Annotated in this window: 51 protein-coding genes (1 of these 51 running past the window's edge); 29 read left to right on the forward strand and 22 right to left on the reverse strand. The window is 70.7% G+C overall.

Going from position 1 to position 56,449, the window contains the following annotated elements; genetic code table 11:
- Positions 1 to 61 precede the first annotated feature (61 nt).
- The 5 genes from AZE13_RS02145 to AZE13_RS02160 form a co-directional block, all read right to left on the reverse strand.
- Entirely contained in the window at positions 62 to 703 is a 642-nt protein-coding gene (locus AZE13_RS02145; protein ID WP_066927124.1) for a Maf family protein, read from the reverse strand.
- Between the two features lie 111 nt (positions 704 to 814).
- Positions 815 to 2,293 carry a peptidoglycan D,D-transpeptidase FtsI family protein gene (locus AZE13_RS02150; RefSeq protein ID WP_066926140.1) on the reverse strand — a complete coding sequence of 493 codons (1,479 nt, stop codon included), beginning with the start codon at positions 2,291 to 2,293 and terminating at the stop codon, positions 815 to 817.
- 151 nt (positions 2,294 to 2,444) lie between these two features.
- Entirely contained in the window at positions 2,445 to 2,573 is a 129-nt protein-coding gene (gene mmpB / locus AZE13_RS37750) for a morphogenic membrane protein MmpB (protein WP_258527537.1), read from the reverse strand.
- Positions 2,574 to 2,737: 164 nt separating this feature from the next.
- A complete protein-coding gene (locus AZE13_RS02155) occupies positions 2,738 to 2,950 on the reverse strand; it encodes an acyl-CoA carboxylase epsilon subunit (RefSeq protein WP_066926143.1) in 213 nt (70 codons plus the stop codon).
- Between the two features lie 79 nt (positions 2,951 to 3,029).
- Entirely contained in the window at positions 3,030 to 4,619 is a 1,590-nt protein-coding gene (locus tag AZE13_RS02160; RefSeq protein WP_066926145.1) for an acyl-CoA carboxylase subunit beta, read from the reverse strand.
- 289 nt (positions 4,620 to 4,908) lie between these two features.
- Between AZE13_RS02160 and AZE13_RS02165 the strand changes: the two genes are divergently transcribed.
- From AZE13_RS02165 to hutH, 5 genes are all read left to right on the forward strand, one after another.
- Positions 4,909 to 5,787, forward strand: coding sequence for a biotin--[acetyl-CoA-carboxylase] ligase (locus tag AZE13_RS02165; RefSeq protein WP_066926148.1), 879 nt, complete (start codon positions 4,909 to 4,911; stop codon positions 5,785 to 5,787).
- Positions 5,788 to 6,361: 574 nt separating this feature from the next.
- On the forward strand, positions 6,362 to 7,696 hold the full coding sequence (locus AZE13_RS02170) for an adenylate/guanylate cyclase domain-containing protein (RefSeq protein ID WP_066926152.1): 1,335 nt from the start codon (positions 6,362 to 6,364) through the stop codon (positions 7,694 to 7,696).
- A 265-nt stretch (positions 7,697 to 7,961) separates the two neighbouring features.
- Complete coding sequence (locus AZE13_RS02175) at positions 7,962 to 8,756, forward strand: enoyl-CoA hydratase/isomerase family protein (RefSeq protein WP_066926155.1); 795 nt, start codon at positions 7,962 to 7,964, stop codon at positions 8,754 to 8,756.
- A 334-nt stretch (positions 8,757 to 9,090) separates the two neighbouring features.
- Positions 9,091 to 10,233 carry a diguanylate cyclase domain-containing protein gene (locus tag AZE13_RS02180; RefSeq protein ID WP_066927126.1) on the forward strand — a complete coding sequence of 381 codons (1,143 nt, stop codon included), beginning with the start codon at positions 9,091 to 9,093 and terminating at the stop codon, positions 10,231 to 10,233.
- A gap of 175 nt (positions 10,234 to 10,408) precedes the next feature.
- Entirely contained in the window at positions 10,409 to 11,953 is a 1,545-nt protein-coding gene (gene hutH, locus AZE13_RS02185; protein WP_079123618.1) for a histidine ammonia-lyase, read from the forward strand.
- Between the two features lie 213 nt (positions 11,954 to 12,166).
- Here the strand turns inward: hutH and AZE13_RS02190 are convergent, their stop codons facing one another.
- Positions 12,167 to 12,643 (reverse strand): hypothetical protein, encoded by a 477-nt coding sequence (locus AZE13_RS02190; RefSeq protein WP_066926162.1) that lies wholly within the window; start codon positions 12,641 to 12,643, stop codon positions 12,167 to 12,169.
- 109 nt (positions 12,644 to 12,752) lie between these two features.
- Here AZE13_RS02190 and AZE13_RS02195 point away from each other — a divergent pair, with 109 nt between their 5' ends.
- Positions 12,753 to 13,091, forward strand: coding sequence for a hypothetical protein (locus tag AZE13_RS02195; protein WP_181690225.1), 339 nt, complete (start codon positions 12,753 to 12,755; stop codon positions 13,089 to 13,091).
- A gap of 317 nt (positions 13,092 to 13,408) precedes the next feature.
- Positions 13,409 to 14,698 carry an Ig-like domain-containing protein gene (locus AZE13_RS02200; protein ID WP_066926168.1) on the forward strand — a complete coding sequence of 430 codons (1,290 nt, stop codon included), beginning with the start codon at positions 13,409 to 13,411 and terminating at the stop codon, positions 14,696 to 14,698.
- Positions 14,699 to 14,773: 75 nt separating this feature from the next.
- On the opposite strand, the gene AZE13_RS02205 is transcribed toward AZE13_RS02200, so the two are convergent.
- A complete protein-coding gene (locus AZE13_RS02205) occupies positions 14,774 to 15,541 on the reverse strand; it encodes an AraC family transcriptional regulator (RefSeq protein ID WP_220127553.1) in 768 nt (255 codons plus the stop codon).
- Positions 15,542 to 15,729: 188 nt separating this feature from the next.
- Here AZE13_RS02205 and AZE13_RS02210 point away from each other — a divergent pair, with 188 nt between their 5' ends.
- Positions 15,730 to 16,317 (forward strand): class I SAM-dependent methyltransferase, encoded by a 588-nt coding sequence (locus tag AZE13_RS02210; protein WP_066926171.1) that lies wholly within the window; start codon positions 15,730 to 15,732, stop codon positions 16,315 to 16,317.
- A 64-nt stretch (positions 16,318 to 16,381) separates the two neighbouring features.
- Here the strand turns inward: AZE13_RS02210 and msrA are convergent, their stop codons facing one another.
- Positions 16,382 to 17,050 carry a peptide-methionine (S)-S-oxide reductase MsrA gene (msrA, locus tag AZE13_RS02215; protein ID WP_066926174.1) on the reverse strand — a complete coding sequence of 223 codons (669 nt, stop codon included), beginning with the start codon at positions 17,048 to 17,050 and terminating at the stop codon, positions 16,382 to 16,384.
- A 199-nt stretch (positions 17,051 to 17,249) separates the two neighbouring features.
- Entirely contained in the window at positions 17,250 to 18,380 is a 1,131-nt protein-coding gene (locus AZE13_RS02220; protein ID WP_066926177.1) for a hypothetical protein, read from the reverse strand.
- 281 nt (positions 18,381 to 18,661) lie between these two features.
- On the opposite strand from AZE13_RS02220, the gene AZE13_RS02225 reads away from it, so the two are divergent.
- Positions 18,662 to 19,822 carry a cystathionine gamma-synthase gene (locus AZE13_RS02225; RefSeq protein WP_066926180.1) on the forward strand — a complete coding sequence of 387 codons (1,161 nt, stop codon included), beginning with the start codon at positions 18,662 to 18,664 and terminating at the stop codon, positions 19,820 to 19,822.
- Positions 19,823 to 20,094: 272 nt separating this feature from the next.
- On the opposite strand, the gene AZE13_RS02230 is transcribed toward AZE13_RS02225, so the two are convergent.
- A complete protein-coding gene (locus AZE13_RS02230; protein WP_066926183.1) occupies positions 20,095 to 20,586 on the reverse strand; it encodes a MarR family winged helix-turn-helix transcriptional regulator in 492 nt (163 codons plus the stop codon).
- 228 nt (positions 20,587 to 20,814) lie between these two features.
- On the opposite strand from AZE13_RS02230, the gene ilvA reads away from it, so the two are divergent.
- The 3 genes from ilvA to AZE13_RS02245 all read left to right on the forward strand — a co-directional run bounded on the left by ilvA (position 20,815) and on the right by AZE13_RS02245 (position 24,409).
- A complete protein-coding gene (ilvA, locus tag AZE13_RS02235; protein WP_066926185.1) occupies positions 20,815 to 22,023 on the forward strand; it encodes a threonine ammonia-lyase in 1,209 nt (402 codons plus the stop codon).
- A 401-nt stretch (positions 22,024 to 22,424) separates the two neighbouring features.
- On the forward strand, positions 22,425 to 23,534 hold the full coding sequence (locus AZE13_RS02240; RefSeq protein WP_066926187.1) for an ATP-binding cassette domain-containing protein: 1,110 nt from the start codon (positions 22,425 to 22,427) through the stop codon (positions 23,532 to 23,534).
- Positions 23,531 to 24,409 (forward strand): ABC transporter permease, encoded by an 879-nt coding sequence (locus AZE13_RS02245; RefSeq protein WP_398780078.1) that lies wholly within the window; start codon positions 23,531 to 23,533, stop codon positions 24,407 to 24,409. Before AZE13_RS02240 ends, AZE13_RS02245 begins: the two co-directional genes overlap by 4 nt.
- An 81-nt stretch (positions 24,410 to 24,490) precedes the next feature.
- On the opposite strand, the gene greA is transcribed toward AZE13_RS02245, so the two are convergent.
- Positions 24,491 to 24,988: a transcription elongation factor GreA gene (gene greA / locus AZE13_RS02250; protein ID WP_066926190.1), complete on the reverse strand. Its 498-nt coding sequence runs from the start codon at positions 24,986 to 24,988 to the stop codon at positions 24,491 to 24,493.
- 371 nt (positions 24,989 to 25,359) lie between these two features.
- Positions 25,360 to 25,770, reverse strand: coding sequence for a DUF4307 domain-containing protein (locus tag AZE13_RS02255; RefSeq protein WP_066926193.1), 411 nt, complete (start codon positions 25,768 to 25,770; stop codon positions 25,360 to 25,362).
- 262 nt (positions 25,771 to 26,032) lie between these two features.
- On the opposite strand from AZE13_RS02255, the gene mca reads away from it, so the two are divergent.
- The 3 genes from mca (at position 26,033) to AZE13_RS02270 (ending at position 29,698) form a co-directional block, all read left to right on the forward strand.
- Positions 26,033 to 26,905 carry a mycothiol conjugate amidase Mca gene (gene mca / locus AZE13_RS02260; protein ID WP_066926196.1) on the forward strand — a complete coding sequence of 291 codons (873 nt, stop codon included), beginning with the start codon at positions 26,033 to 26,035 and terminating at the stop codon, positions 26,903 to 26,905.
- Positions 26,906 to 26,909: 4 nt separating this feature from the next.
- Positions 26,910 to 27,155, forward strand: coding sequence for a hypothetical protein (locus AZE13_RS02265; protein WP_066926199.1), 246 nt, complete (start codon positions 26,910 to 26,912; stop codon positions 27,153 to 27,155).
- Between the two features lie 497 nt (positions 27,156 to 27,652).
- On the forward strand, positions 27,653 to 29,698 hold the full coding sequence (locus AZE13_RS02270) for a thioredoxin domain-containing protein (protein ID WP_066926202.1): 2,046 nt from the start codon (positions 27,653 to 27,655) through the stop codon (positions 29,696 to 29,698).
- Between the two features lie 36 nt (positions 29,699 to 29,734).
- On the opposite strand, the gene AZE13_RS02275 is transcribed toward AZE13_RS02270, so the two are convergent.
- Positions 29,735 to 30,415, reverse strand: a complete 681-nt coding sequence (locus AZE13_RS02275; protein WP_398780080.1) for a TetR/AcrR family transcriptional regulator — start codon at positions 30,413 to 30,415, stop codon at positions 29,735 to 29,737.
- A 168-nt stretch (positions 30,416 to 30,583) separates the two neighbouring features.
- Positions 30,584 to 31,300 (reverse strand): PAQR family membrane homeostasis protein TrhA, encoded by a 717-nt coding sequence (gene trhA / locus AZE13_RS02280; RefSeq protein ID WP_079123621.1) that lies wholly within the window; start codon positions 31,298 to 31,300, stop codon positions 30,584 to 30,586.
- Positions 31,301 to 31,539: 239 nt separating this feature from the next.
- On the opposite strand from trhA, the gene AZE13_RS02285 reads away from it, so the two are divergent.
- Positions 31,540 to 33,399, forward strand: coding sequence for a phosphoenolpyruvate carboxykinase (GTP) (locus tag AZE13_RS02285; protein ID WP_398780082.1), 1,860 nt, complete (start codon positions 31,540 to 31,542; stop codon positions 33,397 to 33,399).
- A 92-nt stretch (positions 33,400 to 33,491) separates the two neighbouring features.
- Here AZE13_RS02285 and AZE13_RS02290 read toward each other — a convergent pair whose 3' ends face one another.
- The 4 genes from AZE13_RS02290 to AZE13_RS02305 all read right to left on the reverse strand — a co-directional run bounded on the left by AZE13_RS02290 (position 33,492) and on the right by AZE13_RS02305 (position 38,310).
- On the reverse strand, positions 33,492 to 33,941 hold the full coding sequence (locus AZE13_RS02290; RefSeq protein ID WP_066926205.1) for a hypothetical protein: 450 nt from the start codon (positions 33,939 to 33,941) through the stop codon (positions 33,492 to 33,494).
- Between the two features lie 114 nt (positions 33,942 to 34,055).
- Entirely contained in the window at positions 34,056 to 35,267 is a 1,212-nt protein-coding gene (locus tag AZE13_RS02295) for a pyridoxal phosphate-dependent aminotransferase (RefSeq protein ID WP_066926208.1), read from the reverse strand.
- A 117-nt stretch (positions 35,268 to 35,384) separates the two neighbouring features.
- Complete coding sequence (locus tag AZE13_RS02300; RefSeq protein ID WP_066926211.1) at positions 35,385 to 37,010, reverse strand: N-acyl-D-amino-acid deacylase family protein; 1,626 nt, start codon at positions 37,008 to 37,010, stop codon at positions 35,385 to 35,387.
- Between the two features lie 10 nt (positions 37,011 to 37,020).
- Positions 37,021 to 38,310, reverse strand: a complete 1,290-nt coding sequence (locus tag AZE13_RS02305; protein WP_066926214.1) for an amino acid deaminase — start codon at positions 38,308 to 38,310, stop codon at positions 37,021 to 37,023.
- A 304-nt stretch (positions 38,311 to 38,614) separates the two neighbouring features.
- Here AZE13_RS02305 and AZE13_RS02310 point away from each other — a divergent pair, with 304 nt between their 5' ends.
- The 4 genes from AZE13_RS02310 to AZE13_RS02325 all read left to right on the forward strand — a co-directional run bounded on the left by AZE13_RS02310 (position 38,615) and on the right by AZE13_RS02325 (position 42,496).
- Positions 38,615 to 39,730 carry a sugar kinase gene (locus tag AZE13_RS02310; RefSeq protein ID WP_258527566.1) on the forward strand — a complete coding sequence of 372 codons (1,116 nt, stop codon included), beginning with the start codon at positions 38,615 to 38,617 and terminating at the stop codon, positions 39,728 to 39,730.
- Positions 39,727 to 40,527, forward strand: a complete 801-nt coding sequence (locus AZE13_RS02315) for an IclR family transcriptional regulator (protein WP_066926217.1) — start codon at positions 39,727 to 39,729, stop codon at positions 40,525 to 40,527. Before AZE13_RS02310 ends, AZE13_RS02315 begins: the two co-directional genes overlap by 4 nt.
- Complete coding sequence (locus tag AZE13_RS02320) at positions 40,524 to 40,937, forward strand: RidA family protein (RefSeq protein WP_066926220.1); 414 nt, start codon at positions 40,524 to 40,526, stop codon at positions 40,935 to 40,937. The genes AZE13_RS02315 and AZE13_RS02320 overlap by 4 nt, the downstream gene beginning before the upstream one ends.
- A gap of 104 nt (positions 40,938 to 41,041) precedes the next feature.
- Positions 41,042 to 42,496: a GntP family permease gene (locus AZE13_RS02325; protein WP_066926223.1), complete on the forward strand. Its 1,455-nt coding sequence runs from the start codon at positions 41,042 to 41,044 to the stop codon at positions 42,494 to 42,496.
- On the opposite strand, the gene AZE13_RS02330 is transcribed toward AZE13_RS02325, so the two are convergent.
- Positions 42,493 to 43,788 carry a phospholipase D-like domain-containing protein gene (locus AZE13_RS02330; RefSeq protein WP_181690226.1) on the reverse strand — a complete coding sequence of 432 codons (1,296 nt, stop codon included), beginning with the start codon at positions 43,786 to 43,788 and terminating at the stop codon, positions 42,493 to 42,495. The genes AZE13_RS02325 and AZE13_RS02330 overlap by 4 nt on opposite strands.
- Positions 43,789 to 43,937: 149 nt before the next feature.
- Between AZE13_RS02330 and AZE13_RS02335 the strand changes: the two genes are divergently transcribed.
- Entirely contained in the window at positions 43,938 to 44,957 is a 1,020-nt protein-coding gene (locus AZE13_RS02335; protein ID WP_181690227.1) for an META domain-containing protein, read from the forward strand.
- Here the strand turns inward: AZE13_RS02335 and AZE13_RS02340 are convergent, their stop codons facing one another.
- Both AZE13_RS02340 and AZE13_RS02345 read right to left on the reverse strand, forming a co-directional pair.
- Positions 44,958 to 45,533, reverse strand: coding sequence for an antibiotic biosynthesis monooxygenase (locus tag AZE13_RS02340; RefSeq protein WP_147264592.1), 576 nt, complete (start codon positions 45,531 to 45,533; stop codon positions 44,958 to 44,960).
- A gap of 172 nt (positions 45,534 to 45,705) precedes the next feature.
- The gene (locus AZE13_RS02345; protein ID WP_066926235.1) at positions 45,706 to 47,070 is read right to left on the reverse strand and encodes a M14 family metallopeptidase; all 1,365 of its coding nucleotides are present in this window, start codon (positions 47,068 to 47,070) and stop codon (positions 45,706 to 45,708) included.
- A 266-nt stretch (positions 47,071 to 47,336) separates the two neighbouring features.
- Between AZE13_RS02345 and AZE13_RS02350 the strand changes: the two genes are divergently transcribed.
- Positions 47,337 to 48,203, forward strand: a complete 867-nt coding sequence (locus AZE13_RS02350) for a serine protease (RefSeq protein WP_066926238.1) — start codon at positions 47,337 to 47,339, stop codon at positions 48,201 to 48,203.
- 93 nt (positions 48,204 to 48,296) lie between these two features.
- Here AZE13_RS02350 and AZE13_RS02355 read toward each other — a convergent pair whose 3' ends face one another.
- A complete protein-coding gene (locus tag AZE13_RS02355; protein ID WP_066926241.1) occupies positions 48,297 to 49,325 on the reverse strand; it encodes a chitinase in 1,029 nt (342 codons plus the stop codon).
- A gap of 357 nt (positions 49,326 to 49,682) precedes the next feature.
- Between AZE13_RS02355 and AZE13_RS37755 the strand changes: the two genes are divergently transcribed.
- The 7 genes from AZE13_RS37755 to AZE13_RS02390 form a co-directional block, all read left to right on the forward strand.
- The gene (locus AZE13_RS37755; protein WP_258527539.1) at positions 49,683 to 51,257 is read left to right on the forward strand and encodes a hypothetical protein; all 1,575 of its coding nucleotides are present in this window, start codon (positions 49,683 to 49,685) and stop codon (positions 51,255 to 51,257) included.
- Between the two features lie 138 nt (positions 51,258 to 51,395).
- Positions 51,396 to 52,118 (forward strand): Flp pilus assembly protein CpaB, encoded by a 723-nt coding sequence (gene cpaB, locus AZE13_RS02365; RefSeq protein WP_181690228.1) that lies wholly within the window; start codon positions 51,396 to 51,398, stop codon positions 52,116 to 52,118.
- 10 nt (positions 52,119 to 52,128) lie between these two features.
- Positions 52,129 to 53,739 (forward strand): CpaE family protein, encoded by a 1,611-nt coding sequence (locus AZE13_RS02370; RefSeq protein ID WP_258527540.1) that lies wholly within the window; start codon positions 52,129 to 52,131, stop codon positions 53,737 to 53,739.
- A 3-nt stretch (positions 53,740 to 53,742) separates the two neighbouring features.
- Positions 53,743 to 54,126 carry a TadE/TadG family type IV pilus assembly protein gene (locus tag AZE13_RS02375; protein WP_066926250.1) on the forward strand — a complete coding sequence of 128 codons (384 nt, stop codon included), beginning with the start codon at positions 53,743 to 53,745 and terminating at the stop codon, positions 54,124 to 54,126.
- Positions 54,123 to 54,716 (forward strand): TadE family protein, encoded by a 594-nt coding sequence (locus tag AZE13_RS02380; protein ID WP_398780084.1) that lies wholly within the window; start codon positions 54,123 to 54,125, stop codon positions 54,714 to 54,716. The genes AZE13_RS02375 and AZE13_RS02380 overlap by 4 nt, the downstream gene beginning before the upstream one ends.
- Entirely contained in the window at positions 54,713 to 56,053 is a 1,341-nt protein-coding gene (locus AZE13_RS02385; RefSeq protein ID WP_066926253.1) for a CpaF family protein, read from the forward strand. The genes AZE13_RS02380 and AZE13_RS02385 overlap by 4 nt, the downstream gene beginning before the upstream one ends.
- A gap of 44 nt (positions 56,054 to 56,097) precedes the next feature.
- A protein-coding gene (locus AZE13_RS02390; RefSeq protein ID WP_066927151.1) for a type II secretion system F family protein crosses the window boundary here: on the forward strand, positions 56,098 to 56,449 show its 5' portion. The gene runs 596 nt beyond the window's last position; the window shows 352 of its 948 coding nt (coding positions 1-352); its start codon is at positions 56,098 to 56,100; its stop codon lies beyond the right edge, outside the window.

A 56,449-nucleotide genomic window follows, 5' to 3' on the forward strand; every position in this document is an offset into this window, starting at 1 on the left:
CGAGAAACCCCCACGGCGGGAAAGCCGACAACGTGGGAAGCCAGCCAAGCGCAGCGGATGGTCAGGCCCACAGATCGGTGAGCGCGACGTCCAGGTCGGCGAGGAGGCGACGGAGCAGCGGCAGGGACAGGCCGATGACATTGCCGGGGTCCCCGTCGATGCCGTCGATGAAGGGGGCGGAGCGGCCGTCGAGGGTGAAGGCGCCGGCGACGTGGAGGGGCTCGCCGCTGGCGACGTACGCGGCGATCTCGGCGTCGGTGGGTTCGCCGAAGCGGACCGTGGTGGCCGCGGTGGCCGAGACCTGGCGGCCGGAGGCGGTGTCGATCACGCAGTGACCGGTCTGGAGGATGCCGGAGCGGCCGCGCATGGACTTCCAGCGGGCGGTGGCGTCCTCGGCGTCGGCGGGCTTGCCGAGCGCCCGGCCGTCCAGCTCCAGGACCGAGTCGCAGCCGATGACCAGGGCGCCGGCGGCCTCCGGGCGGGCGGCGACCGCGGCGGCCTTCTCCTCGGCCAGGACGCGGGCCAGCGCGCCGGGGGTGTCGGCGGTGGGCCCGTCCTCGTCCACCCCGCTGACGATCACCTCGGGGGAGAGCCCGGCCTGGCGCAGCAGGCCCAGCCGCGCCGGGGACGCGGAGGCGAGGACGAGGCGGCGGGGGCCGGAAGAGGCGGCGGAGGGGGAAGGGGACTGGGGCTGTTCGGTCATGTTCGCCATGGTAGGAGAGGCCGTAAGAGGCCGTACTACGGGTGCGGCCGGAGTGCCTGGTGGGCGCCCCGGCCGTTGCCGTGTACTGCGGGTGTTCTTGAGTTCCGTGGGTTACTTCTTCAGGACGGCTTCCATGACCGCCTTCGCGATCGGGCCGCCCAGCTTGCCGCCGGCGATTTCGGAGCGCTGGATGTCCATGTCCTTGGGGTCGACGAAGACCGCGACCGCGACGGGGGAGGTGCCGTCGGCCTGCTTGGCATAGGAGACGAACCAGGCGTAGGGGCGCTCGTCGTCCACGTTGACGCCGTGCTGGGCGGTACCGGTCTTGCCGCCGACGGTCACACCGTCGATCTTGGCCTTGCCGGCGGTGCCCTTGTCGACCGTGTTCTCCATCATCTCCTGCACCTTCTTCGCGGTGTCGGCGGAGACGGCCTGGGACATCTGCTTGGGCTCGAACTTCTTGACCGTCGACAGGTCCGGGCCGCGGAGCTCGTCGACGACGTGCGGCATCATCAGCTTGCCGTCGTTGGCGAGGGCGGCGGTGACCATCGCCATCTGCATCGGGGTGCTGGTCAGGCTGCCCTGGCCCATGCCGGTCAGCGCGGTCTGCGGCTTGTCGAGCTTCTCCGGGTAGAGGCTCTTGTTGGCCTTCAGGTCGCCCAGGTCCTTGTCGTAGACCTCCGAGTTGAAGCCGAACTTCTCGGCCGTCTCGCGCATCTTGTCCTTGCCGACCTTGAGCGCGGTCTCGAGGAAGACGTTGTTGCAGGACCACTGCATACCGGTCTTGAGGGACCCGTTGACGCAGTCGGCGGTCTTCACATCGTTGGGAATCTTGGTGGTGCTCAGCGGCAGCTGGTACGGGACGGGGGAGTCGGTCTTGGCGTTGATGTCGGTGATCACGCCGTGTTCCAGGGCCGCGGCGGCGGTGAGGATCTTGAACGTGGAGCCGGGCGCGTAGGTCTCGCGCAGCGCGCGGTTGCTCAGCGGCTTGTTCTCGTCCTTGTCGAGCTCGGCGAACTTTTTGGCGTCGCCCATGGCGGCGAAGGAGGACGGGTCGTACGAGGGCGTCGAGGCCATCGCGAGGACATTGCCGTTGCGGGGGTCGAGGGCGACCACGGCGCCCTTGGCCTTGAGCTTGGTCAGGGCGTCGTAGGCGGCCTTCTGGGCCTTGCCGTTGATGGTGGTGACGACGTCACCGCCGCGTGGCTTCTCGCCGGTGAGGATGTCCTTGGCGCGGTTGAGCGCGAGGCGGTCGTCCTTGCCGCTGAGCAGCTTGTTGTAGGTGCTTTCGAGGAAGGAGAAGCCGATGCCCTGGGAGGCGAAGCCGGTGATCGGCGCGTACATCGGGCCGTTCTTGTACGTCCGCTTGTACTTGAAGTCGCCGGGGGTGGTCGTGGAGTCGGTGATCGGCTTGCCGTCGACGATGATGTTGCCGCGCGGGTAGGAGTACGCCTCGATCTTGACCCGGCGGTTGTTGTCGTCGTTGGCGAGCTCGTCGGCCTGGACGAACTGGATCCAGGTCGCCCGCACCAGCAGGGCCAGAACCAGCACCCCGCAGAAGACGGCTATATGCCTCAGCGGCCTGTTCATGTTCTCCCACTCCCCATCGGCAGCGCCGGTCCCGCGGCCCGCGGCCCGACGCCCGAATTGCGCTCTTCAAGAGTGAAAGATGCGTATCGGGCGGCTCTGGTTGCAAGGGCGAGGGGAACTGTGAGCGTCACCTCGTCTCGTCCGGCACGGATTACCTGGCGGCGAGCAGGAGCATCAGCAGTACCGCGGCCACCGCCAGCACGATGCCCAGCCGGCGGAGCTTGGCCTGCACATCGCGCAGCTCCTCGGGCGGCTCATCGGGCGGATCGGACCACAGCATGCCTCGATCCTGTGCCCGCCACGCGCTGTAGCGCCTGAGTACGCGTACTCAGGCGCTACAGCCCGAAGGACTAGTCATTGCATTATGCATCGATTTGACCCGGGACCCGACGGGCCGGACGGCCGGACAAGGTCGACGGGCAGGCCGCGGACAAGGCCGACGGGTCAGCGCGGCCAGAAGCTCGTCCGCCAGGCCCGCGGCCCCGGGTGCGGCAGCCGCGCCCGGGCCGGAACCGTGGCTGCCGGATCCGACCACTCGCTGCCGTGATCCGGGCTCCCCGGGGCGACGGCGGTCACCGCTGCCGCCCGGGCCCGCACCACCGCCAGTGCGGCGGCCAGCTCCTCCGGCGTGGGATTGCCCCGTACAACCTTGATCATCGAGAAGGCCTCCTTCGCTGACCCTGATCCCCTGATCCCCCGACCCCCTGATTCCCTCATTCCCTCATTCCCGCGTCCCTCAGAGCGGGATGTTGCCGTGCTTCTTCGGCGGCAGGGCCTCCCGCTTGGTGCGCAGCGCGCGCAGCCCCCGGACGATGTGCCGGCGCGTCTCGGACGGCACGATCACCGCGTCGATGTAGCCGCGCTCGGCCGCCTCGTACGGGTTCAGCAGGGCGTCCTCGTACTCCTGGATCAGCTCCTGGCGTCGTGCGTCCTGCGCGGCCGGGTCGTCGATCTCGGCCAGCGTGCGACGGTGCAGGATGTTCACCGCGCCCTGCGCGCCCATCACCGCGATCTGCGCCGTCGGCCAGGCCAGGTTCAGGTCCGCGCCGAGGTGCTTGGAGCCCATGACGTCGTACGCGCCGCCGAACGCCTTGCGGGTGATGACGGTGATCAGCGGGACCGTGGCCTCCGCATACGCGTAGATCAGCTTGGCGCCGCGCCGGATGATCCCGTCGTACTCCTGGTCCGTACCGGGGAGGAAGCCGGGGACGTCCACGAAGGTCAGCACGGGGATGTTGTACGCGTCGCAGGTCCGCACAAAGCGGGCGGCCTTCTCGCTGGCCTTGATGTCCAGGGTGCCGGCGAACTGCATCGGCTGGTTGGCGACCACGCCGACCGAGTGGCCCTCGACCCGCCCGAAGCCGGTGACGATGTTCGGTGCGAACAGTGCCTGGGTCTCCAGGAATTCGCCGTCGTCCAGGACGTGCTCGATCGCCGTGATCATGTCGTACGGCTGGTTGGCCGAGTCCGGGACCAGGGTGTCCAGCTCGCGGTCGTGGTCCGAGGTCGCGAGGTCCGCCTCCTCGGGGAAGACCGGCGGCTCGGAGAGGTTGTTGGACGGCAGGTAGGACAGCAGGCCCTTGACGTACTCGATGGCGTCCTTCTCGTCGCCCGACATGTGGTGCGCCACGCCCGAGGTGGTGTTGTGGGTGCGCGCCCCGCCCAGCTCCTCGAAGCCGACGTCCTCGCCCGTGACGGTCTTGATGACGTCCGGGCCGGTGATGAACATATGCGAGGTCTGGTCGACCATGACCGTGAAGTCGGTGATGGCGGGGGAGTAGACCGCGCCGCCCGCGCACGGGCCGACGATCAGGCTGATCTGCGGGATCACCCCCGAGGCGTGGGTGTTACGGCGGAAGATCTCGCCGTACATGCCCAGCGAGACCACGCCCTCCTGGATGCGCGCGCCGCCGGAGTCGTTGATGCCGACGACCGGGCAGCCGGTCTTCAGCGCGAAGTCCATCACCTTGACGATCTTCTCGCCGAAGACACCGCCGAGCGCGCCGCCGAAGACCGTGAAGTCCTGGGAGAAGACCGCCACCGGGCGTCCGTCGACGGTGCCGTAGCCGGTCACCACGCCGTCGCCGTACGGGCGGCTGCGCTCCATCCCGAAGCTGGTCGACCGGTGCCGGGCGAATTCGTCCAGCTCGACGAACGAGCCCTCGTCCAGCAGCAGATCGATACGCTCACGCGCCGTCAGTTTGCCCTTGGCGTGCTGCTTTTCCACCGCGCGGGCGGAACCGGCGTGCGTGGCCTCCTCGATCCGGCGCTGCAGATCGGCCAGTTTGCCCGCGGTGGTGTGGATGTTTGCTTCCGGCTCGGACATCGGGATGCGGCTCCTGCTCGTCCTGGACTGACTGCGCGTACTGAGGGTGGTACGGGCCTGTACTGCTCGTACTCGGGTCGTACGGGCGCGGGGAGCGCCGTACGGGTGTGACGGGTACTGCGGGTACTGAAGTCTTTGCGGGTGCTGCGGGTGCTGCGGGGTGTTGTGGGTGTTGCGAGTGCTGCGGGGTGCTGAGGTGATGAAGTCGTGCGGATTGGCTACCGCTTCGTAGCGTATCGGCGGGACTGCTCAGCGGCACTGCGTCGTTGGCCACACCTAGGCTGGCCCCATGACCCCTCAACCACCGGGAAACCGGGACAAAGAAGCCGGCCGCTGGAGCGATCTGGGCCGCCCTCCGCTGAACGTCGCCGCGCTCCGCCGGGCCCTGGTGCGCCCCGGGAGCCTGTGGAGCGTCGTGGACGTCGTTCCCGCCACCGGCTCCACCAACACCGACCTGGCGGCCCGGGCGGCCAAGGGTGAGCCCGAGGGCGCCGTCCTGGTGGCCGAGGAACAGTCCGCCGGCCGGGGCCGCCTCGACCGGACCTGGTCGGCGCCCCCGCGCTCGGGGCTCTTCTTCTCCGTCTACCTCACGCCGCGCGTCCCCCAGGAGCGCTGGGGCTGGCTCCCGCTGCTCGCCGGCGTCGCCACCGCCACCGCGCTGTCCCGTACGGCCGGTGTCGACACCGCGCTCAAGTGGCCGAATGACGTCCTGGTCACGGTCGGGGGAGAGGAACGCAAGACCGGCGGCATCCTCGCCGAACGCGCCGGCGAGGGTGTGGTCATCGGCATCGGCCTGAACGTCAGCCTGACCGCCGCCGAACTCCCCGTCCCCACCGCGGGCTCGCTGGCCCTGGCCGGTGCCGTCACCACCGACCGTGATCCGTTGCTGCGCGCCGTCCTGCGCTCTCTGGAGCACTGGTACGGCGAGTGGCAGACGGCCGACGGTGACCCCGCCGCCAGTGGTCTTCAGGAGACCTACGCGGCGGGCTGCGCGACCCTGGGCCGCTCGGTGCGCGCCGAACTCCCGGGGGACCGGCAGCTCGTCGGGGAGGCCGTCGCCATCGATGGCGACGGCCGCCTCGTCCTGGCCACTGCGGACGGCGTACAGCAGCCCGTCGGAGCGGGCGACATCATCCATCTCCGGCCGGCACGGGGAACCGCTCCGTGAGGAAGCGCCCCCTGGAGGGGGTCTTGGTGGGGTCTCGGGAGAGAGGGAGCGCCCCTTCGTGCTCCCCGGTGCCGGTGAGTCTCCCCGTGTGAGCCCCCGGCGCCGGCGTTGCTCCTCCTGAGCCCCGGGTGCCGGGAGATGAGCCCCGGGTGCCAGGGGACGCCCCTTGTGAGCCCTGGGTGCTGACGGGTGGTGGCCCCGACCATGTCCGGTCAGGGCGAGCGTGTCCCCGTGGGCGAGCGTATCCCCCCGTGGGCGGGCGTGTGCTCGTCAGGGCGAAGCAGGGCTGAGTGCGGCAGGGCTGAGTGCGGCGAGAGGGGCGAGCGGTGCGAGTCACGGGAATACCGCCCGACCCCCGCCGGTTGTGGCCCCGCAGGGGGCGCTCGCAACCCCTACGGGATCTGTTCGACCGCCCCCTAGGGGAAGCGTTCGCATCTCTTCCGTGGTCAGGGCCGGTATATGAGAGTGAGCCAGAGCACACCTGCCGTATCGTTGAGGCCGTCCGTCAGGGAGCGGACGACCGGCGAGACGTGATCGGAAGGGCAGTGCGCAGGGATCGGACAGGGAGCGGCCGGTGACCGCTGACGACTCGGGCGCCGGCCCGCGCGACGTGGACACCGAGGGCGAGGCCGCACACGACGCCCCCGGGGGCGATCCGGCGGAGGCCGGCGAGGAGACCGTACGCGACGCCCCTGCGGGCGACTCGGCGGGCGACTCGGCGGAGGCCGGTGACGAGGGCGTACGCGACGCCCCTGCGGGTGATCCGGCGGCAGCCGGTGACGAGAGGGACGAAGGCGCCGAAGGCACCGAGGGAGACGAAGGCGACGAGGGCGCCGAGGGAGATGTAGGCGCCGAAGGCGACGACGACAGCATCGCGATTCGGCTCGAACAACTCATCCTCGGTGCCGACCGCCGCTATACGCCGTTCCAGGCGGCCCGCAGCGCCGGCGTCTCGATGGACCTCGCGGCGCGCTTCTGGCGGGCCATGGGATTCGCCGACATCGGCCAGGTCAAGGCGCTCACCGAGGCCGATGTGCTGGCTCTGCGCCGGCTCGCCGGTCTGGTCGAGGCCGGGCTGCTCAGTGAGGCCATGGCCGTGCAGGTCGCCCGGTCCACGGGTCAGACCACCGCCCGCCTCGCCGACTGGCAGATCGACTCCTTCCTGGAGGGGCTCACCGAGCCCCAGGACTCCGGCCTGACCCGTACGGAGATCACCTATCCGCTGGTCGAGCTGCTCCTGCCCGAGCTGGAGGAGTTCCTCGTGTACGTCTGGCGGCGCCAGCTCGCCGCCGCCACCGGCCGGGTCGTACAGGCCCAGGACGATGCCGAGATGGTCGACCGCCGGCTCGCCGTCGGCTTCGCCGACCTGGTGGGCTTCACCCGTCTGACCCGCCGCCTAGAGGAGGAGGAACTGGGCGAGCTGGTCGAGGCGTTCGAGACCACCGCCGCGGATCTGGTGGCCGCGCACGGCGGCCGGCTGATCAAGACCCTCGGCGACGAGGTCCTCTTCTCCGCGGACGACGCCGGTATCGCCGCCGAGATCGGGCTGCGGCTGATCGAGACGCTGGCCCATGACGAGACGATGCCCGAGCTGCGGGTCGGCATCGCGTTCGGCACGGTCGCGACCCGCATGGGCGATGTCTTCGGTACGACCGTCAACCTGGCCAGTCGGCTGACGTCGATAGCGCCCAAGGACACCGTGCTGGTGGACGAGGCGTTCGCGGAGGAACTGGGCCGGACCGGTGATGCCCCGGTCTCCGAGGCGGACGCGGCGGCCGCGCAGAAGGCCGCCGAGGAGGGCATCGGCGCCGAGCCGCCGCCCTACCGCTTCGCCCTGCAGCCGATGTGGCAGCGGCCGGTGCGTGGTCTGGGCGTCGTGGAGCCGTGGCTGCTGACGCGGAGGGACTGATGACGGATCCCGTCCGTCCCGGCCCTGGTGCTCCGCCCCGTCCCACTGATCCTGGGCCCCCTGATCCTGGGCCCCACCGGTCGTGGGCCCCGCTGGTCGTGGGCCTCGCCGGTCGTGGATCCCGCTGGTCCAGCTGGTCTCGTCCGGTTGGTCTCGTCCGGCCGGTCCCGTCCTGTTGCTGCGGGCGTTGACCTGACATGATCCCCATCAGCCAGGTCAACGTTCGTTAACAAGGGCAGTGAACAGGGACATCAGGGAGGGCACTATGCAGCGGTTCGGCACGGACGAGTGGGTCGGTATCGAGCGCCACGGCTTTGTCGCGGAGCTGGTCATGGACCGCCCCAAGGCCATGAACGCGGTCTCCACGGCGATGGCTGACGCCCTGTCCGAGGCCTGCGCCGAGCTGGCCGCGGACCGTTCCGTACGGGCGGTGGTGCTCACCTCCACCCACGAGCGGGCGTTCTGTGTGGGCGCCGACCTCAAGGAGCGCAACTCCTTCACGGACGCGGACCTGCTGCGCCAGCGCCCGCACACCCGCGCCGCCTACGCCGGCGTACTGGAGCTGCCGATGCCGACCCTCGCCGCCGTGCACGGCTTCGCGCTCGGCGGCGGCTTCGAGCTGGCGCTGGCCTGCGATCTGATCGTCGCGGACGAGACCGCGGTGGTCGGCCTGCCGGAGGTGTCGGTGGGAGTGATCCCCGGCGGCGGGGGCACCCAGCTGCTGCCCCGCCGGGTGGGTGCGGCGCGGGCCGCCGAGCTGATCTTCACCGCGCGCCGGGTGCCGGCGGCCGAGGCGGTGACGCTGGGCCTGGTCGACCGGCTGGTCGCGGACGGGCAGGACCGGGCCGAAGCGCTGGAGCTGGCGGCCGGGATCGCCCGCAATTCGCCGGTCGGACTGCGCGCCGCCAAGCGCGCGATGCGGCTGGGGCACGGCCTCGATCTGCGGGCCGGTCTGGAGCTGGAGGACGGCGCCTGGCGCAGTGTGGCCTTCTCCGGTGACCGCGCGGAGGGCGTCGCGGCGTTCAACGAGAAGCGGCATCCGCAGTGGCCCGGTGAGTGAGCGCCGGGACCGGGGCCGGGGCCGGAGTGGCCCGATGGGGTGAGGCCCGGGCGTCATCCGGTCACAGACGGGCGTGGCGGCGCTCACGTACCGTAGTCGCCCCGCCATGGTCACGGCCGGATCCGCGCTCACCAGCCGTGACGCAGACGGCGTAGATGGCGCAGATAACGCCCAGGTGTCAATCCCACGCCGAAAGGGGCGAAAGGGGTTAAACATTCCTACGCTGTACTACAGAGCGTGCTCACAGTGACGGCTCGCGGTGACGGAATGTGAGGATCCGGTGACGGGCGAGGGTGATGCGAGGCTGCGGGCCGTGGTGGAGCTGGCGCAGTCGATGGCGGCCGCCCACACCCCGCACGAATCGGCGCACGCCGCGGCGCAGGGTGTGCGCCAGGCCCTGGGCGGCTCCTTCGCGGCGATCTCGAAGTGGGAGCGTGAGCTGGGGAAACTGCGGGTGCTGGTCAACGTCGGCGAACTGGCCGATGACGAGGAGGAGTTCCCGGACGACGAGAGCTACCCGGTCCACGAGTTCCCGGAGATCGTCGGTTTCCTGCACGAGCAGTGGGCCGGCGGCGGCGAGCCCAGCGCCTGGGTGGAGACGGCCGAGGGGGATCCTCCCCCGGTTGTCGGCCCGGGGGATCTCCAGCCCGGCGCCCCGGGAGGGGGCTGCGGCGGCGGCCCGTACAACCGGCAGCGGGTGGCCGCGCTGCGCCGCCGCGGCCGGGCCTGCTGCGTGGTCGCGCCGATCCTGCTGCACGGCCGCGCGTGGGGCGAGCTGTATGTCGCCCGGCGCACCGGCGAGCCGCTCTTCGACCGGTCGGACGCCGAGTTCGCAAGCGTCCTCGCCGCCGTCACGGCCGCCGGTATCGCGCAGACCGAGCGGCTGGCGGAGGCCCGTCGGCTGGCGTTCACCGATGCGCTGACCGGGCTCGCCAACCGCCGCGCGGTCGATATGCGACTGGACGAGGCGCTGGAGCAGCACCGTGTCGACGATGCGGTGGTGAGCCTGCTGGTGTGTGATCTGAACGGTCTGAAGCGGGTGAACGACTCGCGTGGCCATGCGGTCGGCGACCGGCTGCTGGAACGGTTCGGCTCGCTGCTGTCGCTGTGCGGCGCGATGCTGCCCGGCGCGCTGGCCGCCCGGCTCGGCGGTGACGAGTTCTGTCTGCTCGCGGTGGGCCCGTCGGCCGACGAGGTGGTCAAGGTGGCCGAGGAGCTGTGTGACCGGGCCGGGGAGCTGGACCTCGGAGAGGGGGTCGCGGTGGGGGTCGCCTCGACCGGTCACCCGATCGGTCCGGTACGCAGCGCCCGCCGGCTCTTCCGGCTCGCGGACGCCGCTCAGTACAAGGCCAAGGCGGCGGGCTCGGCCGAGCCGGTGGTGGCCGGCCGGCACGGCGGCGAGGACGACCCCGTCGTACGGCTCGCGGACGCCCCGGACCGCCGGGTGGGGCCCGAGCGGCGACGCTTCCGGAGGTGAGGCAACTCCCTGCTGGATCCCACTGGATCCCACTGGATCCCACTGGACCTCCCTGGACCTCCCCGGGTATCTCCGCGGGTGTTTTCCTGGAAGCCTGCTGAACAGGTAACAGGTAAGGGGTGAACCCGGCATCCACTGGTGACATTCGGCGATTCAGTCTCTAGGGTGCCTGAATATGGATATGCACACTGTGGTGCTGGGGACGTCCGGCACGACCGCACAGGACGTCGTCGCGGTGGCCCGCGGCGCGGCCCGGATCGAGCTGTCCGAGGAGGCTCTCGCGGCCATCGCCACCTCCCGCGCCTGCATCGACGAACTCGCCGCCAAGCCCGACCCTGTCTACGGCGTCTCCACCGGCTTCGGCGCCCTGGCCATCCGCCGCATCAGTCCAGAACTGCGCGGCCGACTCCAGCGCAACATCGTGCGTTCGCACGCGGCCGGAATGGGCCCACGGGTCGAGCGCGAGGTCGTTCGCGCGCTGATGTTCCTGCGCCTCAAGACGCTCGCCTCCGGACACACCGGCGTCCGCCCGCTGGTCGCCGAGACGATGGCCGCCATACTCAACGCCGGGATCACCCCGGTCGTCCACGAATACGGCTCCCTCGGCTGCTCCGGCGACCTCGCACCGCTCTCCCACTGCGCGCTGACCCTGATGGGGGAGGGCGAGGCGGAGGGCCCCGACGGCATCGTCCGGCCGGCCGCCGAACTGCTCGCCGCACACGGCATCCCGCCCGTGGAACTGCGCGAGAAGGAAGGCCTCGCCCTCCTCAACGGCACCGACGGGATGCTCGGCATGCTCGTGATGGCCTGCGCCGATCTGGCCCGGCTGTTCACCTCGGCGGACATCACCGCGGCCCTCTCCCTGGAGGCGCTGCTCGGCACCGACAAGGTCCTGGCGCCCGAGCTCCATGCCATCCGCCCGCACCCCGGGCAGGCCGCCTCGGCCGCCAATATGCTGAAGGTGCTGTCCGGTTCGGGCTTCACCGGCCACCACCAGGGCGACGCCCCGCGCGTCCAGGACGCCTACTCCATCCGCTGCGCCCCGCAGGTCGCCGGCGCCGGCCGGGACACCCTCGACCACGCCCGCCTGGTCGCCGACCGCGAGCTGGCGTCGGCGGTCGACAACCCCGTCGCACTGCCGGACGGCCGGGTGGAGTCCAACGGCAACTTCCACGGCGCCCCGGTCGCGTACGTCCTGGACTTCCTCGCCATCGCCGCGGCCGACCTCGGCTCCATCGCCGAACGCCGCACCGACCGCCTGCTCGACCCGAACCGCTCCCACGGTCTGCCCGCCTTCCTGGCCGGCGACCCCGGCGTCGACTCCGGCCTGATGATCGCCCAGTACACCCAGGCCGCGCTGGTCAGCGAGCTGAAGCGGCTGGCCGGGCCCGCGTCGGTGGACTCCATCCCGTCCTCCGCCATGCAGGAGGACCATGTCTCGATGGGCTGGTCCGCGGCCCGCAAGCTGCGCACCGCCGTCGACAACCTCACCCGGATCCTCGCCGTCGAGCTGTACGCGGCGACCCGCGCCATCGAGATGCGCGACGGGCTCGCCCCGGCCCCGGCCACCCGCGCGGTACTGGAGGCGGTGCGCGCCGAGGGCATCCAGGGCCCGGGCGAGGACCGCTTCCTGGCGCCGGACCTGGAGGGCGCGTATGCGTTCGTGCGGGACGGCAAGCTGGTGGCGGCCGTGGAGGCGGTCACCGGGGAGCTGGCGTAGGGGAGTACTGGACGACTGCTGGTCGCTGGTTGCCGCTTGCCGGTCGCGGGTTGCAGGTTGTGGCCCGCAGCCCGCAGCCCGCAGCCCGCAGCCCGCAGCCCGCAGCCCGCGACCCGCGGAGCAAGGCCCCGGGCGCGTGAGTGACGCGACGCCCGGGGCCTTCTCTCGTTGCGTATCCGCGTGTTCTTGTGGCGGCGCGTATCGCGCGGGCGGTCAGGGCGTTTCGTGGCGTGTGCGGCGTACGGAGTAGCCGACCAGCCCGGCGCCGAGCATGAGGCAGACGGTACCGCCGATCACATACGGGGTGGTGTCCGGGCTGCCGGTGTCGGCGAGGAGGCGCTGCGGGGCGGTGGAACCCGAGCCCGGGGAGCCGCTCTCGCCACCACTCTGCGCACGACGCTCCGCACCATCACCACTGCCTGTGCGGCCCGTCCGGCCCGGCCCGCCCGCCAGTTCCGGCGTCCCCGGTGCGGACTCCGAGTCCGTATGCAGACCGGAACCGCTGTTCAGACCGGAACCATCACTCAGACCGGAACTGCTGCTCAGACCGGAACCGCCACTCAGGCTGGAATCGCTTGAATCTTTCGCGCCGTCAATTCCCACGATCGCATTGGCGGATGGTACGAACCACAAGGCGAACAGCACCGATCCCGCCGTCGCGGCGGTCAGGAGTGGTCGTCGCGCGGTCACGGAAGCGATCCCCCTTGTGGGTTCGACGAATTGGCTGTTGAGCGCAGATGTTAGTAACTGCCGCGGGTCGCGGGGAAGTCAGGCCCCATCCAGTCCTAACCTCCGTGCTATGAGCAATGGTGAGACATCACGTTTTGTGCGGCTTCATGTCGAACTGGTCATGGAGGTCACCGACGCGGACCGGCTGACCCGCGCCGCCCTCGACCGCATCGACGACGACCCCTCCCTGCCCGACGACGAGCGCCGACGGTCCCAGGAAGCCGTCACGGAGGACCCGGCGGAGGCGCTGGCCCATCTGATCGACCCGTTCGACCTGGTCTCCGCCGTACCGGGCACCGAACTCGCCCAGGCATCGTGGAGCAGCGAAGGGCTGACCGACTACGACCCCGACGCCGAATGGGATGCGACGGAGTGGGAGCTGGCCGACGGCGCGGCCGCCGAGGTCTGACCCCGGCACTGTCTCTGACACCGCCGTGGCCCCCGTACGGCACGCTCCTCGCCGTACGGGGGTCTCCCATGGCCGTACGGGGCATAGGTGCAGTATGTGATCAAAACGCACTAAGTGTCCTACCCCACACTTTTCGGAGGAATGGAACGGTTGGCGCGGAAAAGGCGTTCACTGGGCGTCGGTCGGAATGCCTGCGTCCGGATAGGCCTGCGTTCTGATCGGCAGCTCACTCGGGGATTGTTTGCCTGCGAAATCCGCAGTAGTCAGCAGTAATCGGTAGCACTCGGTAGTAATCGGTAGCAATGGAGATGCGTGTGATGACGGACAGCAAGCGCCGCAAGGGCCGCATAGCCGCCGCCGCGCTGCTCGGGAGCGTGCTCACGCTCGCCGCGTCCGGCACCGGCCATGCGGCCGCCAACGGCAGTCCCGGTGACGATGACGGTGCGCGCGGTGCCGGTAGCGGTACACGGCACGAGAACGCCCAGCAGGTGGACGAGGCAGCCGCCGAGGAAGCGTCGCAAGCCAGGATCACCATCACGCCGAAGGACGGCGCCACCAAGGTGGGCATCGACCGTGACATCAAGGTCACCGTCAGCGAGGGCCGGCTCACCGACGTCACCATGACCGCCGTCGGAAGCGGGCGGACGGTCCGCGGCACGCTCTCCGCCGACGGCACCTCCTGGACCCCCGACCAGGCTCTTCAGCACATGACGACGTACAAGGTCACCGCGCACGCGGTCGACTCCCAGGGGCGCCGGGCGGTGGAGAACTCCCGCTTCACCACCGTCACCCCGCCCTACCTCTTCATCGGGAACTTCACGCCCGAGGACGGTTCGACGGTCGGCGTCGGCATGCCGGTGTCGATCAACTTCGACAAGCCGGTCAAGAACAAGGCCGCCGTCGAGTCCGCGATCAAGGTCTCGGCCAGCAGCAACCAGCGGGTCGTCGGCCACTGGTTCAGCGACACCCGGCTGGACTTCCGCCCCCGCGGCTACTGGCAGGCGAACTCCGAGGTCACCATGGCGCTCGGCCTGGACGGCGTCCAGGCGTCGCCGGGCGTCACCGGCATCCAGAACAAGACCGTCCGCTTCCACATCGGCCACGCGCAGGTCAGCACCGTCGACATCAAGACGCATTGGATGACCGTGAAGCGTGACGGTGAGGTCATCAAGACCATCCCGATCTCGGCGGGCAGCACCGAGAACCCGACGTACAACGGCAAGATGGTCATCTCCGAGCGGTTCGAGCAGACCCGGATGAACGGTTCGACGGTCGGTTTCAAGAAGAAGGACGGCAAGGGCGAGTACGACATCCCTGATGTGCCGCACGCCCAGCGTCTGTCGTCCTCCGGCACCTTCATCCACGGCAACTACTGGGGCAAGGGAATCTTCGGCCGCGCCAACACCAGCCACGGCTGCATCGGCCTGAAGGACGCGAAGGGCGCCGATGACCCCACGACCGACGGCGCCTGGTTCTTCGACCACTCGCGGACCGGCGATGTGGTCGAGGTGATCAACTCTTCCGACCGCACCATCAAGCCGGACAACGGCCTGAACGGCTGGAACATGGACTGGTCGCAGTGGGTGGCGGGCAGCGCCCTGCGCTGACCACTGCACCTGGCTGACCACCGCGCCTGGCTAACTATCGCGCCCGGCTGACGTCCTCGGCGTTCTCGACGTCCGTCACGGCTCCACCGGCGCGAAGTACGCTCCCGGCGGCACCCCCACCGCCCGGCGGAAGGCCGCGACGAAGGCGCTCGGGGAGGCGTAACCCACCCGCGCCGCAACCGCCGCGACCGTGGCGCCCGCGGCCAGCAACGGCATCGCGGCCTGCAAACGGACCCGGGTGCGCCACTGCCCGTACGGCATACCGGTGTCGGCCACGAACGCCCGGGCCAGGGTCCGGCCGCTCGCCCCCACCCGGGCGCCCCACTCGGCCAGCGTCCGCCCGTCCGCCGGATCGGCGCGCAGCGCCTCCGCAACCCGGCGCGCCCGTGGGTCGTGGGGCATCGGTGCCTGCACCGTGGCCACCGACACCGGGCGCAGCTGGTCCAGGACGACGGCCTCGGCCCGTTCGCGGGCGGCCGGCTCCAGGGTCTCGTCCGCCAGGTACGTGATCAGCTCGCGCAGCAGCGGGGAGACGCCGACGACGGTGGGCGCCGGCCAGCCGACCGGGCAGCGCTCCGGCAGGTAGTACAAGCTCCGGAAGAGCGCCGGCCCCGCGGCGCCGGTGGCATGCGGGGTGTCCGCCGGTATCCACAGTGCCATCGACGGCGGCAGTACCCAGGTGTTGCCGGCCGCTCGTACGGCCAGAACTCCCTTTCTCGCCCAGGTCAGTTGATGGTGCCCGTGACGATGGCGCTGGAACCACTGCCCGCCGGCCATCGCGAAGCTCCCCACGACCACGGCCGCCCCGGCGAGCGGCCCGCCCGGCACCACCTGCTCCTCCACGACACTCGCCCGACGGCTCTCCGCCCCGCTTCCCGCCCCGCTTCCCGCCCCGCTTCCCGCCCCGCTTCCCGCCCTGCCTTCCGCCCCGCGGTCCGTCCCACCTTCCGCCCCGCGACTGTCCGTCCGGCGATACAACATGTCCCCCTGTCGCCTGGTGGTCACCGCACACCGCTTCCTACGCTCGCCCCATGCCCTCCATGAATCGATATCACCAGTGGGTGTGCAACTCCCGCCTGTGGGCCCGTGCGGTGGAGAAAGACCTGTTGCCATGGGCCCTGCACGACGTACAACTGGGCGCCGAAACCCTGGAAATCGGTCCCGGGTACGGCGCCACGACACGGGTGCTGGAGCGTCGCACCGGCGGCCGGCTGGCCCTCCTCGAGGTCGACGAGTACGCGGCGCGGCGGCTACGGGCCAGGTACGCCCGACACGGCGACCGGATCGAGGTGGTGCACGGCGACGGCGCCGCGATGCCGCTCCCGGACGCCGGTTTCGACACCGTCGTCTGCTTCACCATGCTGCATCACGTGCCGTCACCTCAGCTACAGGACCGGCTCTTCGCCGAGGCACACCGGGTGCTGCGCCCGGGCGGAGTCTTCGCGGGCTGTGACGGCCGCGCAAGCCACGCCTTCCGCCTGATGCACCTGGGCGACACCTACGTTCCGGTACCGCCCGAAACCCTGCCCGCCCGACTGCACACAGCCGGCTTCGACCCCGCCGCCACCACCCTCACCCTCACCAAGAACCGCTTCCGCTTCCGCACAACCCGGCCCTAACCGCGCCCCTCCCTCACCTCGCGGCTCTCTCCCTGCGCACCCGTCACCCGTCACCCGTCACTCGTCACCCTTCCAAGGGCGCGATGCCCACCGGGCAGGACACCCCCGTGCCCCCGATCCCGCAGTAGCCCGCCGGGTTCTTGTCGAGGTACTGCTGGTGATATGCCTCGGCCGGATAGAAGGGGCGGGTGGCGTCGGCGGGGAGGATTTCGGTGGTGATGTCGGCGTAGCCGGAGCGGTGAAGGACGGCGCGGTAGGCGTCGCGGGAGGCCTCGGCGGCCTGCTGCTGGGCGGGGGAGTGGGTGTAGAGCGCGGAGCGGTACTGGGTGCCCACGTCGTTGCCCTGGCGGAAGCCCTGGGTGGGGTCGTGGGACTCCCAGAAGAGCTTCAGGAGGGACGTGTACGGCACGACCGCCGGGTCGTAGACGACGCGGACGGCCTCGGTGTGGCCGGTGTGGCCGCTGCAGACCTCTTCGTAGGTGGGGTTCGGGGTGTGCCCGCCCTGGTAGCCGACGAGGGTGGTCCACACCCCCTCGGTCTGCCAGAACTTCCGCTCGGCGCCCCAGAAGCAGCCCAGGCCGAAGTCGGCGGTCTCCAGGCCGTCCGGGTACGGGCCGAGCAGTGGGTTGCCGAGGACGGTGTGTCGCTCGGGGACGGAGAAGCCGGGCTCGGGACGGCCCTTGAGCGCTTCCTCGGGGGTGGGGAGGTGGGTCTTGAAGCGGGAGAACGGCATCAGGATCAGGCTCCAGGTGAGGAAGGAGACGAGGAAGGGGGGAGGGGGCAGGCGGGATGCGGGAGGCTGTGGTGGGGGTAACGCTGCGGGCAGGGGCGGCATTCCCGGGGGCCGCCGCCACTGGGCAGGGCCGCCGCCACTGGGCAGGGCCGCCACCCGGCGGGTCGCCACCGCCCGACGGCGACGGCCCCGCCCTGCGCTACGGCTTCTCCGGCGGCAAGCCGGCCGAGGTCCCGCCGAGCTGTTCCCAGCCGGCGATGGCCTGGGCGCGGTACGCGGCGTACTCGGCGGCGGGGCTGGGCCCGTACGACCACGGGACGGCCCCCACATGGCCGTCGACGAGGCGGAGCTGCTCCATCGCCTCGGCGTAGCGCTCGGCGCGTACCAGGAACCACACGAGCAGATGCCGGACGTGCGGCGCCATGGGGTGGTCGGCGGGAGCCTCGCGGAGCGCGAAGTGGGCGCCCTCGATGGCGCGCTCGACGACCGCGCTCTGGTAGAGGCTGCGGACCATGTTCGCCTCGGGGAGGTGCTCGTAGACCGCGAAGAGGGGGAGCGCCGGGAGGAGCGACCCGGAGGGCGCGCTCGCCGCCGCGTGCCCGGCGAACGCCTCGGCCTCCTCGCGGGAGCCGTGCCACTTCTGCGACCAGTAGGGGAGGGCGGCGAGGTGGGCGCCCATGTGATGCGGGGCGCGCTGGACGATCGTGGACCACAGCTCCTGGTAGTCGGCCGGGCGGGCACCCAGCCCCCGGGCCACCGCCAGCTCGGTGATGTACGGGATCGGGCTGCCGGGCGCCAGCAGCGCGGCCTCCTGGCAGACCGTACGGGCCTCCTCCAGGATCATGCGGAAGTCCTCCGAGCCCGGGTCGCGCAGCGCCTGGACGACGAGGAACTGGGCGTGCGTCTGGGCGCCGCCCGGGTCCTTGGGGGCCTCGGAGCGCCAGGTGCGCAGCCAGATGCCGCCGGTGCGGAGCCCGCCGTCCTGCTCCGTGCCGCCCGTGGCCAGCTCGAACGCGGCGGCCCCGGCCAGCGTCTGGACCCGCTGCCAGCGGCGCTCCCAGTCGTCGCCGGTGGACTTCAGCAGCTCGGCCGCGGGGCGCCAGTCGCGTGTCCGCCGGATCTCGGCCAGCGCCTCGTCCAGCTCCGGGTCGGGGCCGGGCAGCCGTACATCGAGCTCCTCCAGCGGGACGAAGCCGTAGCCCGCGAGTGGGTCGGCGGCCGCGGCCAGGCCCTGCCGGGTCTGCTGGGCGGCCTGTCGGCGTCGCATCCAGGGGAGGAAGACGAGGCCGCCGAGCGCGAGCGCGGCGAGAAGAACCAGCAGTACGTCCATATGAGGTGTCCTGTGCCTGTAACGGTTGGCTGAGCTGTAGCGGGTAACGGCTGAGCTGTCGCGGGTAACGGTTGGCTGTGCGGGTGTCGGAGTCGCTATGGCGGCGGTGGCGCCGGGGTGGTGCTCGTACGGATCCGGCGCATCCTGTTGTATCCACTCCCCAGCGAACCAGAAAGTTCCGGGACGTTTCCGGGACGTATCCGGTGCGGATCCGGTGCGGGTTCAAACGAACCGGGAACTCCCAGGTGGGCCGGCCGCGCGGGCGACTACCCTCGGCAGGCATGAGCGATCAGCGCGACCAGCGCCATCAGCAATTCGAAACCCTTGCCATCCACGCAGGCCAGGAGCCCGACGAGGCCACTGGCGCGGTGGTGCCGCCCATCTACCAGGTGTCCACCTACAAGCAGGACGGAGTGGGCGGGCTGCGCGGCGGCTACGAGTACAGCCGGAGCGCCAACCCGACCCGTACCGCCCTGGAGGAGAACCTCGCCGCCCTCGACGGCGGCCGGCGCGGCCTCGCCTTCGCCTCCGGCCTGGCCGCCGAGGACTGTCTGCTGCGGACCCTGCTGTCCCCCGGCGATCACGTCGTCATCCCCAATGACGCCTACGGGGGGACGTTCCGCCTCTTCGCGAAGGTCGTCGAGCGGTGGGGCGTGGAGTGGTCGGTGGCCGACACCTCCGACCCGCAGGCCGTACGTGACGCGCTGCGGCCCCGTACGAAGGCGATCTGGGTGGAGACGCCCAGCAACCCGCTGCTCGGCATCAGCGACATCGCGGCGCTGGCCGGGGTCGCACGGGATGCCGGCGCCAAGCTCGTCGTCGACAACACCTTCGCCAGCCCCTACCTCCAGCAGCCGCTCTCGCTCGGCGCGGACGTGGTCGTCTACTCCACGACCAAGTACATGGGCGGTCACTCCGATGTGGTCGGCGGCGCCCTGGTCGTCAACGACGACACCCTCGGCGAGGAACTCGCCTACCACCAGAACGCGATGGGTGCGATCGCCGGCCCCTTCGACGCCTGGCTCGTGACGCGCGGCATCAAGACCCTGGCCGTACGGATGGACCGGCACAGCGCCAACGCGGCGCGCGTCGCGGAGCTGCTGAGCTCCCACAAGAAGGTCACCCGCGTCTACTACCCCGGGCTGTCCGAGCACCCCGGCCACGAGATCGCCGCCAAGCAGATGCGGGCCTTCGGCGGCATGGTGTCGTTCCAGGTCGCGGGCGGTGAGCAGGCGGCGGTCGAGGTCTGCGACCGGGCGCGGCTGTTCACCCTCGGTGAGTCGCTCGGCGGCGTGGAGTCGCTGATCGAGCACCCGGGGCGGATGACGCACGCCTCGGCGGCCGGCTCCGCGCTGGAGGTCCCCGGCGACCTCGTACGCCTGTCCGTCGGCATCGAGTCCGTGGAGGACCTGCTGGCCGATCTCCGGCAGGCGCTGGGCTGACGGCCGCCCTGGGCCGGCCTGGAGCCCTCGCCGCCCCTCAGGGAGAGGGGTGGCGAGGGCCGAGGCCGACACGGCGGTGCGTATCCGGCAACTCCCGGGCAGCCGGGGCGGATCGGCATACGTGATCAGCGATCAGCGATCAGCGATCAACGAGCCGTGAGCCGTGAGACGCCAGTCGTCGGCTGTGAGCCGTGAGGCGCCAGCCGTCAGCGGTGAGGCAATGAGCGGAGGGGACGGCGGCCAGGGCATCTCTCAGTCAGGCCGTCAGACCGTCAGGACGGCTGCCCCTCGGCGCCCACGACGCGGTGGAGCGAGGAGTTGAAGCGGGTCAGGAGGGTCGTGAAGGCCTCGCGGTCCTCCTCGGACCACCCCTCCGTCACCAGCGCCATCAGCGCCCGGCGCGAAGCCCGTACCTCGTCCAGCCGGGCGTGCCCGCGCTCGGACAGCTGGAGCACCACCGCCCGGCCGTCCTCGGGGTGGGTGGTCCGGCTGACCAGCCCGGAGTCGACCAGCGGGGCGACCTGCCGCGTGACGGTGGAGGAGTCGATGCCCATGCCTGCGGCCAGGGCCTTGACGCCCATCGGCCCTTCCTGATCCAGGCGGTTGAGCAGCAGATAGGCGGCGCGGTCCATGGAGTTGCGCGCCTGCCCGACGCCGCCGAGCCGGCTCTGTTCCGCGCGGCGGGCGAAGACGGCGACTTGATGCTGCAGCGCGTCGAGAAGAGCGGGGTCGGTGTGGGTCGTCATGTCCGAAGAGGTGGGCATGGCCGGGTGCTCGCTTCATGGGATGCGTATGGATTGGGGGACAGCGTACGCGGCCACGGCGCGGAGCGTACCTGCGCCGGCCATTCCGATAACGCCCCGTAACCCCAGGGGGCCGCCCGGTCCTCCCGCGCAGACCGTTCCCGGCACGTTCCCGCCACGTTTCCACCACGCTCCCACCTCGTTCCCAGCGGGACGGCCCGCCGCCGGGCGAACTGCGAGACTGGCGACATGAACGGGACGATCACGGTCGATGCCGTGCGCGAGGCGCACAAGATGCTCTCCGGCGTTTCCCGCGCCACCGTGCTGGAGGGCAGTCGCTACCTGTCGGGGCTGGTCGGCACCCCCGTGCACCTCAAGTGCGAAAACCTGCAACGCACCGGCTCGTTCAAGATCCGCGGTGCCTACGTACGGATCGCCGGGCTCTCCGCGGAGGAGCGGGCCGCCGGCGTCGTGGCGGCGAGTGCCGGCAACCACGCCCAGGGCGTGGCGCTGGCGGCGTCCCTCCTCGGAGTGCGCTCGACGGTGTTCATGCCGGCCGGTGCCCCGTTGCCGAAGGTCGCCGCGACGCGCGAATACGGCGCCGAGGTGCGCCTGCACGGGCACGTCGTGGACGAGACCCTGGCCGCCGCCCAGGAGTACGCGCGGGAGACCGGCGCGGTTTTCATCCACCCCTTCGACCACCGCGACATCATCGCCGGCCAGGGGACGGTCGGCCTGGAGATTCTCGAACAGTGCCCGGAGGTGCGCACCATCGTCGTCGGGGTCGGCGGCGGCGGACTCGTGGCGGGGATCGCGGTCGCGGTCAAGGCGCTGCGGCCGGATGTGAAGGTCATCGGGGTGCAGGCGGCGGGCGCGGCCTGTTATCCGCCGTCGTTGGCGGCCGGGCATCCGGTGGCCATCGAGGGGCCGACGACGATGGCGGACGGCATCAAGGTCGGGCGGCCCGGTGATGTGCCCTTCGGGATCGTCCAGCGGCTCGTGGACGAGTTCCGTACGGTCTCCGAGGACCAGCTCTCCAGCGCGCTGCTGCTGTGTCTGGAACGGGCGAAGCTCGTGGTGGAGCCGGCCGGGGCCAGCCCGGTGGCGGCGCTGCTCGCCGACCCGAAGTCGTTCGAGGGGCCGGTGGTCGCGGTGCTGTCGGGCGGGAACGTCGACCCGCTGCTGATGCAGCGCATCCTGCGGTTCGGCATGGCCGCCGGGGGCCGCTATCTGTCGCTGCGGCTGCGGCTGACGGACCGGCCGGGGGCGCTGGAGGGGCTGCTCGGGGTGCTGACGGTGGTCGACGCCAACGTCGTCGACATCGGGCATGTGCGGACGGATCCGCGACTCGGCCTGACCGAGGTCGAAGTCGAGCTGCATCTCGAGACCAAGGGGCCGGCGCACTGCGACGAGGTGCGCGAGGCGCTCCGCGAGGCGGGCTACGTCATGGCGGAGTGACGAGGTCGGAGGCGTGGCGCGCGGTCGCACTCACATTGACGATCGGGCTCGCGGCCGCCCGCCGCGTCGTCGCACGCAAATCGAAATCCCTATCGCGATGTATCGCGTCTGGGTGTAGTATCGCGACTGCGGGCGTTGAGGATCCGGCCGTGTTCGGCGGGCAGTCGCCGTGGCGCGGTCGTGGCTTTGTGTGGATTTACTCGTCTTTACGTGGCACCTTCGTTCGAGTGTGTATGTCGTACAGGTGGCCGTGGGTGAGGGGGTAGATGGCCGTGGGTGAGGTGGTGGAGGGGGTGTGGGTGTGAAAGTCGCACGGAATGTGCACAAAAGCCGCAAGCCCGACGTATGCCGCTAACCGTAATATTCGATCTAGAACCTATCCGAGCCATGGGAGTACCCATATGCCAGGCGCCATTTACGCCGAAGGTCTGGTGAAGACCTTCGGCGACGTGAGGGCACTGGACGGCGTCGACCTCGACGTTCCCGAAGGAACCGTCCTCGGACTGCTCGGCCCCAATGGTGCCGGCAAGACCACCACCGTGCGGGTCCTGACGACCCTCCTCCGGCCCGACCAGGGCAAGGCACAGGTCGCCGGGATCGACGTCCTGGCCCACCCCGACAAGGTGCGCCGTTCGATCGGTCTCTCCGGCCAATTCGCCGCCGTGGACGAGTACTTGACCGGGCGCGAGAACCTGATGATGGTCGGCCAGCTCTACCAGATGAGCGGCCGCGACGCGAAGCGCCGGGCCGCCGAGCTGCTGGAGCGCTTCAATCTGAGCGAGGCCGCCGACCGCACCGCGAAGACCTACTCCGGCGGTATGCGCCGCAGGCTCGACCTCGCGGCCGCACTGGTCGTCAGCCCGCCCGTGATGTTCATGGACGAGCCGACCACCGGCCTGGACCCGCGCAACCGCCAGGCTCTGTGGGACGTCATCCAGGAGCTGGTCGCGGGCGGTACGACCCTGCTGCTGACCACCCAGTACCTGGAAGAGGCCGACCGGCTCGCGCACGACATCTGCGTCGTCGACCACGGCAAGGTCATCGCCCGCGGCACATCCGACCAGCTCAAGGCGCGCACCGGCGGCGAGCGCGTCGAGGTCGTCGTACACGCCCCCGAGCACCTCGGCATCGCCGACGAGGTCCTGCGCGGTTTCGGCAAGGGCGAGGGCACGATCGAACCGCAGCTCCGCAAGCTCACGATCCCGGTCACCGGCGGCGCGAAGCTGCTCGCCGAGGTCATCCGCGAACTGGACACCCGGGGCGTGGGGATAGACGACATCGGACTGCGCCGCCCGACCCTGGACGACGTCTTCATCTCGCTGACCGGGCACGCGGCCGAATCCGCCGAGGAGTCCGAGGAGCCCAAGGAGAGCGGCAGGAGCGAGGCGGAGACCGGCGGGAGCGATACGGAGCGCGGCAGCGGCGCGGGTAGCGGAAGCGGTACCGCGAAGGGCGCCGGCCGTGAGGGCGGCAGGTCCGGTAAGGGACGCCAGAAGGAGGGCGTGAAGTGACCACGGTGACCGAAACGGCCGGCGACACCCCCGTCGGGCCCCCGCGGTCGCGGAGCGGCCTCGACCGCGCCGTACGCGACTCGATGGTCGTCGCCAAGCGCAATCTGATCCGGATGGTGCGGATCCCCGAAGTCGTGATCTTCGGGCTGATCCAGCCGATTATGTTCGTGGTGCTGTTCACGTACGTCTTCGGCGGCTCCATCAACATCCCCGGCGCGCCCGTGGGCGATGCCCAGGCCTATCGGGAGTTCCTGATGGCCGGCATCTTCGCGCAGACCGTCACGTTCGCCACGGCGGGCGCCGGCGCGGGCATCGCGGACGATATGCACAAGGGGCTCATCGACCGGTTCAGATCGCTGCCGATGTCCCGGGGTGCGGTGCTCACGGGGCGCACGCTGGCCGACCTCGTACAGACCGCGCTGACTCTGGTGGTGCTCGCGGTCGTCGCCCTGCTGATCGGCTGGCGCACCCACGAGAACTTCGCCGGGGTACTTGCCGGATTCGTGCTCCTGCTCCTCCTGGGCTACGCCTTCTCCTGGATCGGCGCGCTGATCGGCCTCACGGTGCGGACGCCCGAGGCGGCCACGTCCGGCGGGCTGATCTGGCTCTTCCCGCTGACCTTCATCTCCAACGCGTTCGTGCCGGTCGACGGCATGCCGACGTTCCTGCAGCACGTCGCCGAGTGGAACCCGTTCAGCGCGACGGTGGCCGCGGCCCGGGAGCTGTTCGGGAACACCATCGACGGGGTGCCCAAGTCGGTCACCGGCGCCTGGCCGATGGAGCACCCGGTACTGGCCTCGGTGCTCTGGTCCCTCCTGATCATCGCGATCTTCCGGACGCTGGCGGTCCGCAAGTACCGCTCGGCGACGGCGTGACCACACAGCCTTGAGACCACACAGCACAGCGGCCCGGAGCATCATGCTCCGGGCCGCTGTGTGGTCTGCGGGCCGCAGGACTCAGCCGGCGTAAGGCTTGGCGTCGAGGATCTTCACGCTCGCCTTCTTGCCGTTGGGGAGCTCGTACTCCGCGTCGGCGCCGATCTTCTTGCCGTTCACACCGGTGCCCAGCGGCGACTGCGGCGAGTAGGTCTCGATGTCCGAGCTCGCGTACTCCCGCGATGCCAGCAGGAACTCAAGTGTGTCGTCCGGGTCCCCGTCGAACGCGATGGTGACGACCATGCCGGGAGCTACCACGCCATTGGCGGCCGGGGCCTCGCCGACCTTCGCGGTCTCCAGCAACTGCTTCAGCTGGCGGACGCGGGCCTCCTGCTTGCCCTGCTCTTCCTTGGCCGCGTGGTACCCGGCGTTCTCCTTCAGGTCACCTTCCTCGCGGGCCGCCGCGATCTTCTCAGTGATCTCGGCGCGTGCGGGACCAGACAGGTGCTCCAGCTCGGCCTTGAGCTGGTCATACGCCGCCTGGGTCAGCCAGGTGACGTTGTCGCTGGTCTGGGTCACAGGTGCTCCTCGTCGGTACTGGGGATAAATCAAACGCCCTACCAGGAAGGTTTGCGCCTTCACGGGTGGGCGAAACAACGAGCCTAACAATTCCGGCACAAAACGGGGAAGAGGAAATTCACAGTGTCCGCGCGACGACGCATCCTCGCTGCTCAGGCGCGGTCACGACACACCCCGTGAGTGAACGGTGGCGTCACGCGGTTGCGCGCGGGCCACGGACCGTGCCGCGCACGACGGGAAGACCGCCCCTTACGGGACGGTCGAACAGATCCCTTAGGGGACGCGAGCCCCCCTTGCAGGGCCACAACAAGGCGGGAGGCGGCGGTATTCCCTGTGCGGGGACGTCCGGCGCGGGGTGGTTCTCGTGGGGTTCAGTGGCGGTCGGTGGCGGTGCAGCCGACCAGTATCGCGTTGGTCGCCCGCTTTGTGGTCCGTATGGTGATCTTGGTGTCCACCTGGTCGGTGCGCTGGTCGACGGTGACGTCCTTGCGGCCGACCTCGGAACCGTCATCGGCCTGGGAGCGGAGGGTGCACACGCCCGTGTCGTCCGTGCCCTTGACGACCTCGAGGTGGACCGTGACCGCATGATCGGACACCGCGTCCCAGGTGATCACCCGGCCGCTGAGGTCCTGCCCCGTGATGTACGAGAAGCCCGACCAGCCGACCACACCGAGCAGCGCGACGCCCAGCACGGCACCGGTGATCTTGAGCTTGCGGTCCGCGCGCTGGTCCGCGGAGCGGCCGTAGCGTCCATCGGGGAGCCCTTCGCGCGCCGCGGTCATGCTGCATCCTCCTGTACGGGACCTGCGTCGGAGCCCGGGGACCTGCACCGGACCCGAGAATCGAACCCGGCCCCTGAAGCGGAACCGGGAGTCCGAGGCGGACCCGAGCCTCTGAAGTGGATCTGGTGGACCCGAGCCAGGACCTGGTGGACCTGGCGGACCTGAGTCAGGAATCCCGGGGTTTCGGCCCAGGGAATACAGCGCCCCTCGCTTCGGTCACTATAGGAGGCATCTTCTCCGGCCCTTAACTGAGGATCGAGTCTTGACTGAGCAGCTGCGTTTGATGGCGGTCCATGCCCACCCCGACGACGAGTCGAGCAAGGGTGCGGCCACCATGGCCAAGTACGTGTCGGAGGGGGTGGACGTGCTGGTCGCCACCTGCACGGGTGGCGAGCGAGGCTCCATCCTCAACCCCAAGCTCCAGGGGGACCCGTACATCGAGGAGCACATTCACGAGGTACGCAAGAAGGAGATGGACGAGGCCCGGGAGATCCTCGGCGTCAAGCAGGAGTGGCTGGGCTTCGTGGACTCCGGGCTGCCCGAGGGGGACCCGCTGCCTCCGCTTCCCGAGGGCTGCTTCGCGCTGCAGGACGTCGAGGAGGCGGCCGGGCGGCTGGTCAAGCTGATCCGGGAGTTCAAGCCGCAGGTCATCACGACCTACGACGAGAACGGCGGTTACCCGCACCCGGACCACATCATGACCCACAAGATCACGATGGTGGCCTTCGAGGCGGCCGGCGACCCGGAGAAGTACCCGGAGGCCGGTGAGCCCTGGCAGCCCCTGAAGCTCTACTACAACCAGGGCTTCAACAAGCCGCGCACCATCGCCCTGCATGAAGCCCTGCTGGCGCGCGGTATGGAATCGCCGTACGGCGAGTGGCTGGAGCGCTGGAAGCAGTTCGAGCAGCGCGAGCGCACGCTGACCACCTACGTCCCGTGCGACGAGTTCTTCGAGATCCGGGACAAGGCGCTGATCGCCCACGCCACCCAGATCGACCCGGACGGCGGCTGGTTCCGGGTGCCGATGGACATCCAGCGCGAGGTCTGGCCGACGGAGGAGTACGAGCTCGCCAAGTCGCTCGTCGACACTTCCCTCCCCGAGGACGACCTCTTCGCGGGCATCCGCAACAATTGAGCCCATGATGAGCGCGACCAGCACCCTCGCCCTGACGCACTTCGTCACCCTTGCCGACAGCTTCGACAAGGACAAGGTGACCCCCGGCGTCCTGGGCTTCATCGTCTTCGCGATCATCGGCGGCGCCGTGTGGCTGCTGATGAAGTCCATGAACAAGCACATGCGGCAGGTGGACTTCCAGGAGGAGCCCGCCCAGGACGCCAAGAAGGGCGCCCCGGCGAAGTCCGCCGCCGACCCGAAAACCACGTGAGAGCTGGGCTCTCCCGCCCCTCTACTCGCCACCCGGCCTGATGCTCCCCAGGCCGCCGCGACTGACCGGGACCGACCGGCCAAGATCGTTCGCGGCTCTGGGGAGAATCCACGGCGGACCTGCGGCCAACGGTGCGAGCCGCCGCACATCGCGTCCGCCCGGCCGTAACCGCCGCTCGGCGTGCGACACGGCCCGTCCGCTCGTCCGCGTCCTGTGTGGTGACGGCTGACCTCGGCCGGGGCGTTGACCGCCGCTCCGGCGGCCAGGGCCCAGCCCGAACCCGGGCCTGGCTTGAACCCGGGCGACAGCGTCGCGGTCCCGTCACGGCCTGCGGCGGTCCACTCGCTGTCCCCTTGCTGTCCCTTCACCGTCCCGTCTCGGCGTGGGTTCAACGGCCGCCGGCCCGCTCATCACCTCCCGCGTCGCCGTGCGCCCCGCGTTGGAGTGCACCACGCGTCGCAGTGGGAGAGCGCGGTGCAGTGGGAGAGGATGGGGATATGCCGAACCGCCTGGCCCATGAGACCTCCCCGTACCTGCTCCAGCACGCGCACAACCCCGTCGACTGGTGGCCCTGGTCCCCCGAGGCGTTCGAGGAGGCCCGCCGGCGCCAGGTGCCGGTGCTGCTCAGCGTCGGGTACAGCTCCTGCCACTGGTGCCATGTCATGGCCGGTGAAAGCTTCGAGGACCCGGCCGTTGCCGATCTGGTGAACGAGTACTTCGTGGCGGTCAAGGTCGACCGCGAGGAGCGGCCTGACGTCGACGCCGTGTATATGGAGGCCGTGCAGGCGGCGACCGGCCAGGGGGGCTGGCCCATGACCGTCTTCCTCACCCCCGACGCCGAGCCCTTCTACTTCGGCACCTACTTCCCGCCCGAGCCCCGCCACGGCATGCCGTCCTTCGGGCAGGTCCTGGAAGGCGTCCGCAGCGCCTGGGCCGACCGCCGTGACGAGGTCGGAGAGGTCGCCGGCCGGATCGTCGCGGATCTGGCCGGCCGTTCGCTGACCGCGGCGCTGCCCGCCGACCGGCGCCCGCCGGGCCCCGACGTACTGCACACCGCCCTGATGGGTCTGACCCGCGAATTCGACGCGGTGCACGGCGGATTCGGCGGCGCGCCCAAGTTCCCGCCGTCCATGGTGCTGGAATTCCTGCTCCGCCACCACGCCCGGACCGGCTCCGCCGGGGCGCTGGAGATGGTCCAGGCGACCTGCGCGGCGATGGCCCGCGGCGGCATCTACGACCAGCTCGGCGGCGGTTTCGCGCGCTACGCGGTGGACACCACCTGGACCGTGCCGCACTTCGAGAAAATGCTCTACGACAACGCCCTGCTGTGCCGGACCTACGCACACCTGTGGCGTGCCACCGGCTCGGACCTGGCCCGCCGGATCGCCGTCGAGACCGCCGACTTCATGGTCCGCGAACTCCGTACCGACCAGGGCGGTTTCGCCTCCGCGCTGGACGCGGACAGCGACGACGGGACCGGGCGGCATGCCGAGGGCGCCTACTACGTGTGGACGCCGGAGCAGCTGCGGACCGTGCTGGGGGAGAAGGACGCGGAGTTCGCCGCCACGTACTTCGGCGTCACCGAGGAGGGCACCTTCGAGGAGGGAACCTCGGTGCTCCAACTCCCCGACACCGACGTCCTGGTGGACGCCGAGCGGCTGGTCTCCGTCAAGGCGCGGCTGCTGGCGGCGCGTGCCCGGCGGCCGCGCCCCGGCCGGGACGACAAGATCATCGCCTCCTGGAACGGACTGGCCATCGCCGCCCTCGCCGAGACCGGCGCGTACTTCGGCCGCCCGGACCTGATCCAGGCCGCCACCGACGCCGCCGACCTGCTGGTCCGCGTCCACATGGACTGGCAGGCCCGGCTCCACCGCACCTCTCGCGACGGCGCGGCCGGCGCCAACTCCGGTGTCCTGGAGGACTACGCCAATGCCGCCGAGGGCTTCCTGACCCTCGCCTCGGTGACCGGCGAGGGCGTCTGGGTGGAGTTCGCGGGCTTCTTCCTGGACACCGTGCTGCTCCAGTTCACCTCCGAGGACGGCGCGCTCTACGACACCGCCGCCGACGCCGAAGCGCTGATCCGCCGGCCCCAGGACCCGACCGACAGCGCGACGCCGTCCGGCTGGACCGCGGCGGCCGGTGCGCTCCTGTCGTACGCCGCTCTGACCGGCAGTGATCTGCACCGCGGCGCAGCGGAACGGGCCCTGGGCATCGTCACCGCGCTCGCGGGCCGGGCCCCGCGCTTCATCGGCTGGGGGCTCGCCGTCGCCGAGGCGGCGCTGGACGGGCCGCGGGAGATCGCGGTCGTCGGGCCGCCGAACGACCCGGCCACCCGGGCGCTGCACCGTGCCGCCCTGCTGGGGACTGCTCCGGGAGCGGTCGTCGCGCTGGGCGCCCCCGGGTCCGACGACACCGGCGAGGTGCCGCTCCTCAAGGACCGCCCCCTGGTCGACGGCGCACCGGCCGCGTACGTCTGCCGCCACTTCACCTGTGAACGGCCGACGACGGAAGCGGAGGAGCTGGGGGAGCGGCTCCGGGGGTGAGGGAGGGGAGGGGGAGGGGTTCTGTGGTTCGTGGGCTCAGTGGGTGAGGCCTCGTGTCAGTACGTCCATCGCCTGATGGATCAGTGGCTCCGGGCCGGTGCGCCGGTCTTTCGTGACCCAGCTCAGCAACGCCTCCTGGAGCGCGGCCAGAGCCGCGGCGCTGATGACCCGCAGCTCCAGGTCGTCGGCGGGGCGCCCGGTGCGTTCGGCGAGGACGGTGCTGATCAGCGTGGTGTGACGGGCGGCATGCTCCGCCGTACGGCCCCGGATGGCGGGTACCTCGTGGATCAGCCGGATGCGCTGGACGAGGCCGGCCCGGTCCTGCGCGGCGATTCCGCGCAGCACCTCGATGGCGACCCGCCGTATCGACTCGACCACCGGCTCGTCCGCGGGGCGGGCCCGCAGCCCGGCGGACAGCAGGGCGTCGTACTCGTCCGTGAGCACGATGTCTTCCTTGGCGGGGAAGTAGCGGACGACCGTGCTCGGTGAGACCTCCGCGGCCTCGGCGATCCGGTCGATCGACGTCGCCTCGTAGCCGTGCTCGTCGAAGAGCCGGTAGGCGGCCCGTCGGATCGCCTGCCGGGTCTGGATCTTCTTCCGCTCCCGCAGTCCCGGTTTCGGGGTGGTCAGGGCCTTCGGGGTGGTCAGGGTGTCCGGGGCGGTCGGGGTGTGGGGGGCTGCGGGGCGGGGTGCGGCGGCTGTACGTGCGGAGACCATGCGCAGCATTGTCAGGGGAACGTCAGGGATCGGACAGCCGAGGCCATGGTCGCTCACGGACGGTGACCCAGCCCCAGCCCCAGCCCCTCCGGCTCCCGGCCCCGGCCCCGGCCCAAGCCCCTCCGGCTCCCGGCCCCGGTCCCGGCCCCAGCAGGGAACGGCCCGGCCTCAGGCGTGCGTGTAGGCCACCAGCGAGATGCCCACGTAGTGGACGACGAAGGCGGCGAGGGTGAGCGAGTGGAAGACCTCGTGGAAGCCGAACCACCGGGGGGACGGGTTGGGGCGCTTGATGCCGTAGATCACGCCGCCGGCGCTGTAGAGGAGGCCGCCCACGACGACCAGGACGAGCACGGCGATGCCGCCGGTGCGCAGGAAGTCCGGGAGGAAGAAGACGGCGGCCCAGCCCATCGCGATATAGCAGGGGGTGTAGAGCCAGCGCGGTGCGCCGACCCAGAAGACGCGGAAGGCGATACCGGCCAGCGCGGCCGCCCAGATCGCCCAGAGCAGGACCTGGCCGCGCGATCCGGGGATCAGCAGCACGGTCACCGGCGTATACGTGCCGGCGATGATCAGGAAGATATTGGCGTGGTCGAGGCGGCGCAGGACGCCGTCCATCCGCGGACTCCAATTGCCCCGGTGGTAAAGGGCGCTGACGCCGAAGAGCAGGCAGGCGGTCAGGGTGTAGATCGCGCAGGCCAGGCGGCCGCGGGTGCTGTCGGCGAGGGCGGTGAGGAGGACACCGGACAGCAGGACGGCGGGGAACATTCCGGCATGCAGCCAGCCCCGCAGTTTCGGCTTGAAGGGCGCGGCAGCGGCGGCGACCGCCGCAATCGCGGGCGGCGCGGAGGTCGAGCGGCTCTCGGCGGCGTCGGGCGCGGAAGACATGGCGCAATGCTACCTACGCAACCGTAAGTTACGGATTCGCCCGGAAGTGGCGGCGGTCACGAATTCGCCCTCTGGACAGAACCCTCAAGGGGTCGGATGATCAAATGAGTGCGGTCGGCACCGGATGAGCGGTCACGAAGCATCCGGGTCGCAGCCCCCAAGGGGCAAACAATCGACAAATGCGGATCTTCCTGTCAAAACGGGAACGGGTCCGTCCACACCCTCATCTAGGAGCGATCGTGGCGCGCGACAACGCGGCTCCCTCCCCCAAGCACTCCCATGGGCTTCGTGCCGGGGACGCCCCCATTCCGACTCGTCACCGGGGACTCATCACCTGGGTGGACGAGATTGCAGCGATCACCCAGCCCGACCGGGTCGTCTGGTGTGACGGCTCGGAGGCGGAGTACCAGCGTCTGTGCGAGGAACTCGTCGACAAGGGAACGTTCCGGAAGCTCGACCCGATCAAGCGCCCCAACTCGTACTACGCCGCCTCCGACCCCAGCGATGTGGCCCGCGTCGAGGACCGCACCTTCATCTGCTCCGAGAAGGAGGAGGACGCCGGCCCCACCAACCACTGGATGGACCCGACGGAGATGCGGGACATCTTCCAGGGCGAGCGGGGCCTGTTCCGTGGCTCGATGCGCGGCCGCACGATGTACGTCGTGCCGTTCTGCATGGGGCCGCTGGGCTCCGAGCTGTCCGCGCTGGGTGTGGAGATCACGGACTCCGCGTACGTCGCGGTCTCCATGCGCACGATGACGCGCATGGGCCAGGCCGTCCTCGATGAGCTGGGCGAGGACGGCTTCTTCGTGAAGGCCGTCCACTCCGTCGGCGCCCCGCTGGAGCCCGGCCAGGCGGACGTCCCCTGGCCCTGCAACCGGACCAAGTACATCTCGCACTTCCCCGAGACCCGCGAGATCTGGTCGTACGGCTCCGGATACGGCGGCAACGCCCTGCTCGGCAAGAAGTGCTACGCCCTGCGCATCGCCTCCGTCATGGCGCGCGACGAGGGCTGGCTGGCCGAGCACATGCTGATCCTCAAGCTCACGCCGCCCACCGGCGAGTCCAAGTACGTGGCCGCCGCCTTCCCGTCGGCCTGCGGCAAGACCAACCTCGCCATGCTGGAGCCCACGATCTCCGGCTGGACGGTCGAGACGATCGGCGACGACATCGCCTGGATGCGCTTCGGCGCGGACGGCCGCCTGTACGCCATCAACCCCGAGGCCGGCTTCTTCGGCGTCGCGCCCGGCACCGGTGAGCACACCAACGCCAACGCGATGAAGACGCTGTGGGGCAATTCGGTCTTCACGAACGTCGCCCTCACCGACGACAACGACGTCTGGTGGGAGGGCATGACGGAGCAGACCCCGGCCCACCTGACGGACTGGAAGGGCAACGACTGGACGCCCGGCTCCGAGACCCCGGCCGCCCACCCCAACGCCCGCTTCACCGTGCCCGCTTCGCAGTGCCCGATCATCGCGCCCGAGTGGGAGGACCCGCAGGGCGTGCCGATCTCGGCGATCCTGTTCGGCGGGCGGCGGGCCAGCGCCGTTCCGCTGGTCACCGAGTCCTTCGACTGGAACCACGGTGTCTTCCTCGGTGCCAACGTGGCGAGCGAGAAGACCGCCGCGGCCGAGGGCAAGGTCGGTGAGCTGCGCCGCGACCCGTTCGCCATGCTTCCCTTCTGCGGCTACAACATGGGCGACTACATGGGCCACTGGATCGAGGTGGCCAAGGACAAGGACCAGTCCAAGCTGCCGAAGATCTACTACGTCAACTGGTTCCGCAAGAACGACGCGGGCCGGTTCGTCTGGCCCGGCTTCGGTGAGAACAGCCGCGTCCTGAAGTGGATCGTCGACCGTCTCGACGGCCGCGCCGAGGGCGTCGAGACCCCGATCGGCGTGCTGCCGACGAAGGCGGCCCTGGACACCGAGGGCCTCGAACTGGCCGACGCCGACCTGGACTTCCTGCTCACGGTCGACAAGGACGTCTGGCGCGAGGAGGCCGCACTCGTCCCCGAGCACCTCAACACCTTCGGTGACCACACGCCGAAGGAGCTGTGGGACGAGTACCGCGCGCTGGTGCGGCGCCTGGGCTGACGGTACGTTCCGGGGCCCCGCATCCGGTGCGCTCGGGTGCGGGGCGTGCACTCCCGTACTGCTCCGCCCCGGTGGGGCCGGCCGGGTGAAGATCAGGCCGAGGCGAGGTCCCGGTCCCACGCCGGCCCGGTGTGCGCCGCCATCCGCTCCGTGGCCAGCCTCATCACCGCGGTGTCGGCGCGGGAGGTGGCGACCGCCAGGGCGTTTCCGGCGAGGGTGCGGGCGCGCTGCTGGAGCGCGGGGACGCGGGACGGGGCGCCGCCGTCGGTGGGTTCGGCGCGCAGCGGATAGTGGCCGCCGCTGAGCCGTGCGACCTGCTCGGCGATCCGGTCGGCGGCGCCGGCCAGGGCGGGGCCGTCCAGCTCGTCGGCCCCGGGGTCGGCTGCGCGGGTGGCGAGCGCGTGCAGTTCGTCGGTGACGGTGAGCAGTGCGGTCAGCTGTCCGGCGAGCCGGATATCCAGCTCCTCCTCGCGGGAGCGGTGCGGGATCCCCGGGGCGGCGGCCATGGTGTGGACCGACTTGGTGCGGATCGGTTCGTACATGGGATGGCCTCCTGACCTCCTGAAGACGTCCAGGAGACCATCCTAGCTTAGACAATGTCTAAAGTTGTGATCCGTAGAGAAGCCGTAGGGCAGCCGAAGGGAACTCGCGGCGGGTCAGTACTGCCCGTATCCGTCGAGGAAGGAGCCGATGCGGGTGACGGCCTCCGCCAGGTCGTCCTTACCGGGCAGGGTGACCAGCCGGAAGTGGTCCGGCTCCGGCCAGTTGAAGCCGGTACCGTGCACGATCATGATCTTCTCGGCGCGCAGCAGGTCCAGCACCATCTGCCGGTCGTCCTTGATCTTGTAGACCGAGGGATCCAGCCGCGGGAACGCGTACAGCGCGCCCTTCGGCTTGACGCAGCTGACGCCGGGGATCTGCGTGAGCAGCTCGTACGCCGTGTCCCGCTGCTCCAGCAGCCGGCCGCCGGGCAGCACCAGGTCCTTGATCGACTGCCGGCCGCCGAGGGCCGCGGCGACCGCGTGCTGGGCGGGCATATTGGCGCACAGCCGCATATTGGCGAGGATCGTCAGCCCCTCGATGTACGACGAGGCGTGCGCCTTCGGGCCGCAGACCGCCAGCCAGCCGCTGCGGTAGCCGGCCACCCGGTACGCCTTGGACAGTCCGTTGAAGGTCAGCGTCAGCAGGTCGGGGGCGAGCGAGGCGAACGGGGTGTGGGTGACACCGTCGTAGAGGATCTTGTCGTAGATCTCGTCGGCGCAGACGATCAGGTTGTGCCGGCGGGCGATCTCCGCGATGCTCCGCAGCAGCTCGTCGTCGTAGACGGCGCCCGTGGGGTTGTTGGGGTTGATGACGACGATGGCCTTGGTGCGGTCGGTGATCTTCCGCTCGATGTCGGCCAGGTCCGGCATCCAGTCCGCCTGCTCGTCACAGCGGTAGTGCACGGCCGTACCGCCGGACAGCGAGACCGCCGCCGTCCACAGCGGGTAGTCCGGGGCCGGGACCAGCACCTCGTCGCCGTCGTCCAGCAGCGCCTGCATCGCCATCTGGATCAGCTCGGAGACGCCGTTGCCCAGGTAGATGTCCTCGACGGAGAGGTCGATGCCCTGGGTCTGGTAGTGCTGCATCACCGCGCGGCGGGCCGAGAGCAGGCCCTTGGCGTCCCCGTAGCCGTGCGCCGTCCCGACAGTGCGGAGGATGTCCTCCAGGATCTCGGGCGGGCACTCGAAGCCGAAGGCCGCCGGGTTGCCGGTGTTGAGCTTGAGGATGCGGTGACCGGCAGCCTCCAGCCGCATCGCCTCCTCCAGCACCGGGCCACGGATCTCGTAGCAGACGTTGGCGAGCTTCGTTGACTGGATCACCTGCATATCCGCCACCTTACGGGCGCGTTTCGGCGGCCGCCCGGTGTTTTGCGTCTCGCCGGCCGGCGGGCGGCGTGGGCTTGCTCACGCCCGTCGGCCTGCGGGCGGCCGCGGAGAGCGGAGCTACCGGACCGTGCGCCGTACCGACCGCCCCGCCAGGACGTCCGTACGGCGGCCGTGGTCGATGACGAAGCGGCCGTCGATCAGGACGTACGGGATACCGGCCGGGAGGGTGCGGGGGGAGGTGAAGGTCGCGCCGGCGGCGACCGTCCCGGGGTCGAAGAGGACCAGGTCGGCGCGGTAGCCCTCCCGTACCAGGCCGCGGTCGGGGAGGCGGAGCCGGGCCGCCGGGCGGCCGGTGAGATGAGCGACGCACTCCTCCAGGGAGAGCACGCCCAGTTCGCGGACGTACCTGCCGAGGTACGCGGGGAAGGTTCCGTAGGCGCGGGGGTGCGGTTTGCCGCCCTGGAGGATGCCGTCACTGCCGCCCGTGTGCACCCGGTGGCGCATGATCAGGCGGACGTTCTCCTCGTGACCGACGTGGTGCAGGATCGTCGAACCGAGCCGGTCGTCGATCAGCAGGCGGCGGGCGGTCGCCCAGGGGGCCTCGCCGCGCAGGTCCGCCGACTCCTGGACGGTGCGGCCGACGGCGTCCCCCAGGGCCGGGTCCGAGACTCCCGAGATCTCGATGGTGTCCCAGTCGATGGGCACGCCATGGCAGCCGTCGGCGCCCTCGGCCTCCAGGGCGTGGCGGATGCGCTCGGCCGTCGCGTCGTCCCGCAGGCGGGCCAGGATGGCCTCGGGGCCGCCCGCGCTCGCCCAGCTCGGCAGCATCGCGGCCAGCGTCGTGCAGCCGGGGGTGTAGGGGTAGGTGTCGAAGGAGAGGTCCGCGCCGGCGTCCAGCGCGCCGTCCAGGAGGGACAGCAGCTCGGGCGCGCGGCCCTTGTTGACGCCGAAGTTCAGGGTGGCGTGCGCGAGGTGCAGCGCGCAGCCGGCCGCACGCGTGAGGGCGATCATCTCCTCGTACGCCGCGAGGGCGCCCGCCCCGTAGGAGCGGTGGTGCGGGCAGTAGTAACCGCCGTACGCGGCCACCACCCGGCACAGTTCGGTGAGTTCGGTGTTGTCGGCGTACATGCCGGGCGGGTAGGTGAGCCCGGACGACATGCCCACCGCGCCCTGCGCCATGCCCTCGGCGACCAGCTTGCGCATGCGGTCCAGCTCGTCAGGGGTCGCCGCGCGGTCCTCCCAGCCGACGGCGAGCATCCGGACCGTGCCCTGGGGGACCAGGTACGCGGCGTTCACCGCGATGCCCTGCCCGTCGTGGGCACGGTCCAGCCGGTCCAGGTACGCGCCCACGGACCGCCAGTCGAAGTCGATGTCGTCCCCGTAGCCGTTCCAGCCGCTGATCGCGCGGCGCACCTCGGCCAGTGTGCGGTCGTCGACCGGGGCGTACGACAGGCCGTCCTGGCCGATGACTTCGAGGGTCACGCCCTGGGCGGCCTTGGCCTCGTGCGCGGGGTCGCGGAGCAGCGCGAGGTCGCTGTGCGCGTGCATGTCGATGAAGCCGGGGGAGAGGGCGAGCCCGGCTGCGTCCAACTCCCGTCGTGCGGTGGGGCGTTGACTGCCCGCCGCCGCGGCCTCCTGGGCGATCGAGGCGATCCTTCCGCCGTCGATGACCACGTCGGCGCGGTAGGACGGGGCGCCGGTACCGTCCACGACGTCCGCGTCACGGAGGACGAGGTCTGCCACGACCGCCCCCTCAGAAGAACGTGCGGATGAAATCCGTGACCGTGCCGTCCCGTTCGACGAGCGGGATGAGCTGCCACTTGTCGAACGAGGTGCAGGGGTGCGACAGCCCCAGGCCCACCCAGTCGCCGACCTCCAGGTCGCCGGAGCGCTCCGTGGCGACCCAGGCGTGCTGGTCGGAGAGCCCGGTGACGGTGATGCCGTGCGCCGGCCGCTCGGTGCCGTCCCGGCCGGACCGGACGACCTGGGCCTGCGGCAGATCCAGGTCGTGGGCCGCGTCGCGCTTGCCCGCGTTGAGGAACGCCTGCTCGGGCGTGGGGCGGGAGACCACCTGCGACCACAGCCGGAAGGCGGGCTCCAGCGCGCCCTCCTCCGGGACGCGGTTGAACGGCGTCAGGCGCCGGTAGTGGCCGCTGTCGTGCGACACGTACGCGCCGGAGCGCAGCAGCTTGAGGACCGGAGCGGACAGCTCGGGGATCTCCGCGAACACCTCGGCGACCGCGTCGAACCAGGCGCTGCCGCCCGCACTGACGACGATCTGGTCGAGGTCGGCGAACCGGCCCGCCCGGTCCAGCGCCACGGCCAGGGCGACCAGCCGGCGCACCCAGGCGGTCACCCGCTCCGTGGTGGGCTCGGGCACCTCGCCCTCGTAACCCGCGACGCCCACCAGACGCAGAGTGTCCACCCCCGCGATGGCAGAGGCCAGTTCCAGGCACTCGGTCTCCGTACGGACGCCGGTACGGGCGCCCTCGCCGGCGCCCAGTTCGACGACCACATCCACCGGGCGGGTCGCTCCGGCCTCCCGCAGCGCCCGGTCCATCAGCTCGATACCGCGCAGTGAGTCGACGTAACAGACGAGGCGGAAGCCGGGGTCGGCGGCCAGTTCGGCGGCGAGCCAGCGCAGCGCGGCCGCGTCCACGACCTCATTGGCCAGGAAGATCCGCTGGATGCCGTAGCTGCGGTAGACCCGGACCTGGTGGGGGACGGCGGCGGTGATGCCCCAGGCGCCGCGCTCCAGCTGGCGGGCGAAGAGCTGGGGGGCCATGCAGGTCTTGCCGTGCGGGGCGAAGGCGAGGCCGTGCCGGGTGGCGTAGGTCTCCATCAGGGCCAGGTTGTGCTCGACCGACTCGGCGGAGAGCGCCAGGACGGGGGTGGTGAAGCCGCCGTCGAAGAGGTTGCGGCGCTCGGCGGCCAGCTCGCCGAGGGTGAGCCCGTCGGCGTCCGGGGGGAGGCCCTTGAAGCGGTGGTCGACCGTTTCGTCCGCGAGTTCCCTGAGCCCCTGCGCGAGCCGCTCCCCGACCATCTGGCCTCCTCACAGACCGTGTTGCACACTCTGCAACACTCATTGCGCATACCGCTTACAGCTGTCTAACATCCGGGCCATCGCTGGGTCAATGACTCGGTCGGTGACTCGGTTAATGATGAGAACCATGGCTCAAGAACGGGTCAAGACAGGCGCAAGACAGGGTCAAGGCAGGGTGTGGAACAGGCCGGACGACGCCCCCCACGAGCCGCACAGCGAAGGAGGCCGACCGACCGTGACCAGGCCTTCGCGCGTCGACGACCCGCCCGCCCCGGAGGTCGACGTCGTCTGCCTCGGCGAATCCATGGTCACCTTCCTGCCCAGCCGTCCCGGACGCCTCGCCGATGTGCCGTCCTTCCACCGCGCCATCGGCGGCGCCGAGTCCAACGTCGCCTGCGCGCTCGCCCGCGCCGGACACACCGCCCGCTGGATCTCCCGCGTCGGCGCCGACGGCTTCGGCGACCACCTTGTCGCCGCCATCGCCGCGAGCGGAGTCGACGTCTCCCATGTCCGGCGTGACCCGCACCGCCCCACCGGCGTCTACTTCCGCACCGCCGGCGACCGCGGCACGGAGGCCCACGAGGTCGCCTACTACCGCGCCGGATCCGCCGCCTCCGCCATGTCCGTCACCACCCTGGACCCGGCCGCGATCCGGTCGGGCAGAGTGCTGCACCTGTCGGGGATCACCGCGGCCCTCTCCGACGACTGCCTGACCTTGATGCACGAGGTGACGAAGCGGCACACGAAGCGTCACTCCGGCCGTGGTGCGTCTGGTGGTGCATCCGGCCGGCGCCGCCGCCCCCTCGTCTCGTTCGACGTCAACCACCGTCCCGGGCTGTGGCGCGACCCCCATGACGCCCGTATTCTGCTCGACCTCGCCCGCGGTGCCGACCTCGTCTTCGTCGGCGAGGACGAAGCGGCGGAGGCCTGGGGTCTCACCGGCGGCCCTGACGCGATCCGCGCCGCACTGCCCGAACCCGGCACGCTGGTCGTCAAGCGCGGAGCAGCGGGCGCGGTGGCGTACGACAGCGACGGCCGGTACGCGCAGCCCGCGCCACGTGCCGAGGTCGTCGCCGCTGTCGGTGCCGGTGACGCGTTCGCCGCCGGCTTCCTCTCCGCCACCTTCCGCGGCCTGCCCGTGCCCACCCGCATCCGCTACGGCCACCTCTGGGCCGCCGCCGCCCTCACCGTCCCCGGCGACCTCGCCGCCCCGCCCTCCCCTGCCCTCGCCGACCGGCTGGCCGCCCTCGACGACACCGCCTGGCAGCGGCTGCACCTCGGCCCCGGCGACCTGCACCTCGGTCCCGGACGGCCGGACCTTGGCCCCGGACGGCCGGGACAGACCACGATGGCCGCCGAGCGGCAGGCCAAGGACCAGGAGGTACACCAGGCCATGGACCAGGAGGTACACAGGGCATGAGCCAGACCGTCGACCGCGCGCTGAGCATCCTGCCGCTACTCGCCGAGGGGCCCGCCGACCTCGGACAGGTCGCCGGACGCCTCGGCGTCCACAAGTCCACCGCCCTGCGGCTGCTGCGCACGCTCCACGAGCACGGCATCGTCCACCGCCAGCCCGACCAGCGCTACCGCCTCGGCGCCCGGCTCTTCGCCCTCGCCCAGCAGGCCGTCGAGAACCTCGACGTACGCGAGATCGCCCACCCCCACCTCGTCGAACTCAACGAGCGGTGCGGACACACCGTCCACCTGGCGGTCCATGAGGAGAACGAAGTCCTCTACCTCGACAAGGTCGAGTCCCGCTACCCGGTCCGGATGTACTCGCGCGTCGGCAAGCCCGTCGCCATCACCGTCGCCGCCGTCGCCAAGCTCCTCCTCGCCGACCTGCCCGAGCCCGAGCGGCGCGCCGTCGCCGGGCGGCTCGACTACCCCATGTACACCCCCCGTTCGACACCGGGCCCCGACGCCTTCCTCAAGGAGCTGGCCAAGGTGCGCGAACAGGGCTGGGCCAGCGATCTCGGTGGCCACGAGAAGTCCATCAACTGCGTCGCGGCCCCCGTCCGTGGTACGGACGGGCGCGTCATCGCCGCCATGTCGGTCTCCGCGCCGAACGTGGTCGTCAGCGCCGACGAACTCCTCAGACTCCTCCCGCTGGTACGCCGCACCGCCGACGCCATCAGCCGCGAGTACTCCGGAAACACCCCGCCGAACCCCCTGACAAACACCCCGCCGAACACCCCGACCAAGGAGACCAGTTCATGAGCGAGAAGCTCCGGAAGACCGCCGTCACCCCGGCCACCCACACCACCCCGCCCGCGAAGTTCTCGCACGGCGTGAAGAAGGGCAACATCCTCCAGGTCGCGGGCCAGGTCGGCTTCCTCCCGGCCGTCGAGGGCCAGGCCCCCACCCCCGCCGGGCCAACCCTCCGCGAGCAGACCCTCCAGACTCTCGCCAACGTCCGGTCCGTCCTGGAGGCGGGCGGGGCGAGCTGGGAGGACGTGCTGATGCTGCGCGTCTACCTCACCGACACCGACCACTTCGCGGAGATGAACGAGATCTACAACGACTACTTCGCCGACCTGAAGGAAGCCCCGGCGGCCCGGACGACCGTCTACGTCGGCCTCCCCAAGGGCCTGCTCATCGAAATCGACGCCCTCGCCGTCCTCGGCTGACCGCCGCCGCAGGCCGTCCACGGAACGCCGTCGCGTCCACGGCACGTCATCGACGGAACGCCGTCCCTGCTCGGAAGCACCATGCCTGACGACGGAGTCATCGCATGTTCCTCGCTGCAGCACCACAGCCCCGCCGGGGCGGCCTGCTCGCCCTCATACCCGGTACCCCCGGCCTGCTGACCGTCGCCGCCCTGGGTGTCGCGCTCCTCCTCTTCCTGATCATCAAGCTCCGGCTCCAGCCCTTCGTCGCGCTGCTCGCCGCCTCCCTCGCCGTCGGCCTCGCCGCCGGGCTCTCCGTCACCGAACTCTTCGGCAGCGTCCAGAAGTCCGACGTCACGTCCCTGGTCGAGGGCGGGATGGGCGGCATACTCGGACACGTCGCGATCATCATCGGCCTGGGCACCATGCTCGGCGCCATCCTCGAAGTCTCCGGCGGAGCCGAGGAGTTGAGCAGCCGCCTCATCGGACTCTTCGGTGCGCGGCGCGCCCCGCTCGCCATGGGGCTGACCGGCCTCGTCATCGGCATACCGGTCTTCTTCGACGTGGGCATCTTCGTCCTCGCGCCGATTGTCCACGCCGCTGCCAAGCGCACCGCCGGATCCGTACTTCTCCACGCCATGCCGCTGCTGGCCGGTTTGTCGATGACCCACGCCTTCCTGCCACCGCACCCCGGGCCGGTGGCGGCGGCCGGACTCTTCGGCGTCGACCTGGGCTGGGTCATTCTCATGGGCGCCCTCTGCGGTCTGCCGGCGGTGCTGTGTGCCTGGGCGTACGCGGCCTGGATCGGCAGACGCGTCTTCGTGCCCGTGCCCCAGGACATGGTCGAGGCCGCAGCGGCTGCAAAAGCGGCGGTCACCACCGACGACCGAAGCCCGGGGACAGCGGAACGCCCCGTCCCGCTCCCGACCGTCCTCACCGTCATCGGCACCCCGCTCCTCCTCATCCTCCTGGCGACCTTCTCCTCCCTCGCCCTGGAGCCGGGCACCCTCCGGTCCGTCCTGGAGTTCTTCGGCAATCCGTTCGCCGCCCTGACCCTCGCCCTGCTGATGTCGTACTACCTCCTCGGCGTCCGCCGTGGCTGGTCCCGGGCGTCCCTGGAAGCCGTCTCCGCCGCGTCGCTCAAGCCCATCGGCAACATCCTGCTCGTCGTCGGCGCGGGCGGTGTCTTCGGCGCGGTGCTGCGGGGCAGCGGTGTCGCCGACGCCCTCGCCGGCACCTTCGACAGCGCCGGCCTCCCGGTCATCGTCCTCGCCTGGCTGATCGCCGTCGCCCTCCGCGTCGCCCAGGGCTCGGCGACCGTCGCCATCGTCACCACCGCCGGAATCGTCGTCCCCCTGATCGACGGCCAGGACCTCGCCCAGCCCCACCTCGCCCTGATCATCGTGGCCATCTCGGCGGGCTCGATCTTCGCCTCGCACGTCAACGACGGCGGCTTCTGGATGGTCGCCAAGTACTTCGGCATCTCTGTGCGCGACACACTGAAGTCCTGGACGGTCCTGGAGTCCGTCCTCTCCACCACGGGCTTCGCCGTCGCGGCCCTGGCCGGCCTGCTGTTCTAAGCCCTCGGCGCCGCGCAGGTGAGGGCGTCGCCGTTGGCGGGATGGTGGGTCGTCGCGGCGTGGGTCAGCGCGAAGTTGCGGGCGTACGCGTCGTACACGGCGGAGTCCTCCAGCTGCAGCACGGTCTCGTCGCTCTGCCGCAGGGAGTTCCCGGTCCAGTTGTGGCTGCCCGTCCAGACGACCCTGCGGTCGGGCCGGTTGTAGTAATTGCCCTCGACGAGCAGGTATTTGTCGTGGATCCAGGTGGACGACGTCGGCTTGCAGTAGTAGCCGACGCGGACGCCGCCGTAGCGGCCGGATGCCGGGCGGAGGAGGTTCTCCAGGGACTCCCGCTCCAGCTTGCTGCTCGGGTCGTAGGTCTGCGCGACCTCCACCTCGCAGCCCTGCGCGTCCAGTTGCGCGAGCCGCTGGGCGAGGTACGGCCGACTGATGGCCGTCATGCTGACGCGGATGCGGGTGCGGTGGTCGCCGGGGGTGCCGGCGGAGGAGTTCCCGGTGCAGCGGACGTTGCCCAGGACCGTGGCGACGGTGTCCTGGGACGGGTCGCGATAGGGGTTGGTGCCGGGGCGCTCGGCGCGCGGATAGAAGTGGATCTTGGCCCGGCCGGATCCGACGGGTGGGCGACCGCTGGTGTAGTAGTCGCTGTTGGCCTTGCGTGCCGCCAGGTCGTCGAAGTAGGCGTCGTACGCCCGGTAGATACCGTCGTTCCCGGTGAGGACGAGGGCGTTGTTCCAGCCCTTGGTGCCGTCCCGGCCGTCGTTGAGGTTGGCCGAGGACTGCACGACCACGTTGCAGGTACCCCGGGTCTCCGAGAAGAGCAGGAACTTGTTTTGGTGGATGGCGTGGATACCGCCCATCTCACGGGTGCCGATGCAGCCGCGGTCCTTGCCGCAGTTCATGACCCACGAGGTGGCCGAGGCGTCGGTCCCGAGTGCGCCGGCGAGCTTGCGGTACGGGGCCGAGTCCACGGCCTTGTTGTCGAAGACGGCCTGGACCCGTACGCCCCGCCGGTGGGCGGCGGCGAGCGCGTCGACGACGGGGGCGTGTGTGGCGTAGAACATGGCCATCCGAATGCGGGAGCCCGCGGGGGCCCCGGATATCAGGTCGACCTGCCGGTTCACGATGGCGAGCTGCTCGGCCCGGCTGCCGTTCGGGTTGTTGAACACTGCCTCGGTGGTGACACCTGCGGACGTGCCGGCCTGGTCGGTGGCCTGGGCGGTGGTCCCGGCGGACAGCGTGGCCATGGCCGTGCCGACGGTCAGCGCCACCACCGCGGCCATTCGGGACACCATTCCCCTACGCATACGTTTCCCCTCCTGTCTGGGCCGATCCGGGCAGATCAGCCCAGACAGGATGCCGGATGGAGTATGGGGCCTTCATGTCGGGGGTGGGGCGGGTCGGTCAATTCCCGCCGCACACGCCTGGGATACCCAGCGCCGGCGTGGAACTAGCGGTCCGCGAGAGACGTTTAGCGGATATGTGGCTCTCTCGAAGACGTATTGCAGGGGTCGTGGCAGGCGTGGCGGCGGCGTGTGGCGCGATCTCGGCGTGTGGGGCGCCCTCAGGCGATGAGGGTGGCGGGAAGGGGGGCGCTACGGCATCCGCTTCCCCCACGAAGATGGGGCCGAGAGGCCTCGGAGGCAAGCTGTTCGATGGAATCTGGACCTTTGACGACCACACGCTCACGGTGGACGGAGAGGAGGTGCACGCTCCCGAGAACGCCAGCCCGTGGATGGAGTTCCGTGACGACGGGACAGTCGCAGGGAACTACGGCTGCACGCCGTTTCGAGTGAAAGCCGAACTGAAGGCGACCACGCTGACGTTGGGTGATGAACTTCCGGCGCTGCCGCCTCCTACGGCGACACCTGCTCCGCCCGACGAGGCGACCTCATGCCCGCCGCCGGAAAAGAAGAGCCCGGAACTGTCGAATTTCGAGGCGAAGTTCAAGAAGTTCTTCCACCGGGGACAGCTGAAGATCACCGAGAAGAAATTCGAGCAGTATTCCGCAGCGTCGCCTCCCACCTCGCCGCAGCTGCGGAACGAGCACGGTGACGTGGCCACCCTCGAAATCGTCAGGTCCCCGGACATCTTCGAGACCACTTTCCAGCTGTACCAGTGGATGGAGTACGACCACGCCGAACCACTCCGGTCGGTCAAGGACACCGCCTTCGTATTTCACCGCGACGGCACCGTCACCGGCAACCTCGGCTGCAACGACTTCACCGCAAAGGTCTATTTCAACGGCTCCCACCTATTCTTCCGTGACGCCCGACTCACCACCCACCGCACCTGCGCAGCACAGAACATGGCAGACGAAAAATTCGTCCTGGAGACGCTGCAGCGTTCCTTGAACTACTTCTATGCCGGTACTGGCGGCGGGATCTACATGCGGGACGACGTCGGCAGCGAGTATCGGGCAACCGGACTTCAGTTCAGGCCCGCCACAGACACAGATCAATAGCTAGTCCAGGAACGAGTGATGGAGCGTGTATCGCTGGGAGCCGGGGCCGTCGTCGGTGGCGGCCGCCACCGCCTCATGTGAGGCGGCATCGGTCCACTCCGTGATGACGATCGCGCGCGCACCGTCCGTCGTCAGGTGGACGTGCGCGGCGAGCAGGCCCGGCGTCGGCAGGACCGTGCCCTCCGCGTCGTCCGCCGCCACCGTGGCCACTCCGAAGACGCCAGGGCACCCCTCGGCGTCGTGTATCACGCTGCGGCGGAGGCGGGTTCGGTTGAGCCCGGGGCGCTCGATACCGGGCACGAGTGTGTCGATACGGCTGACCCTCGCGTCGCGGTGCGCACGGGCCCACACCAGGTGATCCTCGTCGCTTGTCCACTGGGCGTAGAAGAGGAGGCTGGTCCCGTCCGTGGACAGGAACAGGTGCTGGGCGAGGAGCGCGGAGGGCGTCTCGGCTGCCGCGAACTCTCCGATCATGGCGTCGGCGGCGGCGCGCGAGCGCTCGGGAGCGCCGGTACGCCACTCACTGATCAAGGCGGTTCCGGCGTCGGGGTGAACGAGTTCCGTGAAGTGCGTCATGGTGAGCAACCCTCGTACCTCAACCACACCTGAGGTCAAGCCCACCGGCGTGCCCCACGCAGGCCGGAAGCAGGAGCACGGACCGCCGCCTGCTGGAGAGGGCTGCGGGGGAGGGGCGGGCGCCCGGTCCGGGCGGGGCCGGGCGCCCGTTGGTCTGTCTGCCGCCGGTCGGTCAGCCGGCCTTGCAGTACTGCTGTTCCTTGCCGATGGCGCGGTACGGGCAGTCGGAGGTTTCCAGCAGGTGGAGTACGGCCTCGCGGTTGCGGGAGGTCTCCTTCGGGATCACCGTGTCGCGCGGGTAGAAGCCGCCGGAGCCGGCCGACGACGGGTACATCTCGAAGGTGTAGGCGAAGATCTTCTGGTCGCCCCACAGCCAGTCGTCGATCGAACCGTCGGTGACGTAGAGGTCGCTGGACTGCTCGGGGGTGTAGCCGTTGCTCGCGGCCATCTTCTTGCCGATGGCGGCGTGGGTGTCGTAGTCGTCCTGGGTCATGCCCGGGCCGGTGTCGTCGTTGGTGTAGCCGTAGGGCCACAGGACGAGCTCGCTGTAGGTGTGGAAGTCGATGGCGGTCTTGATCTGCTGCTTGCCGCCGACGTTGCGGCTGCGGACGAAGTCCGCGACGACCTTGACCTCGGGGGCGGAGGCGGCGGAGGCGCCGCGGTAGGTCTCGTCGGCGGGGTCGTCGGAGGAGCCGCCGCAGCAGCCCCACTTGAAGTCCCAGTTGCGGTTGAGGTCCGTGCCGACCTCGCCGGAGCCTTCGTTGGGCTGGCGGTTCTTGCGCCACATGGCGAAGTCGCCGGAGGCGATGTCGTACTCGCCGCCGTCCGGGTTGACGTTCGGGACGATCCAGACCTCGCGGGAGTCGAGCATCTTGGTGACGCGGTCGTCGGAGCCGTACTTCGAGGTGAACTCGTTGAGGAGGTAGAGGGCCATCTCGACGGTGAGGTGCTCCCGCGCGTGCTGGTGGGCGGTGAAGAGGACCTCGGGTTCGTCCTCGTCCTTGGTGACGTTCTTGCTGAGTTTGAGGGCGAGGATGTCGCGTCCCTCATGGGACTTCCCGATGACCTGCTTGGAGAGGATCTCCGGGTACTTGGCGACGAGGGCGTCGATCTCCTTCGTCTCCTCGTCGTAGGTGTGGTAGCCGGTGTAGCCCGACGGGAAGTCCTTGACCTTGGCGCCCGGTGTGCGTGGCCCGGCGACCGGGGGGTCGGGCAATCTGCGCAGCGTGTAGCCGAGTTGGCGGGCGGCCGCGGCCTGAGTGCCGTCGGCGGTGATGACGACGGTCCCGGCGTGGACTTCGTCGATGCTGGCACCGGTCGCGGTGAGGGCGGTGCGGGCCGCGGGAGTGGCGAGGCCGGTGACCTCGTACTGGTGGGGGCGTTCGACGTCCGCTGCGATGCCGGTGGCGGCCCCGGTGGGGGCGTCGGGCGGGGCGCCGAAGGCCTGGGCGGCGGTGAGGGGTGCGGCGAGCGCGAGGGAGAGGAGCGCGGCGAGGGCGGTGGCGCGTCCACCGCGGGCACGGCTTCGTGGTCGCATGCGATCTCCTGTGGGGGTGTGGGGGTGTGAGACGAAGCGACGGTGTCAGTTTTCGGGTGTTGGCATGATCGGGTCAAGATGCTGAATGGTCGGATGTGGTGCCGGTTGTGGGGCGGTGTGACGACTCGATGGTTGCGGAGAAATCCGGCAATTTGCCACCGATTTGGGGAAATTGATTGCCCGGTAGGGGTGCAGAGTTGACAATGCCACGACAAAACCGAGGGTGGTGAGTGGCCCTCGGCAGAGACGCGGAGAGGACCCCCCACATGAAAAGACCTCTCGTCGGCACCCTCGTCACGGTCGTACTGGGCGCCGCGACCCTGGTGGGAACAGTCGGAACGGCCCACGCGGCGGACAGCAAGGCCGAAGCGGTCAGCAAGGCCGCGGCGGTGGACTTCGCCGGCGCCGTGGCGCTGAGCAACTGCTCCGGTTCCGTCGTCCGGATGCCCACCTCGCAGGAGAACGACCCGGCCCTGGTGATGTCCAACGGCCACTGTCTGGAAGGCGGTATGCCCGGCGCCGGCGAGGTCATCGTCGACCAGCCGTCCAGCCGCAGCTTCACCCTGCTCGACAAGTCGGCCGGTGAGGCGGGCACGATCAGGGCCGCCAAGGTCGCCTACGCCACGATGACCGACACCGACGTCTCGCTCTACGAAACCGGTGCGACGTACGCCGAGATCGAGCAGCGGTACGGCATCAAGCCGTTGGAGCTGGCCACCGAACATCCGGCCCAGGGCGCGTCGATCAGCGTCGTCTCGGGCTACTGGAAGAAGATCTACTCCTGCCGGATCGACGGGTTCGTGCCCACCCTCAAGGAGGGGGACTGGACCTGGAAGGACTCGGTCCGTTACACCCCGGAGTGCAAGACGATAGGCGGGACGTCCGGGTCACCGGTGATCGACACCGCCAGCGGCAAGGTCGCGGCGATCAACAACACGGGCAACGAGAGCGGCGGGCGGTGCACCGTCAACAACCCGTGCGAGGTCGACGAGAACGGCAACGTCACGGTGCACAAGGGCATCAACTACGCGCAGCAGACGTACGGAATCCCGAAGTGCTTCGGAGTCGGCAACAAGCTGGATCTGAACGCCGAGGGGTGCGCGCTGCCGAAGCCGTCGGCGAGCCGCAGGTGACCGAACCCTGAACAGGTGACCGAACCCTGAACGGGGGCCAGGTCCCGGGCACCGAGTGTGTGCGGGACCTGGCCGGTAGGGGGGCGACGGCGGCTACGGGAGGGCGTGGACGTGGGAGCCGACCTGGCCGGCGAACTCATTGCCGTTGGACGCGTCCCAGTTGGTGGACCAGGTCATCGCCCCGCGCAGCCCGGGGTAGGTCTTGGACGGTTTGAAGGAGCCGCAGTTGCTGCCCTGGGTGAGGCAGTCCAGGGCCGCGTTGACGACCGACGGGGCGACGTAGCCGCCGCCGGCCGCCCTGGAGGACGCCGGTACGCCGATGCCGACCTGGGACGGGTCGAGCCCGCCCTCGAGCTGGATGCAGGCCAGGCCGGTCAGGAAGTCCACCGAGCCCTGGGCGTAGACCTTCCCGTCGCAGCCGTTCATGGAACCGCTGTTGTAGTACTGCATGTTGACGACCGTCAGGAAGTCCTTGATGGCCAGGGCCGTCTTGAAGTACTCGTTCTGCGGGGACTGCATATCGACGGTCTGCGGGGCCATGGTCACCACGACGTCGCTGTGCGCGGCGTGTACGGCCTTGAGGGCCTGCGCCATATACGTCGAGTTGAGGCCGTTTTCGAGGTCGATGTCGACGCCGTTGAAGCCGTACTCGTCCATCAGCTTGTTGATCGAGTCGGCGAAGTTCTTGGCGGAGGCCTCGTCGTTGACGGACACCGTGCCCTTCTCGCCGCCGACGGAGACGACGACCGACTTGCCGGCCGCCTGCTTGGCCTTGATGTCCGCCTTGAAGTCGTCGGCGGAGGCGTAGCCGACGGCCGGGTCGAGACTGAAGGTCACGGCGCCCGGCTGTCCGGTCGCATCGGCGAAGGCGACCGCGATGATGTCGTACGCGTCGTCGACGTCCTTCAGCTTCTGCACCGTGGCACCGTTGTTGAAGTTCTGCCAGTAGCCGGTGAGGGCGTGCGCGGGGACCGCCGCGGAGTGCGCGGGCGGGGTTGCGTGGGCGGTGCTTGGGGTGAGGGCGGTGGCGGATGCCAGTGCTGCGGCGGCGAGGCCGGTGAGCAGTCTCCTGGTGACGTTTCCGGATCGTGCGCGTACCGCAACTGACCGTGCGCTTACCACGATTGCCTCCGTGTGGGGGGAGTTGAGGGAGTGGTGTGTGGTGCGGTGTGGTCTGGTCTGGTGTGGTCGTGCCCCAACGTGGTCCAGACCATTGATCCTGTCAAGACTCTTGGCGACGGGGGTGCCTCCCGTGACTCTCAAGGTCATGGGGGAGGGCGTTCCCGCCTGTGCGGGATGCTGACGACGAGTAGCCCGGGACGTGTTCTCTGGGGCGTATCTCTGTGGATAAAGTGCTGAGCGTATGGCGCCGATGGCGCAGAGCTGTGCCGATCCGCGGTCCCGGGTACCCCCGGCGGCCGGAGGAAGTGGGGGAGCGACGTGCCGACCGCGATTGCAGTCACCAGCCCTGACCTTGCGATGCCCTCCCCTGAGCTCTCGACGTGTTCCCCGTCCCCGGCTTCGCTCGGGCGGGGGGACGCCCATGAGCGGGGAGATACCCCCATCGATCGGCAGACCCCCGCCGCGGTCGTCCTCCAGGCCCCGCACCGCCAGCCGCTGGACGAGGCCCTGACGGAGCTCGGCGCGGTGCTGGAGTACCACGGCCATCTCGTCGTGCTGTACTCCTCCGCCTGCCCGCCCGAGCACGTCCGGCGGCTGCACACGCTGCGCACCCTTCTGGAGAGCGACCGGATCGCGATTCTGCCGATCTCGTTGCCGCCGCTGGGCGTCGCCCTGCTCGGCCGGCAGCTGCGGCAGCTGTCGCTGAGCGACTTCAGCCCCGGCGTCCTGGCCAGCGCGGCGCGGCTGCTGACCCATTACATCCATGCGGGCGCGCTGCTCGGCAGCGTCACCGGCCTGGACCGGATCGAGGTCGATCTGCGCTCCCACATGAAGTCCTGGCTGCCCGGCGCGCACTTCGCGGTGCTGGCCAACCCCGAGCCGCAGCTGCTGCACCTGGACCGGCACGGCACCCGGACCGGTCTGCGGGCGCCTGGCTTCGCCACCCAGCTGACGGTCGCCCGGGGCCAGCTCACCGCGGAGTGGGTGACCGAGAGGCTCGCTCCGGACTGGCAGGTGCAGGGGGCGTACGAGGCCCGGCTGCCCGCCGAGTCCGCGCGGTGGTGGGGGACTCAGAAGCTGATCGAATTCGCCGCGGCCATCCCCGATCCGTCCGTACTGCACCAGTTGGTGGCGTCGGTACGGCGTGCGGAGTGCGGCTGGTGCGGCCTGGAAGTTCTCGGTGATCACTGTGCGTTCTGCGCGGCGCCGCTGGCGCGCAACCGCGCGGCACGGGGCGGCGGTTCGGCCGGGCGCGGCCCGGCAGCCATAGCGGGGCCGCCGTCGGAACCGTCGTCGGGACCGTCGCTGGAGCGGAGCACGGGGACGGGGGCGGAGGGTGCTGCGGGGCCGGTCCCGGCCCCGGCCGCGGCTCCGGCTGCGTCCCCGGCCACGCCGTGGGCCGAGCGCGGGTTGGCGCCGGTGGCGCCGTCGGGCGTACCAGGCGGCGGGGCCGTCGCGGGTGTGCCTGGCGTCGCGGGTGTGCCCGGTGTCCTTGGTGTGACGGGCGTTGCGGGGGTGGCGGGCGTTGCGGGCGTATGCGGCAGTGGTTCCGTCGGCCGTGGCGGACCAGGGCAGTTGGACGTCCGTGGGCCGGTCCTCCCGACGGGCGTGCCCGGTGCGGCTGCTCCGGGGAAGCCGGGTGATCCCGGGGGTCCGTACGGGTCCGGCGGCGCGTACGGATCTGGCGCATACGGGTCCGGCACGTGCGGGCCCGGCGTGTACGGGACCAGTACGTACGGGACCAGTACGTACGGAACCGGCCATCCCGTTCCGGGCAATCCCTATGCGGCGGACACCGCTCCTGGCCCTGCCCACAGGTACCTTCCCGCCCACCGAGAGGTTCCTGGTCACCGCGGTTTCGCCGGTGAGCCGGAGGCTCCGGATGCCCCCGGCGTCCCGCGCACGGCTGTCCGTATGGCCCGTATGCACTGAGCCCGCCCACCCAGCCGACGACCCCACCCGTCCCACCACCGCACCCATCCCACCACCGCACCCATCCCGCCACCCCACCCACCCTGTCCGCCCGCACCTCCGTCCTACCCCGTCCCGATCGATCGAGGTCCCTCCCCCATGAACTCACGCCAGCGCCGCGGAGTGATCCTGCTGCTCCTGTCGTCCCTCTGTGCGGTCGGCGCGTTCGTCGGCGTGCTGTCGGTGATCGAGAACATCGAGTCCAAGGTCGGTCCGGAGCGGACCGCGTACCGTCTCAAGACGGATGTCGCGGCATATAAAGCGCTGGATCCGGGGCAGTTCGAAAAGGTGATGATGCCGCAGCGCTGGCTGCCTCCCACCGCCGTGACCGATCTGGACAAGGTCAGCGGCAAGATCGCGGTGACCCCGTTGCGGAAGGGGTCGCTGTTGCAGGACGACATGCTCGTCGACCGGCCGGCGCTGCAGGCCGGGCAGCAGGAGATCGCCATCATGATCGACGCCGCCACCGGTGTCGCCGGCAAGATCAACCCGGGTGCCCGGGTGAACATCTACGCCACGTTCGAGGGCAAGCGGCCCGAGGACAAGCCGGTCTCCAAGGTCATCGTCGCCGGCGCCCAGGTCATCGACGTCGGCAAGCTGGCGCCCCTGGAGGCCAAGGACCCGGGTGACACCACCGCGAGCGGCGGCCGGCGGGGTGGCGAAGCGGTGCCGATCACCTTCGCGCTGAACACCCAGGACGCCCAACGGGTCGCCTACGCCGAGTCCTTCGCCTCCCATGTGCGGCTCGCCCTGCTCGCCCCCGGCAGCGAGGACACCATCCCGCCCGGCGAGCGCACCTACACGCTCGACGGCGACAAGTGAGGAGGCACAGGTGACCATCCGCATCCTCCCGGCGATCGGCGACCCGGACGCCGCACGCGCGGTGTCCGCGCTGCTCGGCCAGCTCCCGGACGCCGACCCGGCGCCCGCGCTCGCCGACTCCACCGCGCTGCTCAACGCGCTGGCAGATGCCGTCACCCAGGGACCTGCCGCAGCCCAGGGGCCCGGTGCCGCCACTCAGGGATCCGGGACAGCCTCCCAGGGGCCCGGTGCCGCCGCCCAGGGATCCGGGACAGCCACCCAGGGACTCGGTGCTGCCACTCAGGGATCCGGGGCGGCCACCCGAAGCCTCGGTGCTGCCGCCCAGGGATCCGGGGCGGCAGCCAAGGGATGTGAGGCGCTCCCGGAGGTCGTCCTGGTCCATGAGCGGATCGGGCCGACTCCGGCGCTGGAGCTGATCCGCGAGGTGGCGCTGCGCTTCCCCGCGGTGGGCGTGGTGCTGATCACGGCCGATGCCGGGCCCGCACTCTTCGCCGCCGCGATGGACGCCGGCGCCCGCGGCGTCGTCGGACTGCCCCTCGGGTACGACGAGTTGTCCGCCCGGGTGCGGGCCGCCGCCCAGTGGTCGGCAGGTGTACGGGTCCACCTGGGGGGAACCCCGGACGCGCTGCCCGGGCCGAGCGGCACGCTGGTGACCGTGACCGGCGCCAAGGGCGGCGTCGGCACCACCGTCGCCGCCGTCCAGCTGGCGCTGGCCGCGCGCGCCGCCGGGCGGAGCGTCGCCCTGCTCGATCTGGACCTCCAGTCCGGCGATGTCGCCTCCTACCTGGACGTACGGTTCCGCCGCTCGGTCGTCGACCTGGCCGGCATCCAGGACATCTCCGTACGGGTGCTCCAGGACGCGGTGCACGACCACCACACCGGTCTCGGGCTGCTGCTCGCTCCGGAGGAGGGGGAGCGGGGCGAGGAGGTCGACGACCGGGCGGCCCGCCAGATCATCGGCGCGCTGCGCTCCCGCTACGAGGTGGTGGTGGCCGACTGCGGATCCCAGATGCAGTCCGCGAACGCCGCGGCCGTCGAACTCGCCGAGGTGGCACTCCTGGTGACCACCCCGGACGTGGTGTCCGTACGGGCCGCCAAGCGGCAGGTGCGGCTGTGGGACCGGCTGCAGATCCGCAAGGCGGAGGACACCACCACGGTCGTCAACCGGCTCACCCGGCACACCGAGATCCAGCCACCGCTGGTCGCCAAGGCCACTGGTACCCGGGTGGCCGGCACCCATGTGCCGGCGGCTTTCAAGGAGTTGCAGCCCTGTGTCGACGCGGGCCGGATGCAGGACCTGGACGACCGGTCGACGGTCAAGCAGGCGCTGTGGGCACTGGCCGGTGAGCTCGGCCTGGTCGAGTCGCCGGCGGTGCGGCAGGGCGGACGGGGCGGCCACCGGGCGCGTCCGTCGCTGACCGGGCGCAGGCGCAGAGCACTGACGGCGGGGGCGGCTTCCGGTTCCGGGACGGTTCCGGGCCCGGCATCAGGGCCGGCCCCCGGGGTCGGCTCCGGGTTCAGCTCCGGGGTCGGCTCAGGGGGCGGCGTGCGGCGGGGCCCGGCCACGGCGGCCGGCAGGTCAGGGCCGTTCGATCCGGCCGGCCCGTACCAGGAGGGCTGAGCGGTGCGGCGCCCGCTGGGCGGCAGCGACCGGGGGCAGGTGTCCGTGGAGTTCCTGGGGCTGCTCCCGCTGATCCTGCTGGTCCTCGTACTCCTCTGGCAGTGCGCACTGGTCGGCTACACCTACGCGCTGGCCGCGCACTCCGCCGACCGCGGTGCGCGGGCCGCCACCGCCACCGAAGGCGGCGGCGCGGGCGCCTGCCGCACCGCCGCCGAGGATCAGCTGCCGTCCGCCTGGCGCGACAGCGCCTCGGCCTCCTGCGGGACGGCGGCCGGCCTGTGGCAGGCCAGGGTCCGGATCAAGGTGCCGGTGCTCTTCCCCGGCGTGGGCGACTTCCCCTGGACGGTCACCGGTTCGGCGGGCGCGGCGAAGGAGGCCCGAGGATGAGCCACTCCGACGAGGCCCCGAGGATGAGCCACTCCGACGAATCCCCGAGGGCGAACCGTCCGGTGCGCATCCCCGCCCGGCTGCGCACCGCGCTGCACCCGGCCCTCCCCGCCCGGCTGCGCGGTCATGGCCGTGACCGCGGCCAGGCGTCCATCGAGTTCCTCGGCTTCCTGCCGATCCTGCTGCTCGTCGCCCTGGCCGTGATCCAGCTCGGCCTGGCCGCCTACGCCGTCCAGCAGGCCGGCACCGGAGCCCGAGCCGCGGCCCGTACCGCCTCGATGGACCGTGCCGACCGGGAGACAGACCCGCAGACCGCCGGCCGCGCCGCGATGAGCGGCTGGGTCGCCGACCGCGCCACGATCTCCGTCGGAGGCGGCGGCGACGAGGTCCGCGCCACCGCCCGGGTACGGATCCCCTCCCTCATCCCTGGCGTCGACTTCGGTTCGGCCAGCCGCAGCGCCACCATGTCCCAGGGAGTACGAGCACCAGGCGCACTCGGAGCGCCGGCTCAACCCCCACGAACAGCAACAGGAGCGCCCGGAGCGCTTGCTCAACCCCCACGAACAGCAACAGGAGCGCCCCCGCGATGAGCCTCAAAGCCCGAATCGTCGCGCCCGAGACGGCCGGTGAGGCGCGCCACGACAACCATCTGGTGGCCGTCTACCGCGCCAAGCTGCTGGCGGAGATCGACCTCGCCGAGATGTCCTCGCTGGCCGCCGTCGAGCGCCGCTCACGGCTGGAACGCGTACTGGGCCACATCATCAGCCGTGAGGGCCCGGTCCTGTCCACCGCCGAACGCGCCCAGCTCATCCGCCGGGTGGTCGACGAGGCGCTGGGCCTGGGCGTCCTCGAACCCCTCCTCGAAGACGCCTCGATCACCGAGATCATGGTCAACGGCCCGGACCAGGTGTACGTCGAGCGCGCCGGCCGGGTCGAGCTCGTCCCCGTCCGCTTCGCCTCGCATGAACAGCTGATGCAGACCATCGAACGGATCGTCTCCACCGTCAACCGCCGGGTGGACGAGTCGAATCCGATGGTCGACGCCCGCCTCCCGTCCGGCGAACGGGTCAATGTCATCATCCCGCCGCTCGCCCTGAACGGCGCCACCCTCACCATCCGCCGCTTCCCCCGCGCCTACACCCTCGCCGAGCTGATCGGCATGGGCACCCTCGACGAGCAGATGCTGATGCTGCTGGCCGGACTGGTGCGGGCCAAGTTCAACATCGTCGTCTCGGGGGCGACCGGCGCGGGCAAGACCACCCTCCTCAACGCGCTCTCCGGCCTGATCCCGGACGGGGAGCGGATCATCACCGTCGAGGACGCCGCCGAACTCCAGCTCCAGCAGTCCCATGTCATCCGGCTGGAGGCCCGGCCGCCCAACGTGGAGGGCAAGGGCCGGATCACCATCCGCGACCTCGTACGCAACTCCCTGCGTATGCGCCCCGACCGCATCATCGTCGGTGAGGTGCGCGGCGGCGAGACCCTCGACATGCTGCAGGCGATGTCCACCGGCCACGACGGCTCACTGGCCACCGTCCACGCCAACAGCGCCGAGGACGCCCTGATGCGGCTGCAGACGCTGGCCTCCATGTCGGACGTCACCATCCCCTTCGAGGCGCTCCGCGACCAGATCAACAGCGCCGTCGACTGCCTCGTCCAGCTCACCCGGCACGCCGACGGCGCCCGCCGGATCAGCGAGATCGCCCTCCTCGACTCGCGCGGCCACGAGGACTACCGGCTCGCGACGGTCTGCCGCTTCGAGGCCGAACCGATGGGCGCCGACCGCGTCGTGCACGGCGCCTTCCGTTACTTCCCGCTGCCCCGCCGGGTCGCCGAACGCCTCTTCATGGCGAGCGAACCCGCCCCGCCCGCCTTCGGGGTGGCGGCCACCGACGACCAACTCGCCACTCGGAAGGCGGCCTCGTGACCAGTGGGAACGCCCTCGCCCTGGCCGGTGGGAAGGCCCTCGCCCTGGCTGGGGGGAACGCCCTTCCGCTCCTCGCCGTCGGAGCCACGCTGCTGTGCGGGGTGCTCGCGATCGCCGGTGTACGGACCTATGCGGCCGGGCGGGCCCAGCGCCAGGCCGTCGTCGACCGGCTCGCCGACGAGCGCGGACTGCCGGTGGCGGGACGGCGCCGGCGCTTTCCGTCCGTCGACCGGGCGCTGCGCGGCACCCGCGCCGGCCGCCGCCTCGAACTGCGGCTGGCCGCCACCGGCCTGGACGTCACGCCCGGCGAATTCGCCGTCGCCACGCTCGGCGCGGCCCTCGCGCTGTGGCTGATCGCCCAGGCCGCCCTCGCGCCCTTCTTCGGCCCGATCGCCG

Source organism: Streptomyces sp. NBRC 110611 (genome assembly GCF_001590865.1).
Lineage (GTDB): Bacteria > Actinomycetota > Actinomycetes > Streptomycetales > Streptomycetaceae > Streptomyces.

Excerpts from the sequence above, each read along its gene's own strand:
- AZE13_RS02265 (WP_066926199.1), top strand. The coding sequence starts at position 26,910 with ATGATGAGCGCGACCAGCACCCTCGCCCTGACGCACTTCGTCACCCTT.
- AZE13_RS02255 (WP_066926193.1), bottom strand. The coding sequence starts at position 25,770 with ATGACCGCGGCGCGCGAAGGGCTCCCCGATGGACGCTACGGCCGCTCC.
- AZE13_RS02330 (WP_181690226.1), bottom strand. The coding sequence starts at position 43,788 with ATGGTGTCCCGAATGGCCGCGGTGGTGGCGCTGACCGTCGGCACGGCC.
- AZE13_RS02290 (WP_066926205.1), bottom strand. The coding sequence starts at position 33,941 with ATGTACGAACCGATCCGCACCAAGTCGGTCCACACCATGGCCGCCGCC.
- AZE13_RS02155 (WP_066926143.1), bottom strand. The coding sequence starts at position 2,950 with ATGATCAAGGTTGTACGGGGCAATCCCACGCCGGAGGAGCTGGCCGCC.
- AZE13_RS02240 (WP_066926187.1), top strand. The coding sequence starts at position 22,425 with ATGCCAGGCGCCATTTACGCCGAAGGTCTGGTGAAGACCTTCGGCGAC.
- AZE13_RS02230 (WP_066926183.1), bottom strand. The coding sequence starts at position 20,586 with ATGCCCACCTCTTCGGACATGACGACCCACACCGACCCCGCTCTTCTC.
- AZE13_RS02305 (WP_066926214.1), bottom strand. The coding sequence starts at position 38,310 with ATGGTCGGGGAGCGGCTCGCGCAGGGGCTCAGGGAACTCGCGGACGAA.
- AZE13_RS02225 (WP_066926180.1), top strand. The coding sequence starts at position 18,662 with ATGAGCGATCAGCGCGACCAGCGCCATCAGCAATTCGAAACCCTTGCC.
- msrA (WP_066926174.1), bottom strand. The coding sequence starts at position 17,050 with ATGCCGTTCTCCCGCTTCAAGACCCACCTCCCCACCCCCGAGGAAGCG.
- ilvA (WP_066926185.1), top strand. The coding sequence starts at position 20,815 with ATGAACGGGACGATCACGGTCGATGCCGTGCGCGAGGCGCACAAGATG.
- AZE13_RS02150 (WP_066926140.1), bottom strand. The coding sequence starts at position 2,293 with ATGAACAGGCCGCTGAGGCATATAGCCGTCTTCTGCGGGGTGCTGGTT.
- AZE13_RS02295 (WP_066926208.1), bottom strand. The coding sequence starts at position 35,267 with ATGCAGGTGATCCAGTCAACGAAGCTCGCCAACGTCTGCTACGAGATC.
- AZE13_RS02210 (WP_066926171.1), top strand. The coding sequence starts at position 15,730 with ATGCCCTCCATGAATCGATATCACCAGTGGGTGTGCAACTCCCGCCTG.
- AZE13_RS02345 (WP_066926235.1), bottom strand. The coding sequence starts at position 47,070 with ATGCGACCACGAAGCCGTGCCCGCGGTGGACGCGCCACCGCCCTCGCC.
- AZE13_RS02175 (WP_066926155.1), top strand. The coding sequence starts at position 7,962 with ATGCAGCGGTTCGGCACGGACGAGTGGGTCGGTATCGAGCGCCACGGC.
- AZE13_RS02320 (WP_066926220.1), top strand. The coding sequence starts at position 40,524 with ATGAGCGAGAAGCTCCGGAAGACCGCCGTCACCCCGGCCACCCACACC.
- AZE13_RS02275 (WP_398780080.1), bottom strand. The coding sequence starts at position 30,415 with ATGGTCTCCGCACGTACAGCCGCCGCACCCCGCCCCGCAGCCCCCCAC.
- AZE13_RS02180 (WP_066927126.1), top strand. The coding sequence starts at position 9,091 with ATGGCGGCCGCCCACACCCCGCACGAATCGGCGCACGCCGCGGCGCAG.
- AZE13_RS02340 (WP_147264592.1), bottom strand. The coding sequence starts at position 45,533 with ATGACGCACTTCACGGAACTCGTTCACCCCGACGCCGGAACCGCCTTG.
- AZE13_RS02145 (WP_066927124.1), bottom strand. The coding sequence starts at position 703 with ATGACCGAACAGCCCCAGTCCCCTTCCCCCTCCGCCGCCTCTTCCGGC.
- AZE13_RS02325 (WP_066926223.1), top strand. The coding sequence starts at position 41,042 with ATGTTCCTCGCTGCAGCACCACAGCCCCGCCGGGGCGGCCTGCTCGCC.
- AZE13_RS02380 (WP_398780084.1), top strand. The coding sequence starts at position 54,123 with ATGAGCCACTCCGACGAGGCCCCGAGGATGAGCCACTCCGACGAATCC.
- AZE13_RS37755 (WP_258527539.1), top strand. The coding sequence starts at position 49,683 with ATGCCCTCCCCTGAGCTCTCGACGTGTTCCCCGTCCCCGGCTTCGCTC.
- AZE13_RS02220 (WP_066926177.1), bottom strand. The coding sequence starts at position 18,380 with ATGGACGTACTGCTGGTTCTTCTCGCCGCGCTCGCGCTCGGCGGCCTC.
- AZE13_RS02270 (WP_066926202.1), top strand. The coding sequence starts at position 27,653 with ATGCCGAACCGCCTGGCCCATGAGACCTCCCCGTACCTGCTCCAGCAC.
- AZE13_RS02160 (WP_066926145.1), bottom strand. The coding sequence starts at position 4,619 with ATGTCCGAGCCGGAAGCAAACATCCACACCACCGCGGGCAAACTGGCC.
- AZE13_RS02195 (WP_181690225.1), top strand. The coding sequence starts at position 12,753 with ATGAGCAATGGTGAGACATCACGTTTTGTGCGGCTTCATGTCGAACTG.
- trhA (WP_079123621.1), bottom strand. The coding sequence starts at position 31,300 with ATGTCTTCCGCGCCCGACGCCGCCGAGAGCCGCTCGACCTCCGCGCCG.
- AZE13_RS02385 (WP_066926253.1), top strand. The coding sequence starts at position 54,713 with ATGAGCCTCAAAGCCCGAATCGTCGCGCCCGAGACGGCCGGTGAGGCG.
- AZE13_RS02165 (WP_066926148.1), top strand. The coding sequence starts at position 4,909 with ATGACCCCTCAACCACCGGGAAACCGGGACAAAGAAGCCGGCCGCTGG.
- cpaB (WP_181690228.1), top strand. The coding sequence starts at position 51,396 with ATGAACTCACGCCAGCGCCGCGGAGTGATCCTGCTGCTCCTGTCGTCC.
- AZE13_RS02315 (WP_066926217.1), top strand. The coding sequence starts at position 39,727 with ATGAGCCAGACCGTCGACCGCGCGCTGAGCATCCTGCCGCTACTCGCC.
- mmpB (WP_258527537.1), bottom strand. The coding sequence starts at position 2,573 with ATGCTGTGGTCCGATCCGCCCGATGAGCCGCCCGAGGAGCTGCGCGAT.
- AZE13_RS02310 (WP_258527566.1), top strand. The coding sequence starts at position 38,615 with ATGGTCACCTTCCTGCCCAGCCGTCCCGGACGCCTCGCCGATGTGCCG.
- AZE13_RS02350 (WP_066926238.1), top strand. The coding sequence starts at position 47,337 with ATGAAAAGACCTCTCGTCGGCACCCTCGTCACGGTCGTACTGGGCGCC.
- AZE13_RS02200 (WP_066926168.1), top strand. The coding sequence starts at position 13,409 with ATGACGGACAGCAAGCGCCGCAAGGGCCGCATAGCCGCCGCCGCGCTG.
- hutH (WP_079123618.1), top strand. The coding sequence starts at position 10,409 with ATGGATATGCACACTGTGGTGCTGGGGACGTCCGGCACGACCGCACAG.